The 57,671-nt window shown below is 71.9% G+C and carries 46 protein-coding genes (1 of these 46 running past the window's edge); 31 read left to right on the top strand and 15 right to left on the bottom strand.

Annotation, left to right across the window (positions count from 1 at the left end; translation table 11 throughout):
* The 6 genes from ACFZAX_RS17020 to ACFZAX_RS16995 form a co-directional block, all read left to right on the top strand.
* On the top strand, nt 1-1,019 hold the 3' portion of the coding sequence (locus tag ACFZAX_RS17020) for a site-2 protease family protein (RefSeq protein WP_390962355.1). 292 nt of this gene lie to the left of the window's left edge; only the last 1,019 of its 1,311 coding nucleotides appear in the window; its start codon lies off the left edge, out of view; its stop codon occupies nt 1,017-1,019.
* A gap of 186 nt (nt 1,020-1,205) precedes the next feature.
* Nucleotides 1,206-2,360, top strand: a complete 1,155-nt coding sequence (ispG, locus tag ACFZAX_RS17015) for a flavodoxin-dependent (E)-4-hydroxy-3-methylbut-2-enyl-diphosphate synthase (RefSeq protein WP_390962354.1) — start codon at nt 1,206-1,208, stop codon at nt 2,358-2,360.
* A gap of 201 nt (nt 2,361-2,561) precedes the next feature.
* The gene (locus ACFZAX_RS17010) at nt 2,562-3,404 is read left to right on the top strand and encodes a GNAT family N-acetyltransferase (protein ID WP_390962595.1); all 843 of its coding nucleotides are present in this window, start codon (nt 2,562-2,564) and stop codon (nt 3,402-3,404) included.
* Nucleotides 3,405-3,657: 253 nt separating this feature from the next.
* Nucleotides 3,658-4,425 carry a DUF1684 domain-containing protein gene (locus tag ACFZAX_RS17005; protein ID WP_390962352.1) on the top strand — a complete coding sequence of 256 codons (768 nt, stop codon included), beginning with the start codon at nt 3,658-3,660 and terminating at the stop codon, nt 4,423-4,425.
* Between the two features lie 28 nt (nt 4,426-4,453).
* Nucleotides 4,454-5,017, top strand: coding sequence for a GNAT family N-acetyltransferase (locus tag ACFZAX_RS17000; RefSeq protein WP_390962351.1), 564 nt, complete (start codon nt 4,454-4,456; stop codon nt 5,015-5,017).
* Nucleotides 5,018-5,133: 116 nt separating this feature from the next.
* Nucleotides 5,134-6,837, top strand: a complete 1,704-nt coding sequence (locus ACFZAX_RS16995; RefSeq protein ID WP_390962350.1) for a proline--tRNA ligase — start codon at nt 5,134-5,136, stop codon at nt 6,835-6,837.
* An 87-nt stretch (nt 6,838-6,924) separates the two neighbouring features.
* Here the strand turns inward: ACFZAX_RS16995 and ACFZAX_RS16990 are convergent, their stop codons facing one another.
* From ACFZAX_RS16990 to ACFZAX_RS16980, 3 genes are read right to left on the bottom strand one after another with little or no spacing between them, the layout of a single operon-like run.
* Complete coding sequence (locus tag ACFZAX_RS16990; protein WP_390962349.1) at nt 6,925-7,845, bottom strand: aminoglycoside phosphotransferase family protein; 921 nt, start codon at nt 7,843-7,845, stop codon at nt 6,925-6,927.
* Nucleotides 7,846-7,886: 41 nt separating this feature from the next.
* Nucleotides 7,887-8,369 carry a DUF4439 domain-containing protein gene (locus ACFZAX_RS16985; RefSeq protein WP_390962348.1) on the bottom strand — a complete coding sequence of 161 codons (483 nt, stop codon included), beginning with the start codon at nt 8,367-8,369 and terminating at the stop codon, nt 7,887-7,889.
* Nucleotides 8,366-8,974: a hypothetical protein gene (locus ACFZAX_RS16980; protein WP_390962346.1), complete on the bottom strand. Its 609-nt coding sequence runs from the start codon at nt 8,972-8,974 to the stop codon at nt 8,366-8,368. Before ACFZAX_RS16980 ends, ACFZAX_RS16985 begins: the two co-directional genes overlap by 4 nt.
* Before the next feature lie 176 nt (nt 8,975-9,150).
* Between ACFZAX_RS16980 and rimP the strand changes: the two genes are divergently transcribed.
* From rimP to ACFZAX_RS16935, 9 genes are all read left to right on the top strand, one after another.
* Nucleotides 9,151-9,657, top strand: a complete 507-nt coding sequence (gene rimP / locus ACFZAX_RS16975; protein WP_390962344.1) for a ribosome maturation factor RimP — start codon at nt 9,151-9,153, stop codon at nt 9,655-9,657.
* 2 nt (nt 9,658-9,659) lie between these two features.
* Complete coding sequence (gene nusA / locus ACFZAX_RS16970) at nt 9,660-10,700, top strand: transcription termination factor NusA (RefSeq protein WP_386892477.1); 1,041 nt, start codon at nt 9,660-9,662, stop codon at nt 10,698-10,700.
* A gap of 237 nt (nt 10,701-10,937) precedes the next feature.
* Nucleotides 10,938-11,225: a YlxR family protein gene (locus ACFZAX_RS16965; protein WP_327178282.1), complete on the top strand. Its 288-nt coding sequence runs from the start codon at nt 10,938-10,940 to the stop codon at nt 11,223-11,225.
* Nucleotides 11,226-11,365: 140 nt separating this feature from the next.
* Complete coding sequence (gene infB / locus ACFZAX_RS16960) at nt 11,366-14,494, top strand: translation initiation factor IF-2 (protein ID WP_390962343.1); 3,129 nt, start codon at nt 11,366-11,368, stop codon at nt 14,492-14,494.
* A gap of 138 nt (nt 14,495-14,632) precedes the next feature.
* A complete protein-coding gene (locus ACFZAX_RS16955; protein ID WP_266709805.1) occupies nt 14,633-14,929 on the top strand; it encodes a DUF503 domain-containing protein in 297 nt (98 codons plus the stop codon).
* 23 nt (nt 14,930-14,952) lie between these two features.
* Nucleotides 14,953-15,396, top strand: coding sequence for a 30S ribosome-binding factor RbfA (gene rbfA, locus ACFZAX_RS16950; protein ID WP_328719101.1), 444 nt, complete (start codon nt 14,953-14,955; stop codon nt 15,394-15,396).
* The gene (gene truB, locus ACFZAX_RS16945; RefSeq protein WP_390962342.1) at nt 15,393-16,292 is read left to right on the top strand and encodes a tRNA pseudouridine(55) synthase TruB; all 900 of its coding nucleotides are present in this window, start codon (nt 15,393-15,395) and stop codon (nt 16,290-16,292) included. The genes rbfA and truB overlap by 4 nt, the downstream gene beginning before the upstream one ends.
* Before the next feature lie 272 nt (nt 16,293-16,564).
* Entirely contained in the window at nt 16,565-20,221 is a 3,657-nt protein-coding gene (locus ACFZAX_RS16940) for a trypsin-like peptidase domain-containing protein (protein ID WP_390962341.1), read from the top strand.
* Between the two features lie 46 nt (nt 20,222-20,267).
* Nucleotides 20,268-21,230, top strand: coding sequence for a bifunctional riboflavin kinase/FAD synthetase (locus tag ACFZAX_RS16935; RefSeq protein ID WP_390962340.1), 963 nt, complete (start codon nt 20,268-20,270; stop codon nt 21,228-21,230).
* Nucleotides 21,231-21,426: 196 nt separating this feature from the next.
* On the opposite strand, the gene ACFZAX_RS16930 is transcribed toward ACFZAX_RS16935, so the two are convergent.
* The 9 genes from ACFZAX_RS16930 to eccE form a co-directional block, all read right to left on the bottom strand.
* Nucleotides 21,427-22,458, bottom strand: a complete 1,032-nt coding sequence (locus ACFZAX_RS16930) for an oligopeptide/dipeptide ABC transporter ATP-binding protein (protein ID WP_390962339.1) — start codon at nt 22,456-22,458, stop codon at nt 21,427-21,429.
* Nucleotides 22,455-23,699: an oligopeptide/dipeptide ABC transporter ATP-binding protein gene (locus tag ACFZAX_RS16925; protein WP_390962338.1), complete on the bottom strand. Its 1,245-nt coding sequence runs from the start codon at nt 23,697-23,699 to the stop codon at nt 22,455-22,457. Before ACFZAX_RS16925 ends, ACFZAX_RS16930 begins: the two co-directional genes overlap by 4 nt.
* Entirely contained in the window at nt 23,588-24,511 is a 924-nt protein-coding gene (locus ACFZAX_RS16920) for an ABC transporter permease subunit (protein ID WP_390962337.1), read from the bottom strand. Before ACFZAX_RS16920 ends, ACFZAX_RS16925 begins: the two co-directional genes overlap by 112 nt.
* Nucleotides 24,508-25,599: an ABC transporter permease subunit gene (locus ACFZAX_RS16915; RefSeq protein WP_390962336.1), complete on the bottom strand. Its 1,092-nt coding sequence runs from the start codon at nt 25,597-25,599 to the stop codon at nt 24,508-24,510. The genes ACFZAX_RS16920 and ACFZAX_RS16915 overlap by 4 nt, the downstream gene beginning before the upstream one ends.
* 3 nt (nt 25,600-25,602) lie before the next feature.
* Entirely contained in the window at nt 25,603-27,471 is a 1,869-nt protein-coding gene (locus ACFZAX_RS16910) for an ABC transporter substrate-binding protein (protein ID WP_390962335.1), read from the bottom strand.
* Between the two features lie 198 nt (nt 27,472-27,669).
* The gene (locus ACFZAX_RS16905; protein WP_390962333.1) at nt 27,670-30,606 is read right to left on the bottom strand and encodes an SCO5717 family growth-regulating ATPase; all 2,937 of its coding nucleotides are present in this window, start codon (nt 30,604-30,606) and stop codon (nt 27,670-27,672) included.
* Between the two features lie 332 nt (nt 30,607-30,938).
* The gene (locus ACFZAX_RS16900; protein WP_327178295.1) at nt 30,939-31,172 is read right to left on the bottom strand and encodes a DUF397 domain-containing protein; all 234 of its coding nucleotides are present in this window, start codon (nt 31,170-31,172) and stop codon (nt 30,939-30,941) included.
* A gap of 153 nt (nt 31,173-31,325) precedes the next feature.
* Complete coding sequence (locus ACFZAX_RS16895) at nt 31,326-32,021, bottom strand: hypothetical protein (protein WP_390962593.1); 696 nt, start codon at nt 32,019-32,021, stop codon at nt 31,326-31,328.
* Between the two features lie 8 nt (nt 32,022-32,029).
* Complete coding sequence (gene eccE, locus ACFZAX_RS16890; RefSeq protein ID WP_390962331.1) at nt 32,030-33,391, bottom strand: type VII secretion protein EccE; 1,362 nt, start codon at nt 33,389-33,391, stop codon at nt 32,030-32,032.
* 182 nt (nt 33,392-33,573) lie between these two features.
* Between eccE and eccB the strand changes: the two genes are divergently transcribed.
* The 7 genes from eccB to ACFZAX_RS16855 all read left to right on the top strand — a co-directional run bounded on the left by eccB (nt 33,574) and on the right by ACFZAX_RS16855 (nt 40,934).
* Nucleotides 33,574-35,103: a type VII secretion protein EccB gene (gene eccB / locus ACFZAX_RS16885; RefSeq protein ID WP_390962329.1), complete on the top strand. Its 1,530-nt coding sequence runs from the start codon at nt 33,574-33,576 to the stop codon at nt 35,101-35,103.
* Nucleotides 35,104-35,121: 18 nt separating this feature from the next.
* On the top strand, nt 35,122-36,411 hold the full coding sequence (mycP, locus tag ACFZAX_RS16880) for a type VII secretion-associated serine protease mycosin (RefSeq protein WP_390962328.1): 1,290 nt from the start codon (nt 35,122-35,124) through the stop codon (nt 36,409-36,411).
* Between the two features lie 232 nt (nt 36,412-36,643).
* Nucleotides 36,644-37,093 (top strand): hypothetical protein, encoded by a 450-nt coding sequence (locus ACFZAX_RS16875; protein ID WP_390962327.1) that lies wholly within the window; start codon nt 36,644-36,646, stop codon nt 37,091-37,093.
* Nucleotides 37,090-38,775 (top strand): hypothetical protein, encoded by a 1,686-nt coding sequence (locus ACFZAX_RS16870; protein ID WP_390962326.1) that lies wholly within the window; start codon nt 37,090-37,092, stop codon nt 38,773-38,775. Before ACFZAX_RS16875 ends, ACFZAX_RS16870 begins: the two co-directional genes overlap by 4 nt.
* A 52-nt stretch (nt 38,776-38,827) precedes the next feature.
* Nucleotides 38,828-40,099: a S8 family serine peptidase gene (locus ACFZAX_RS16865; RefSeq protein WP_390962325.1), complete on the top strand. Its 1,272-nt coding sequence runs from the start codon at nt 38,828-38,830 to the stop codon at nt 40,097-40,099.
* A 122-nt stretch (nt 40,100-40,221) separates the two neighbouring features.
* Nucleotides 40,222-40,572, top strand: coding sequence for a WXG100 family type VII secretion target (locus ACFZAX_RS16860; protein WP_390962324.1), 351 nt, complete (start codon nt 40,222-40,224; stop codon nt 40,570-40,572).
* A 62-nt stretch (nt 40,573-40,634) separates the two neighbouring features.
* Nucleotides 40,635-40,934, top strand: coding sequence for a WXG100 family type VII secretion target (locus ACFZAX_RS16855; protein WP_390962323.1), 300 nt, complete (start codon nt 40,635-40,637; stop codon nt 40,932-40,934).
* A 206-nt stretch (nt 40,935-41,140) separates the two neighbouring features.
* Here the strand turns inward: ACFZAX_RS16855 and eccCa are convergent, their stop codons facing one another.
* Nucleotides 41,141-45,112 (bottom strand): type VII secretion protein EccCa, encoded by a 3,972-nt coding sequence (gene eccCa, locus ACFZAX_RS16850; protein ID WP_390962321.1) that lies wholly within the window; start codon nt 45,110-45,112, stop codon nt 41,141-41,143.
* A 248-nt stretch (nt 45,113-45,360) separates the two neighbouring features.
* Here eccCa and eccD point away from each other — a divergent pair, with 248 nt between their 5' ends.
* The 6 genes from eccD to ACFZAX_RS16820 all read left to right on the top strand — a co-directional run bounded on the left by eccD (nt 45,361) and on the right by ACFZAX_RS16820 (nt 52,552).
* Complete coding sequence (eccD, locus tag ACFZAX_RS16845; RefSeq protein ID WP_390962319.1) at nt 45,361-46,869, top strand: type VII secretion integral membrane protein EccD; 1,509 nt, start codon at nt 45,361-45,363, stop codon at nt 46,867-46,869.
* A gap of 218 nt (nt 46,870-47,087) precedes the next feature.
* Entirely contained in the window at nt 47,088-47,378 is a 291-nt protein-coding gene (gene rpsO / locus ACFZAX_RS16840; protein ID WP_003965855.1) for a 30S ribosomal protein S15, read from the top strand.
* 305 nt (nt 47,379-47,683) lie between these two features.
* Entirely contained in the window at nt 47,684-49,894 is a 2,211-nt protein-coding gene (locus ACFZAX_RS16835; RefSeq protein ID WP_390962592.1) for a polyribonucleotide nucleotidyltransferase, read from the top strand.
* Nucleotides 49,891-51,270, top strand: a complete 1,380-nt coding sequence (locus tag ACFZAX_RS16830; protein WP_390962318.1) for an insulinase family protein — start codon at nt 49,891-49,893, stop codon at nt 51,268-51,270. Before ACFZAX_RS16835 ends, ACFZAX_RS16830 begins: the two co-directional genes overlap by 4 nt.
* Before the next feature lie 62 nt (nt 51,271-51,332).
* Nucleotides 51,333-52,085, top strand: coding sequence for a 4-hydroxy-tetrahydrodipicolinate reductase (gene dapB / locus ACFZAX_RS16825; protein WP_390962317.1), 753 nt, complete (start codon nt 51,333-51,335; stop codon nt 52,083-52,085).
* Nucleotides 52,086-52,096: 11 nt separating this feature from the next.
* Nucleotides 52,097-52,552 (top strand): hypothetical protein, encoded by a 456-nt coding sequence (locus tag ACFZAX_RS16820; protein WP_390962316.1) that lies wholly within the window; start codon nt 52,097-52,099, stop codon nt 52,550-52,552.
* A 95-nt stretch (nt 52,553-52,647) separates the two neighbouring features.
* Here ACFZAX_RS16820 and ACFZAX_RS16815 read toward each other — a convergent pair whose 3' ends face one another.
* Together ACFZAX_RS16815 and ACFZAX_RS16810 are read right to left on the bottom strand one after the other, a co-directional pair.
* Nucleotides 52,648-53,196: a hypothetical protein gene (locus ACFZAX_RS16815; protein WP_390962315.1), complete on the bottom strand. Its 549-nt coding sequence runs from the start codon at nt 53,194-53,196 to the stop codon at nt 52,648-52,650.
* A gap of 94 nt (nt 53,197-53,290) precedes the next feature.
* Complete coding sequence (locus ACFZAX_RS16810; RefSeq protein WP_390962314.1) at nt 53,291-53,530, bottom strand: hypothetical protein; 240 nt, start codon at nt 53,528-53,530, stop codon at nt 53,291-53,293.
* Nucleotides 53,531-53,703: 173 nt separating this feature from the next.
* Between ACFZAX_RS16810 and thyX the strand changes: the two genes are divergently transcribed.
* The 3 genes from thyX to ACFZAX_RS16795 all read left to right on the top strand — a co-directional run bounded on the left by thyX (nt 53,704) and on the right by ACFZAX_RS16795 (nt 57,325).
* Nucleotides 53,704-54,441 carry an FAD-dependent thymidylate synthase gene (thyX, locus tag ACFZAX_RS16805; protein WP_390962313.1) on the top strand — a complete coding sequence of 246 codons (738 nt, stop codon included), beginning with the start codon at nt 53,704-53,706 and terminating at the stop codon, nt 54,439-54,441.
* A 152-nt stretch (nt 54,442-54,593) separates the two neighbouring features.
* Nucleotides 54,594-55,493 carry a 4-hydroxy-tetrahydrodipicolinate synthase gene (gene dapA / locus ACFZAX_RS16800; protein WP_390962312.1) on the top strand — a complete coding sequence of 300 codons (900 nt, stop codon included), beginning with the start codon at nt 54,594-54,596 and terminating at the stop codon, nt 55,491-55,493.
* Nucleotides 55,494-55,639: 146 nt separating this feature from the next.
* Nucleotides 55,640-57,325, top strand: a complete 1,686-nt coding sequence (locus tag ACFZAX_RS16795) for an RNase J family beta-CASP ribonuclease (protein WP_390962311.1) — start codon at nt 55,640-55,642, stop codon at nt 57,323-57,325.
* Nucleotides 57,326-57,671 lie beyond the last annotated feature (346 nt).

Below are 57,671 nucleotides of genomic sequence, written 5' to 3'. Positions count from 1 at the left end.
GCATGATCGAGGACGCCAGATCCGCCGCCTTCGAGGAGCTCGAACCCGGCGACGAGAGCCGCCTCTTCTACACGCGCAAGCCGTGGAAGCGCGTGATCGTGATGTTCGCCGGACCGTTCATGAACCTGGTCCTGGCCGTCGCGATCTTCCTCGGCGTCGCCATGACCTTCGGCTTCCAGACCAACACCACCGAGGTGGCGGGGGTCCAGAAGTGCGTCATCGAGCAGAGCGAGAAGCGCGAGAAGTGCGCCCCCGGCGACCCGGTCTCCCCGGCGCTCGCCGCCGGGCTGCACGAGGGCGACAAGATCGTCGCCTTCGACGGCGCGAAGGTCGACGACTGGGACAAGCTCTCCGACCTCATCCGGCAGACCATCGGCCCCGCCGACATCACCGTCCAGCGGGGCGGCCAGGAGGTCACCCTCCACGCCGTCCTGGCGAAGAACACCGTGGTGAAGAAGGACGACAAGGGCGAGGCGGTCGCGGGCAAGTGGGAGGAGGCGGGCTACCTCGGCTTCGCCGCCCGCAGCGAGATCGTGCCGCTCTCCTTCGGCGACTCCGTCGTGCGGATGGGCGACATGATCGAGAACGGCGTCGACTCGATCATCGCCCTGCCCTCCAAGATCCCCGGCCTGTGGAACGCCGCCTTCGACGGCGGCGAGCGCGCCGACGACTCCCCGGTGGGTGTGGTCGGAGCCGCCCGGATCGGCGGCGAGGTCATGACCCTCGACGTCCCCGCGCAGAACCAGATCGCGATGATGCTGTTCCTGCTGGCCGGCTTCAACCTCTCGCTCTTCCTCTTCAACATGCTGCCGCTGCTGCCCCTGGACGGCGGCCACATCGCGGGCGCCCTCTGGGAGGCGCTGCGCCGCAATCTGGCCAAGGTCTTCAAGCGGCCGGACCCGGGCCCGTTCGACGTGGCGAAGCTCATGCCCGTCGCCTACGTGGTGGCCGGAATCTTCATCTGCTTCACGCTCCTGGTGCTGGTCGCCGACATCGTGAACCCGGTCAAGATCACCTGACCCCGGCCCCAGCCGCACCAGGAGTACCGGCCGGGCGCACGCGTGGCGCCCGGCCGTACCGCCGACGGGCGCCGGTCGGTGTTTTGACCCGGGGGATGCGCTCGTCCGACATCCCGTGCCGTAACCTCGAAAGCTGTAGCCCGCCGATTTCCGGGCCTCGATCCACACCTTGGGGATGCTCAGCGCATGACTGCGATTTCTCTCGGAATGCCGTCCGTTCCGACCAAGCTCGCCGACCGACGCGTCAGCCGCCAGATCCAGGTCGGATCGGTGGCCGTCGGCGGGGACGCGCCCGTCTCCGTGCAGTCGATGACGACGACGCGTACCTCGGACATCGGCGCGACGCTGCAGCAGATCGCCGAGCTGACCGCGTCCGGCTGCCAGATCGTGCGGGTCGCGTGCCCGACGCAGGACGACGCCGACGCCCTGGCCACCATCGCCAGGAAGTCGCAGATCCCGGTCATCGCCGACATCCACTTCCAGCCCAAGTACGTCTTCGCCGCCATCGACGCCGGCTGCGCCGCGGTCCGGGTGAACCCGGGCAACATCAAGCAGTTCGACGACAAGGTCAAGGAGATCGCGAAGGCGGCGGGCGCGGCCGGCACCCCGATCCGGATCGGCGTGAACGCCGGTTCCCTCGATGCCCGGCTGCTGAAGAAGTACGGCAAGGCCACCCCCGAGGCCCTCGTGGAGTCCGCCCTCTGGGAGGCGTCCCTCTTCGAGGAGCACGGCTTCAGGGACATCAAGATCTCGGTCAAGCACAACGACCCGGTCGTCATGGTCAACGCCTACCGTCAGCTGGCCGCCGCGTGCGACTACCCGCTGCACCTCGGCGTCACCGAGGCCGGTCCGGCGTTCCAGGGCACCATCAAGTCCGCCGTCGCCTTCGGCGCGCTGCTCTCCGAGGGCATCGGCGACACCATCCGCGTCTCCCTCTCGGCCCCGCCGGCCGAGGAGGTCAAGGTGGGCCTCCAGATCCTGGAGTCCCTCAACCTCAAGCAGCGCCGCCTGGAGATCGTCTCCTGCCCGTCCTGCGGCCGCGCCCAGGTCGATGTGTACAAGCTCGCGGACCAGGTCAGCGCCGGCCTCGAAGGCATGGAGGTGCCGCTGCGCGTCGCCGTCATGGGCTGCGTCGTGAACGGCCCGGGCGAGGCCCGCGAGGCCGACCTCGGTGTCGCCTCCGGCAACGGCAAGGGCCAGATCTTCGTGAAGGGCGAGATCATCAAGACCGTCCCCGAGTCGAAGATCGTCGAGACCCTCATCGAGGAGGCGCTGAAGATCGCCGAGCAGATGGAGAAGGACGGCATCGCCTCGGGCGAGCCGCAGGTCGCCGTCAGCTGACGACCGGACCGCGCCGGGGCCGACCCGGTACACCCGCTTCCGCGCCCCGCCAGGACGACACCGTCCGGGCGGGGCGCGGCGGCGTTCCCGTGGCCGACTCCGTGCGGGTGCACTGCCCGTCCTGTGGATGCGGGGGGCGCCCCACAGCCTTGTTGGGTACAGTGCGGAAATCAGCAGACCGTATGGTGAGGCCCCCTCGTGTTGACGCACACCACCACCCGGGTCCTCGAACCCAGTGACCTCGGCGCCGCTCTGGCCATTCTGGAGAGCGACCCCGTGGCCAACGCCTTCGTGACCTCCCGTGTCCAGATCGCCGGGCTCGACCCGTGGCGGCTCGGCGGGGAGATGTGGGGCTGGTACGCGGACGGGATGCTCCGCTCGCTCTGCTACTCCGGTGCCAACCTCGTCCCCATCTGCGCGGGACCCGAGGCCGTACGCGCCTTCGCGGACCGGGCCCGCAGGGCAGGGCGCCGCTGCTCCTCCATCGTCGGGCCCGTCGAATCCACCGCCCTGCTGTGGCGCCTGCTCGAACCCGGCTGGGGGCCCGCCCGCGAGGTCCGCGCCAACCAGCCGCTGATGGTCACCGACCGCCCCTCCACCACCGTGGACCCCGACCCGTACGTCCGCCGTATCCGCAAGGACGAGATGGACGTGATCCTGCCCGCCTGCGTGGCGATGTTCACCGAGGAGGTCGGGGTCTCCCCGCTCGCCGGCGACGGCGGACTGCTCTACCAGGCGCGGGTCGCCGAACTCATCGGCGCGGGCCGCTCCTTCGCCCGCATCGACGACGGCAAGGTGGTCTTCAAGGCCGAGATCGGTGCCGCGACCGACCGGGCCTGCCAGATCCAGGGGGTCTGGGTCGCCCCGGAGTTCCGCGGCCGCCGCCTCTCCGAGACGGGGATGTCCGCCGTGCTCAACCACGCGCTGGCCGACGTGGCCCCGCTGGTCAGCCTGTACGTCAACGACTTCAACACCGCGGCCCGCAAGGCGTACCGCCGGGTCGGCTTCCGGGAGACCGGCGCCTTCATGAGCGTCCTGTTCTGACGGGCGCCCGGGGCCTCTCGTCGTCCGGTTCCGACGGGCCGCCCCGGGGCCCTCGTCCCCACGGGCCACGCGGTACGGCCTCGGCGTGCGCCGGCCGGGCCGGGCGGCCCCGCGCCCGAGCGGCTCCCGGCCCCGGGGGCCCGGCCCGGGTGGGTGTCGCCAAGTCGACTTATAGTCGGCAGGGGGACCGCTGAGGGCCGCGGGACCGGCACGTCCGGGACGCCGCCACCCTCCGACGCGAATGAGCCCGCCGATGACCGAGACCGCGCCCCCCGCCGACGACCACGCCGCCCCACTCGTCACCGCCGTCGCCCCGGCGGGAGCGGACGCCCGTACGGCCTGGGAGGCCTGGCGCGAGGAGCGTCGTGCCTCCGTCACCGCCCCCACCGGCAACCTCGCCCTGGTGGAGACCCGCCCACTGGCCCGTGGGGAGGTGCCCGACCCCGTCGCGGCCGGGGCGGGTCTGCCCGAGAGCGTCACGGTGACGGTCGTCGAGCGGACCGAACCGGTCAGCGGGGCCCCCGAACACTTCCTCCGCTTCTGGGACGCCGAGGCCCCCGCGATCCATTCCTTCGAGCGGATCGACACCTTCCCGTACGACCCGGCCTGGGTGCTCGACGCCGCCTACACCCCCGTCGAAGGCGCCCGCAAGGTCGCGTTCGAGCACATCCGCGACAACGGCGGCACCCGCGACCTGGTCGTCCCCGGGGACATCACCCTCACCGTGGACGGCGCCCCGTACACCCTGAGCGCCTTCGACGACGACGGCACCCTGCTGCTGGTCTTCGGCGACCCCACCAACGGCGACTCCACCTACGGAGCCGGACGCTTCCTCTTCGTCCCGCACGAGACCGGAAGCGACCGGGTCACCCTCGACTTCAACCGTGCCTTCGTACCGCCCTGCGGCTTCTCCGACCAGTACAACTGCCCCATGCCGCCCCGGCAGAACCGCCTCCACCTGCCCGTCACGGCCGGCGAGAAGCTCCCCGTCACCAAGGAGCCCGGCACCCCGGCGCACTGATACCCCGGCCGGAGTAGTCTCCCGTGCCATGCCGCACTTTCCCGGAGACCTCAGCGAACCACCCCTGATCGGGCCGCTCGACCTCGCGTCCCGCGTGGACGAGGCGCTCCAGGTGCAGGCCCTCGCCTTCGGACTCGGCCCCGGCGAGGTCGCCGTGCGCCGCCAGATCGTGCTGCGCCACCTCACCCTCCCCGGCGCCCGCGCGCTGGGCGCCACCGCCCCCTCGGGACGGCTGCTCGGCTTCGTCTACGGGCTGCCCAACGACCGCGCCCACTGGTGGTCGGGGGTGGTCGAGCCCTACCTGCGCGCCGCCGGTACCGAGGAGTGGCTCGACGACTCCTTCGTCATCACCGAACTCCACGTCCACCCCGACTTCCAGCAGCACGGCATCGGCCGGGCGCTCATCACCGGGCTGACCGACTCCGCCACCGAGCCGCGCTCCATCCTCTCGGCCATCGACACCGACAGCCCGGCCCGCGGCCTCTACCGCGCCCTCGGCTACCGCGATCTCGCCCGCCGGGTCGACTTCCCCAGCGCTCCGCAGCCGTACGCGGTGATGGGAGCCCCGCTTCCCCTGCGCCGCGCTGTCTGAACCGCGGAATCTGAACGGATTTCCGCCCGCGCGGGCGACCCGGCTAATCTCGGCCCCATCACCTTCGGGGGTCCGGGGGCGTCCCCCCGGAAGACACAGTCGAGCAGGAGTTCATCATGGCCCAGGTCCAGCGCATGTCCCGATTGATGATCAAGACACTGCGCGACGACCCGGCGGACGCCGAGACGCTCAACCACAAGCTGCTCGTCCGGGCCGGTTACGTCCGCCGCACCGCCGCCGGTATCTGGTCCTGGCTGCCGCTGGGCAAGAAGGTCCTGGAGAACATCACCCGCGTCGTCCGCGAGGAGATGGACGCCATCGGCGGCCAGGAGGTGCTGCTTCCCGCGCTGCTGCCCAAGGAGGCGTACGAGGCGAGCGGCCGGTACGACGAATACGGCGACCTGCTCTTCCGCCTCAAGGACCGCAAGGGCGCCGACTACCTCCTCGGCCCCACCCACGAGGAGATCTTCACCCAGGTCGTCAAGGACATGTGCTCGTCCTACAAGGACCTGCCCGTGATCCTCTACCAGATCCAGACCAAGTACCGCGACGAGGCCCGTCCCCGCGCCGGCGTGCTGCGAGGCCGCGAGTTCCAGATGAAGGACTCGTACTCCTTCGACACCACGGACGAGGGCCTGGCCGAGGCGTACCAGCTGCACCGCGCCGCGTACATCCGGATCTTCGAGCGCCTCGGCCTCGACCACCGCATCGTCTCCGCCGTCTCCGGCGCCATGGGCGGGTCCGCCTCCGAGGAGTTCCTCGCCCCGGCGCCCGCAGGCGAGGACACCTTCGTCGACTGCCCGAACTGCGACTACGCCGCCAACACCGAGGCCGTGACCTTCAAGGCCACCGCCGTCGACGGTTCGGCGCACGGCCCGGTCGAGGAGCTGGACACCCCCGACACCCCGACCATCGAGACCCTCGCCGCCCACCTCGGCGTCCCGGCCTCCGCCACCCTGAAGAACCTCCTGGTCAAGGTGGACGGAGAGATCGTCGCCGTCGGCGTTCCCGGGGACCGCGAGGTCGACCTCGGCAAGCTCGGCGAGCACCTCGCCCCTGCCGTGGTCGAGCTCGTCACCGCCGAGGACTTCGTCGGCCGCCCCGACCTGGTGCGTGGCTACGTCGGCCCGCAGGGCCTGGAGAAGGTCCGCTACATCGCCGACCCCCGCGTCGCCGCGGGCACCTCCTGGATCACCGGCGCCAACAAGGAGGGCAAGCACGCGAAGAACGTCGTCGCGGGCCGCGACTTCGAGGTGGACGACCACCTCGACGTGGTCGTCGTCGAGGCGGGCGACCCCTGCCCGAAGTGCGGCACCGGCCTCCAGGTGGACCGCGCCATCGAGATCGGCCACATCTTCCAGCTCGGCCGCAAGTACGCCGACATCTTCTCCCTCGACGTCCTCGGCCAGCAGGGCAAGCCGGTCCGCGTCACGATGGGCTCCTACGGCATCGGCGTCTCCCGCGCGGTGGCCGCCCTCGCCGAGCAGACCGCCGACGACAAGGGCCTGTGCTGGCCCCGCGAGATCGCCCCGGCCGACGTGCACGTCGTCGCCGCGGGCAAGGCGCTCCAGACCGAGCTGGCGCTCGACGTCTCCGAGAAGCTGAAGGCCGCGGGTGCCCGGGTGCTGGTCGACGACCGCGCCGGTGTCTCCCCGGGCGTGAAGTTCACCGACGCCGAGCTGATCGGCGTGCCGACCATCCTCGTCGCCGGCCGCCGCTCCGCCGAAGGCGTGGTCGAGCTCAAGGACCGCCGCACCGGCGAGCGCGAGGAGCTCACCGTCGACGAGGCGATCGCCCGTATCGCCGCCGACCTGGGCTGATCCTCCCGCACCGCCCGTACGACTCGACCCCCGCGCACCGACGAGGTGCGCGGGGGTCGAGTCGTACGGGCGGTGCGGCGAGTGGCCTCAGAGCCACCCGGCGAACTCCAGCGACAGCTCGCCCGTCTGCCGCCGTCCCTCGGCCAGCGCCCGGGTGCCCGACTCCACCGCCCGGAACAGGGTCCAGCCGTGCAGCCGCTCCTGGCCGACCTCCAGCGAGTCCGCCAGCTTGCGCACCCGGCGCCGGGCCGTCGCAGGCCCGCCCGGCGAGGCGATCAGGTCCTCCACGCGGTCGCGCACCAGCCGCGCCAGGTCGTAGGCGCGCTCGCCCACCAGCGGTTCGGGCCCGACGGTGAGCCAGGGCGCCCGCTCGCCGGACAGCACCTTGCTCTGGCGGAAGTTGCCGTGCAGCAGCAGCGCCTCGGTGGGGTCCGCGACCAGCTCCTCGCGGACCGCCAGCGCCGCCTCCACCAGGGGCGCCAGCTCCGGGTCCCCGGCGGCGAACGCGCGCATCGCGCCGGTCCGCCGCCCGGTCCGCTCCGCGACCGTCTCGAACGCGTGGTCCCGGGGCGGCTCCACCCAGAGCCTGCGCACCGTGCCCGCCGCCTCCAGCAGCGCCTTGGCCTCCGGCAGCGAACGCAGCGACACCTCCGGGTGCAGGCGCTCCAGCAGCATCCCGCCGCCGGGCGTCACGGCGGCGGCCGGCTCCAGGAGACGTACCGAGCCCCAGCCGTTCCAGTGGGCCAGCGCGGCCCGCTCGGCGTCCGGCGCCGCCCCGGGCGGGGCGATCTTCAGCGCGGCCGGGGTGCCGTCCGCCCGGCGTACCAGCAGGACCACGCTGGTACGCCCGCCGGGGGCGGCCACCCGGTCGACGGTCAGGGCCCGGCCGCCGGCGGAGAGCTCCGCCTCCACGAGCGGGCCGAGCGAGCCCAGCCAGGCGTCGGCCGCGGCCTTCCCGTACTGCTCGTCCAGCGCTCGCGCCAGACGCTGCGGCGGTTCGAAACCCATACCTGCCTTGTACCTTTCCGAGGCCGGTTCAGTGACCCGATTCAGTGCGTCCCGGCGGCGCCGGCGGCCTCCAGGGGAGAGGGGGACGCGGTCCCCGCCCGGCCGGCCCGCTCCGCGAGCCCCGGAAAGGCTACGCCGGAGCCCCGCCAGCGGGCCGCGCGCACGGCGGCCTCCCGCAGCGCGAGCGCCGCGTCCCGCCGGTCCGCGCCCTCCGTGGCCCGTACGAGGTCGGCGCAGGCACCCGCGACGCCGTCCTCCAGGGCGGCTGCCAGCCGCAGCGCCGCCGCACCGTCGTGGACCGCGAACGGCAGAGCGTACGCGGCGTCCGCCACCACCGGGACACCGCCCAGGTCCCGCACCGCCCGGGCCAGCGCGTCCCGGCGGGCCCGGTGCGCGTGGTAGGCGCTCGTCGCCTCGGAGCGGCGACCGCCGGAGGTCCGCGCCCCGACCACGCCGTAGCCGTAGACGGCCGCGTGCTCGGCCGCCAGGGCGGCCTGAGCCGCCGTCAGTGCCTGGGCCGTCATGACGCCGGGGCCTCCTTGGCCAGTTCGGTGAGCAGGTACGCGTGCACGCCGCACGCGGCGGCGACCGACGCCAGCAGCCGGGACAGCTCCGGTTCCGCCTCCAGCAGTGACGCGCTGTGGGTGTCGCCCGCCCGCCGGGCCTCGGCCGCGAGCTCCTTCAGGGCGGTGCGCGCGTCACCGGCCGGGGGCGCCGACGCGGAGGGGCCGGTGGTGCTCTCGACCGCCTCGGTCGTGGGGGTGGGGCTCGCGGAGCCCGTCGGGGCCGGGCTCCTCGGGGCCGTGGCCGACGGGCGGGGCGAGGCCGTCGCGGTGCCTTCGGCGAGGGCCTCGGCGTGCTGCCGTACTTCGGCCCGCAGCGGAGCCAGCCCTGCTTCCGTCGCCGGATGATCGGCGGCGACCCGGTCGTACCGGTCGAGCAGCGCGGCGCTGGTCCGCGCGGCGGTCGTCCGCAGTCTCTGCTCGGGGCTCGTCCGGGCGGCTCGGCCCGTCCCGGTCCGCTCCGCCGCGGGACGTTCCCCGCCGTCGCAGCCCGCCAGTACCGTTCCCGCCACGAGCGCTCCGGCGGCGGTGAAAGCCCCCCTGCGCGTCGTCCCCGTGGGCCGCACTTTTCTCCTTCGGGCTTGAACAAGTCCTGACAGGATCTGTCCTGAAGTGATCACCGCTGGCGAGCGTACCCGCGTGCGGGCGGCCCGAGGACGGCAACACCCCCCGCGACCGGATACCCTTTGTCCTGACGCACGACGATCCCCACAACAGCAGACGCGGCCGAGGAGTCACCCGGATGAGCACCAACCAGAGCGAGAGGCTGCGCGGGCTGCTCGAACCGCTCGTCGCCGCCGTACAGCTCGACCTCGAGGAGATCGAGGTTTCCCGGGCCGGCCGCCGCCGCGTGCTGCGGATCGTCGTCGATTCGGACGACGGCGTCGAACTCGACACCTGCGCGGAGCTCAGCCGCTCCCTCTCCGAGAAGCTCGACGAGACCGACGCGATGGGCGAGGACGAGTACGTCCTGGAAGTGAGCTCGCCGGGCGCCGACCGCCCGTTGACCGAGCACCGCCACTACGTTCGCGCCACCGGTCGGCTGGTCAAGTTCAAGCTGACCGCCGAGGCGGGCGCCGACGAACTGGTCGCCCGCGTGCTGGAGGTCGACGACGAGGGCCTCGATCTGGAGGTCCCGGGCGTCAAGGGCCGTAAGCCCACCTCGCGCCGGATCGCCTTCGCCGAGATCGACAAGGCGCGCGTGGAGATCGAATTCAACCGCAAGGACAAGAAGGAAGAGGAGGCGTAGCCGTGGACATCGATGTGAAGCTTCTGAGGGGCTTGGCGCAGGACAAGGGAATCCCGTTCGACGTGCTCGTCGGGGCGATCGAGTCGGCCCTCCTCATCGCGTACCACCGCACGGACGGCAGCTTCCGCCGGGCGCGCGTGGAGCTGGACCGCAACGGCCACGTCACCGTCTGGGCGACGGAGGACCCGGCCGACCTGGAAGAAGGCCAGGAGGCCAAGGAGTTCGACGACACCCCGTCCGGCTTCGGCCGCATCGCGGCGACCACCGCCAAGCAGGTCATCCTGCAGCGGCTGCGCGACGCCGAGGACGACCGGACCTTCGGCGAGTACGCCGGGCACGAGGGTGACGTCGTCACCGGTGTGGTCCAGCAGGGCAAGGACCCGCGCAACGTCCTCGTCGACATCGGCAAGCTCGAAGCCATCCTGCCGGTGCAGGAGCAGGTGCCGGGCGAGGAGTACACCCACGGCCTGCGGCTGCGCACCTACGTCGTCCGGGTGGCCAAGGGGGTCCGCGGCCCGTCCGTGACGCTGTCGCGCACCCACCCCAACCTGGTGAAGAAGCTCTTCGCGCTGGAGGTCCCGGAGATCGCCGACGGTTCCGTCGAGATCTGCGCCATCGCCCGCGAGGCCGGCCACCGCACCAAGATCGCGGTCCGCTCCACCCGTTCCGGGCTCAACCCCAAGGGTGCCTGCATCGGCCCGATGGGCGGCCGTGTCCGCAACGTCATGGCGGAACTGCACGGCGAGAAGATCGACATCGTGGACTGGTCCGACGACCCGGCCGAGATGGTCGCCAACGCGTTGTCCCCCGCACGGGTGAGCAAGGTCGAGATCGTTGACCTCGGTGCCCGATCCGCCCGGGTGACCGTGCCCGACTACCAGCTCTCGCTGGCGATCGGCAAGGAGGGGCAGAACGCCCGTCTGGCCGCACGCCTCACCGGCTGGCGCATCGACATCCGCCCGGACACCGAGACCGACGAGGAGCGCGACGTCGCCGACCGCGAGCGGGCCGAGCGGGCCCGGGAGCGCTCGGAGCGCGGCTGACCCGACGTGCGGTCGCCGGCCTCCGGGACCCCGCTCCGGCGGGATGGACCGGGGGTCGCGCCGTCCGTGCGACGTGCTGCCGGAGCGGTGCGTACGGCGTACCGCGGGGCGGGCAGGCGCCTGGGGAAACCGGGGCGTCAGGAATAGATCGACGCGGGAACCCGCTGGAGATCACAACAACATCCGTTCGATTTTTGCCCCAAAGGGGTGAGGTCGGCGCGGGGAGGTAGACTTAGCGTGTCTGGCCGGACGCAAGCCCGCGCTTGTCCCGAACGCACCTGTGTGGGATGCCGGGAGCGAGCGGCCAAGACCGAGTTGCTGCGCATCGTGGTGGACGAGGGCGCTTGTGCGCCTGATCCACGCGGTACGCTGCCCGGCCGGGGCGCGTATGTGCACCCGGCATCTGTCTGTCTCGACCTGGCGGTCCGCCGCCGGGCGTTCCTCCGGGCCTTCAAGGCCAAGGGGCCGTTCGACACCACCGCGTTGCAGCGGTTCGTCGAGCGGGTGGCACCGCAAGAAAAGTGAACGGCACGGGTCCCCGTGCGGTCAGGTACCTCGCGAGTTGGAAGTAGGTCGAGATTGCGATGAGCACTCGATGAGTACGCGATGAGTACGCCCATGAAGTAGCGACGGTCCGGCGGTAACCCGGACCTAAAAGGAGCGAAGTGGCTAAGGTCCGGGTATACGAACTCGCCAAGGAGTTCGGCGTAGAGAGCAAGGTCGTCATGGCCAAGCTCCAAGAACTCGGTGAGTTCGTCCGTTCGGCGTCCTCGACGATCGAGGCGCCGGTTGTACGCAAGTTGACCGATGCACTGCAGGGGCCCGGCGGCAACGCCGGCAAGTCCGCTGCCAAGCCGGGAGCGCCTCGCAAGGCTGCCCCCGCCAAGCCCGCGGCGCCCTCCCCGGCCGCTGCGGCACGTCCCGCTGCCCCCAAGCCCGGCGCACCGGCTCCCAAGCCTGCCGCCGCGCCTGAGGCCGGCGCCCCCGCGGCTCCGGCCGCACCGTCGGCCGGTCCCCGTCCGGGCCCGCGTCCGGCCCCCCGGCCCGCCCCGGTGACCCCGGTCCCCGTCGCCGAGTTCTCGGCGCCGGAGCCGGCCCAGCCGGCCGCGCCGCAGCAGCCCCAGGCCCCGCGCCCCGCGGGTGCCACCCCGGGTCCGCGTCCCGCGCCGGCCCGTCCGGCTCCGGCCGGCGGCCAGCGTGACGGCGGCCAGCGCGACAGCCGTGACGGCGGTCAGCGCGACAACCGCGGCGGCGACCGCCCCGCGCGTCCCGCCGGCCAGGGCGCCCCGCGTCCCGGCGGCGCACGTCCGGCCGGTCCCCGTCCGGGCAACAACCCGTTCACCTCCGGCGGTTCCACCGGCATGGCGCGCCCCCAGGCGCCCCGTCCCGGCGGTGCCCCGCGCCCCGGCGGCGGTCAGGAGCGCCCCGGCGCCCCGCGCCCCCAGGGCAACACCGGCGGTCCCGGCGGCGCCCCGCGTCCGCAGGGCCCCCAGGGCGGTGCTCGTCCGAGCCCGGGCGGCATGCCCCGCCCGCAGGCTCCGCGTCCCGGCGCTCCCGCCGGTAACCGTCCCAACCCCGGCATGATGCCGCAGCGTCCCGCTGCGGGTCCGCGTCCCGGCGGTGGCCCCGGCGGTGGCCGTGGTCCCGGCGGCGGTGCGGGTCGTCCGGGCGGCGCCGGCGGTGCCGGTCGTCCCGGTGGCGGCGGCTTCGCGGGTCGTCCCGGTGGCGGCGGCGGTGGCGGCTTCGCCGGCCGTCCGGCCGGTCCCGGTGGTGGCGGCGGTGCCGGTCGCCCCGGCGGCGGTGGCGGCGGCTTCGGCGGTCGTCCCGGCTTCGGTGGACGTCCCGGCGGCCCCGGTGGCCGTGGTGGCACACAGGGTGCGTTCGGCCGTCCCGGCGGTCCGGCGCGTCGTGGTCGCAAGTCGAAGCGGCAGAGGCGCCAGGAGTACGAGGCCATGCAGGCCCCGTCGGTCGGCGGCGTGATGCTGCCTCGCGGCAACGGACAGTCCGTCCGCCTGTCGCGCGGTGCCTCGCTCACCGACTTCGCCGAGAAGATCGGCGCCAACCCGGCGTCGCTCGTCGGCGTGATGATGAACCTCGGCGAGATGGTCACCGCCACGCAGTCCGTCTCCGACGAGACGCTGAAGCTCCTCGCGGACGAGATGAACTTCGTCCTCGAGATCGTCAGCCCGGAGGAGGAGGACCGCGAGCTGCTCGAGTCCTTCGACATCGAGTTCGGCGAGGACGAGGGCGGCGAGGAATCGCTCATCCCGCGTCCGCCGGTCGTGACCGTCATGGGTCACGTCGACCACGGTAAGACCCGACTCCTCGACGCGATCCGCAAGACGAACGTCGTCGCGGGCGAGGCCGGCGGCATCACCCAGCACATCGGTGCCTACCAGGTCTCCGCCGAGGTCAACGGCGAGGACCGGAAGATCACCTTCATCGACACCCCGGGTCACGAGGCGTTCACCGCCATGCGTGCCCGTGGTGCGAAGTCGACCGACATCGCGATCCTCGTGGTGGCGGCCAACGACGGTGTGATGCCCCAGACGATCGAGGCGCTGAACCACGCCAAGGCGGCCGACGTGCCGATCGTGGTCGCGGTCAACAAGATCGACGTCGAGGGTGCCGACCCGGTCAAGGTGCGCGGTCAGCTCACCGAGTTCGGTCTGGTGGCCGAGGAGTACGGCGGCGACACCATGTTCGTCGACATCTCCGCCAAGCAGGGTCTCAACATCGACTCCCTGCTGGAGGCCGTCGTCCTCACCGCCGACGCCTCGCTCGACCTGCGGGCCAACCCGGAGCAGGACGCGCAGGGTATTGCGATCGAGTCCCACCTCGACCGCGGTCGCGGTGCCGTCGCCACCGTCCTGGTGCAGCGAGGCACGCTGCGGGTCGGCGACACGATGGTCGTCGGCGACGCCTACGGCCGAGTCCGCGCCATGCTCGACGACAAGGGCGAGAACGTCGAGGAAGCGGGTCCGTCGACCCCCGTCCTCGTCCTCGGTCTCACCAACGTCCCGGGTGCCGGCGACAACTTCCTGGTCGTCGACGAGGACCGCACGGCCCGGCAGATCGCCGAGAAGCGTGCGGCCCGCGAGCGCAACGCCAACTTCGCCCGCAAGGGTGTCCGGTTCTCCCTGGAGAACCTCGACGAGGCGCTCAAGGCCGGTCTGGTCCAGGAACTCAACCTCATCATCAAGGGCGACGCGTCCGGTTCGGTGGAGGCTCTCGAGTCCTCGCTGCTCCAGCTCGACGTCGGCGACGAGGTCGACATCCGCATCCTGCACCGCGGTGTGGGTGCGGTCACCGAGTCGGACATCAACCTGGCGACCGGCTCCGACGCCATCGTGATCGGCTTCAACGTGCGTGCCGCAGGGCGCGCGCAGCAGATGGCCGAGCGCGAGGGCGTGGACGTCCGGTACTACTCGGTCATCTACCAGGCGATCGAAGAGATCGAAGCGGCCCTCAAGGGCATGCTCAAGCCGGAGTACGAAGAGGTCGAGCTCGGTACGGCGGAGATCCGCGAGGTCTTCCGCTCGTCCAAGCTGGGCAACATCGCCGGTGTTCTGGTCCGGTCGGGCGAGGTCAAGCGCAACACCAAGGCGCGCCTGCTCCGCGACGGCAAGGTCATTGCGGAGAGCCTCAACATCTCCGGTCTGCGCCGCTTCAAGGACGACGTCACCGAGATCCGCGAAGGCTTCGAGGGCGGTATCAACCTCGGAAACTTCAACGACATCAAGATCGACGACGTCATCGCGACGTACGAGATGCGCGAGAAGCCGCGAGGCTGACCCGTACCTCAACAGTCGGGGCCGATCGGCGGGAGGAAAATCCCGTCGATCGGCCCCGGCCGTTCCGTGTACGGTTCTGGTGTTCCTGCCAAGCGTGCGCAGGACACGACCCCGAACCGGCGGGACATCCGGGCATCCATGTATGTGGGGACTCTGTCCTTCGATCTGCTCCTCGGCGACGTACGGTCGTTGAAGGAGAAGCGTTCCATCGTCCGGCCGATCGTCGCCGAGCTCCAGCGCAGATTCGCGGTGAGCGTGGCGGAGACGGGCGATCAGGATCTCCATCGCAGGGCCGAAATCGGCCTCGCCGTGGTCTCCGGGGAAACCCGGCACCTCACAGACGTGCTGGACCGGTGCGAGCGACTCGTCGCCGGCCGGCCGGAAGTGGAGCTGCTGTCCGTACGGCGGCGGCTGCACAGCGACGAAGACGATTGAGCAAGGCAGAAGGAGACGGACCAGTGGCCGACAACGCGCGGGCGAAGAAGCTGGCGGACCTCATCCAGCAGGTGGTCGCCGAGAAACTGCAGCGCGGGGTCAAGGACCCCCGGCTGGGTACCCACGTGACGATCACGGACACCCGCGTCACCGGTGACCTGCGGGAGGCCACGGTCTTCTACACGGTCTACGGCGACGACGAGGACCGTGCCAGCGCGGCGGCCGGCCTGGAGAGCGCCAAGGGCGTGCTGCGGTCGGCGGTCGGGGCGGCGGCGGGGACCAAGTTCACCCCCACCCTCACCTTCGTGGCGGACGCCCTGCCGGGCAACGCCAAGGCGATCGAGGACCTCCTCGACCAGGTGCGGGCCTCGGACGCCAAGGTACGCGAGGCGTCCTCGGGCGCCACGTACGCCGGTGGCGCCGACCCGTACCGCAAGCCGGAGGACGAGGACGACACCTCAGCATGACGGAGCAGATCAAGACGCCGGACGGCCTTGTCATCGTCGACAAGCCGTCCGGCTTCACTTCGCACGACGTCGTCGCCAAGATGCGCGGCATCGCCCGCACCCGCCGCGTCGGCCACGCCGGCACGCTGGACCCGATGGCGACCGGGGTGCTGGTGCTCGGCGTGGAACGGGCCACCAAGCTGCTCGGCCACCTCGCGCTCACCGAGAAGGAGTACCTCGGTACGATCCGGCTCGGCCAGGACACCGTCACCGACGACGCCGAGGGCGGGATCACCTCGTCCACCGACGCCTCGAAGGTCACCCGTGAGGCCATCGACGCCGGTATCGCCGCCCTGTCGGGACCGATCATGCAGGTCCCGTCCAAGGTCAGCGCCATCAAGATCGACGGCAAGCGGTCGTACGCGCGGGTGCGCGGCGGCGAGGAGTTCGAGATCCCGGCCCGTCCGGTGACGGTCTCCTCGTTCCGCGTCTACGACGTCCGCGAGGCGGTCGCGGAGGACGGCACCCCGGTGCTGGACCTGGTCGTCTCCGTCGTCTGCTCCTCGGGGACGTACATCCGGGCCCTCGCCCGGGACCTCGGTGCCGGGCTCGGCGTCGGCGGGCACCTGACGGCGCTGCGGCGCACCCGGGTCGGCCCGTACGGCATCGACACGGCCCGTACGCTCGACCAGCACCAGCAGGAGCTGACCGTGATGCCGGTGGCCGAGGCCGCCGCGACGGCGTTCCCGCGCTGGGACGTGGACGAGAAGCGGGCCAAGCTGCTGCTCAACGGGGTCCGGCTGGACATGCCGGCGTACCCGCCGGGGCCGGTCGCGGTCTTCGGGCCGGACGGCGCCTTCCTCGTGCTGGTGGAGGAGGAGAAGGGCAAGGCCAAGAGCCTCGCCGTCTTCGCCTGAGCGGTCCCCGAACCGTCTCCCGGCGTTTCCGTTCTCCCGCACGGCTTCTTCACGCGGCCTGCTTTCCGTCCGGTGCGCACCGGACGGAAAGCAGGCCGTTCCCGTGGAGCTGCCCCCCGTCTCCACGAACCCCCCTCCGCCGAGCACTCTGTCCATTCGGGCCCCCGAACTCACCCCAATGGACGGGCGCTCGGGGTGAATCAGGGGCGCGAGGGGGCGCATTCATCCGTTCTGGCCTCTCGGGCCGCCCCCGCCCGCCTACCTTCGGACCCATGGGAAGCGGGGACCGGACGACGCTGGTGAGGATCTGCGACCAGGCAGGCCGGCCCCGGGGCACCGGATTCCTGGCCGACGACCGGGGCACCGTCGTGACCAGCCACCAGGTCCTCGACGGCCCCGCGCCCGGCGGCCCGCTGCTCTTGCACGGCGCGGACGGGGTCCCCCACCCGGTGGACCCCGGAAGCATCGTCCCGCTGCCCGCCCTCGGCCTCGCACTGCTGCGCACCGCGGACACCACGGCCCTCGGCCTGGAACCCCTGCCCATCGCCGCACCCGAACGCGCCGAGCCGGGGGCGTACGTCCACATCGCCGCCCATGGCATCCGCCAGGCCCGCGTGCTCGGCACCGCCCCGGCCACCTACACCACCCGCGACGGACACGCGCATCCGGTGGCCGCCGTGCTGGAGCTCGCCGTCGGCACCGACGGCCGGGACGCGCTGCGATCCGGCGGCGCCGCCGTCGGCGGACCCGTCACCGACCCCCGGACCGGAGCCGTCCTCGGCGTGCTCTGCCCCGCCCTGCGCGCCGGGCACGAGGCGGCCGGGCTCGCCCTGCTGCTGCACCCCGGCGACGGCGGCCCGCTCGACGAGCTCCTCGGGCGCAACGCCCTCACCGTCCCCGGCTACGGCCGGGACCTCAACCTCGCGGGCGCCCTCCGGCTCACCGCCCCCTCCGTCGGCACGGCCCGCCCCATCCAGCAGGGCCCCCACCCCGTCGAGCCCGTCCCGCGCGAGCACGTCGCCGCCGAGCTCGCCGCCTTCGAGTGCGGTCCGGCGACCGTCCTCGGGCTCGTCGGCGCACCCGGCACCGGCCGCACCACCGAACTCGCCGCCCTCGCCGCCCGACGCGCCGAGGCGGGCGGCTGCGCGCCCACCCTCCGGCTGCGCGGCGCCGACCTGCGCGCCGGCGACCACTCCGTGGCCGACGCCGTCGCCCGGACCCTGGACCGCTCCGCCCGCATCGTGAACGCGGCGGACGGCCCGGGAGCCCCGGAGGACAGTACGGCCGGAGCCACCCCCGAGCGGATCGCCGCCCTCGCCGCCGGCGCGGGGCGCCCGCTGCTCGTGCTGCTCGACGGGCCCGAGGAGATGCCGACCGTCCTCGCCCACCGGCTCGCCGCCTGGACCTCCGCCACCGCCGGCTGGCTCCGCGCGCACGAGGCCCGCATGGTGGTCGCCTGCCGCCCCGAGCACTGGGAGACGGCGGGCGCCCTCCACCCGCCGGGCGTCCTGCACCACCCCGCGCGCCCCGCCGTCGGGCTGCCGCCCGGACTGCTCCTCGGTGACCTCGACGAGGAGCAGGCGGCCCTGGCCAGGGAGCGGTACGGCCTCGCGGACGGAGCCGTCGCCGCCGGGCACGACCGCCATCCGCTGACCCTGGGACTCCTCGCCGAGCTCCGCGCGGTGCTGCCGCCCGACGTACCCGGCACCCCGGACACCCAGGACGTCTTCTCCGCCCACCTCGACCTGACCTGCGCCCGGGTGGCCGTCCGGATCGCGGCACCCGCCGATCCCCCCGTGAGCGGCCACGCCGTACGCAGGCTCGCCGCGCGGGTGGCGGGCCAGGTGCACGAAGCGGCCCGCAGGTGCCTGGGGCCCGGCCAGGGGGAGCTGGACCAAACCGCCTTCGAGGAGCTCTTCCCCCGGCGCACCGGCTGGGCCTCCGCCGTCCTGGCCGAGGGCCTCCTGGTCCCGGCCGGCGAGGGCTACCGCTTCGCCCACGAGGAGGTCGGCGACTGGGTGCAGGGCGCCCACCTCGACCTGGACGCCGCCCTGACCTTCCTGGTGCACCGGTGGCACGCCGACGAGCGGCCCGCCACCGGGCCTGGCCCCGGACCGGAGGGCGGCCCGGCCTCCTCGAACCACCCGGCCGTACCCCGCCACCGCATCGGGCCGGTCGTCCAGGCGATGCTGCTGGCCGGCCGGCGCCACGGCGACGCCGCCCTCGCGCACCGCATGGCCGACCTGATCGAGGCGCTCGACCGGCTGGGCGCCCGTGTCCGGGACGGCCGTCCCTCGCGTCCCGGCCACGAGGACGCCGCGTGGTGGGCCGCCCGGCTGCTGCGCGAGACGCTGCTCAAGGTCGCCGACGCCCGCCCGTACGCCGGAGTGCTGCGGGTGCTCGCCGGGCGGATCACCCGGGCCGCGTCGGAGGGAGCCGGGGCCGAGGACACGGCGCCGGCCGGGGCGTACACCGCGTTCGACCCGTGGTTCTGGCGGCGGCTGCGGCTGCCCCTGGAGGACCGGGTCGACCTGCTGCGGATGCTGATGCCCGCCGACAGGGGACCGGGGCGCTCCGGCGAGGAGCGCTTCCTCGACGCGGTGGACCGCCTGCTGACCGCGGGCCCGGCGGCCCCGGCGGCGGTGCGGCGGATGCTCTGCGGCTGGTTCACCGACGAGCGCCCGCTCCACGCCGGCGGCTCCGGCGGTCCCGACGACCCGGCAGGTGGCCGCCCGCCCCTGCGGCCCACCGTGGCCACCGCCGCGCAGACCCTGCTGTACGCACGCCGCGACCTCGCCCCGGACGACCTCGCCGACGCCCTCGTGGACACCCCGCACCCGTGCGCCGCCGAACTCCTCCTCGCCCTCGCCGAGGACGAGCCCGCCATCCTGAGCCGCGCGACCGCGCGCTGGGCGCGGGACGACGAGCGGCCCGAGCGCCGCGCCGCCGCCGCGCGCTACGCCGGGGCCGTCTACGGCCGGGCGGATGCGGCCGAGGACCGGGCGCTGCTGCGCGCCGCCGCGCTCGCCCTGCTGGGGCGCACGGAGGACGGCCCGCTGCACGGCCCGGCGCTCGCGCTCCTCGTCCGCGACCCCGAGACCCGGGACCGGTGGCTGCCCCAGGCTCTGGGGGCCTATGCGGAAGGTGCGCCGGGCCTGCCGACCGCTTTGGTCGCCGAGGCGCTGCCGTCGTCCCCGCAGCCCGTGCTCGCCGCCCTCCACGGCCGGCTCTCCCGCCCGGGGGAGGAGGCGGGCAAGGCGCTCGCCGAGCTGGCCGCCCTGGACCTCCCGGCGCTCTCGCTGCACACCGCCGGACTCGTCCGCACCTACCTCCAGCACTCCGGGGACGGCGAGGGCTCCGCCGGCGCGCGGGTCGCCGCCCTGGTGGACCAGAGGCTCGAACAGGGCGCGGCGGCCCGCGCGCTGCTGCTGCCCCTGGTCGCCTCGCTGCTCCGGGACCCGCCCGCGCCCGCTCCGGTCCGCGCGGCGCTGGCCCGGACCCTCGCCTCCGGGGGCAGCCCCGCGTCCCGGCCCGCGCGCGCCGAACTGCTGGAGACGCTGATGGAGTACGAGCAGACCACCGGGCGCGACCCGGACGTGCTGCACGCCCTGCTCCGGGCGGCCGCGGCCGGTTCGGCGCGTCGTCCCGAGCCCCGTACCCGCGCGCTGGTGCACCGTACCGGGACGCTCCTCGTCCGGTCGGCCGAGGGCGCCGAGCGGTTCGACCGCGAACTGGTCGCCCTCGCGTCCGCGGTGCCGGGATTCGCTTCGATGGTCTGCCGATGGCTGGCCGCCGCCCCCGAGGAGTGGGCGGCCGTGGTGGGGCCCGACGCCCGGGCCTCCCTGGAGCGCCTGGCAGCCTCCCGGCGCACGATGACGGTGCCGATGCAGGCGACCGGACACGAGCATGGCAGTCTTAGGCCTGCGTAATCTACATACCGCATGTAGATGCAGACTCGGGCGAGGAGCGGTCACGGTGCAGTGCTGGCGCGGCTTGGAGGACATCCCAGAGGACTGGGGACGCAGCGTCGTCACCATCGGGTCCTACGACGGGGTGCACCGAGGGCACCAGCTGATCATCGGCCGGGCCGTGGAACGCGCCCGTGAGCTGGGTGTCCCGTCCGTCGTGGTGACCTTCGACCCGCACCCCAGCGAGGTCGTCCGCCCCGGCAGCCACCCGCCGCTGCTCGCCCCGCACCTGCGCCGGGCGGAGCTGATGGCGGAGCTGGGCGTCGACGCGCTGCTCATCCTGCCGTTCACCCCGGAGTTCTCGAAGCTGGCGCCCGCCGACTTCATCGTGAAGGTGCTGGTCGACAGGCTGCACGCGCGCACCGTCATCGAGGGACCGAACTTCCGGTTCGGCCACAAGGCGGCGGGCGACGTCGGGCTCCTCGCCGAACTGGGCTCCACCTACGACTACACCGTCGAGGTCGTCGACCTGTTCGTCAGCGGAGAGGCGGGCGAGGGACTGCCGTTCTCGTCCACGCTCGCCCGTCGGCTGATCGCCGAGGGCGACGTCTCCGGCGCCGCCGAGATCCTGGGACGTCCGCACCGGGTCGAAGGCATCGTGGTGCGGGGCGCGCAGCGCGGCCGGGACCTCGGCTTCCCCACCGCCAACGTCGAGACGGTCCCGCACAGCGCGATCCCCGCCGACGGCGTCTACGCGGGCTGGCTCGACGTGGCCGGCGAGTGCATGCCCGCCGCGATCTCGGTCGGCACCAACCCGCAGTTCGACGGCGTCGAGCGGACGGTGGAGGCGTACGCCATCGGCCGCGTCGGCCTGGACCTGTACGGCATGCACGCGGCGGTCGACTTCCTCGCCTACGTGCGCGGGATGCTGAAGTTCGACTCCATCGACGACCTGCTGGTGGCGATGGCCGCCGACGTCGAGCGGTGCACCGGGCTGATCGACGCGTACGAGGCCGAGCGCGGCGCCTGACCACGCCCGGCCCCCTGGGCCGTGTGTCGAAAGTCCCGCCTGTCCGGCGACGCCCGGCACGCACGCTTGCCGCGTTGTCGGGATCACCCCGATACATCCAGTATCGGGGCGACCCTCCGCCTTGCGATCGCACGCACCGGACGCCGCCGGACCCGCCCTTCGGGCGGACGGCGCCACTTTCGACACACGGCCTGACCTACGCCGGAGCCGGCTGCTCCCCGCCGGTCGCGCGCGCCCAGTGGCAGGCGACCTGCCCCGCGCCGCCGCCGTCGAGCACCGGCAGGTCCTGCGTACGGCAGGCGTCCGCCACCCCCGCCCGCTCGGCCTCGCCCGAGGCGAACACCTGGCAGCGGACGTGGAACCGGCACCCGCCCGGCACGTTCGAGGGGTCCGGAGCCTCGCCGGACAGCACCACGGGCTCGCCCGGCGCCTCCGGCAGCACCGACAGCAGGGCCTTGGTGTACGGATGCCGGGGAGCCGTCAGGATCTGCTCGACGGCCCCGGTCTCCACGATCCGCCCCAGGTACATCACCGCCACCCGGTCCGCGATGTTCCAGGCGAGCCCGAGGTCGTGGGTCACGATCAGCGCGGAGAGCCCGAGTTCGTCCCTCAGTCGCAGCAGGAGCGCCAGGATCTCGCCGCGCACCGAGGCGTCCAGCGAGGCCACCGGCTCGTCGGCGACGAGGAGTTCGGGCTCCAGCACCAGGGCCCCGGCGATGACGACGCGCTGACGCTGACCGCCCGACAGTTCGTGCGGGTAGCGCAGGAAGAACCGCTCGGGGGGCCGCAGCCCGGCCCGGGAGAGCGCGCCGGCCACCGCCGCGGTCTCGTCGCCCCGGTGCCCGTGGATGCGCAGCCCCTCCGCCACGGCGTCGTACACCGTGTGGCGGGGGTTGAGGGAGCCACTGGGGTCCTGGAGCACCAGCTGGGCGCGCTTGCGGTACGCCTTCATCGCCCGCGCCGAGGGGTCCAGCGGCCGGCCCTCGAAGGTGATCCGGCCCGAGGTCGGGGCCACCAGGCCCAGCAGGGAACGGGCGAGCGTGGTCTTGCCGCACCCCGACTCGCCGACCAGGGCCACGATCTCGCCGGGCCGGATGTCGAGCGCCACCCCGTCCACGGCCCGCGCGGGCGCGGCACCCCGACGGCCGGGGAAGGTGACCTCCAGCGCCTCGGCGCTCAGCAGGGGAGTGGCCGGCAGGGGGGTGGTCGGCAGGGGGGTGGTCGTCATGGGGTGCTCCTCGCTTCCTCTGCCCCGGGCTCGCTCGTGCCCGTGGCCGTACCGGTGTCCTCGGGCTCTTCGGCAGCCGCGGGTACGACCGGCTCTTCGACGGGGGTGGGCTCCGTGGCGGGCGTCGCCGCCGGGCCCACCAGGACGCAGGCCGCGCGCCGTCCGGGCCCGGCGTCCCGCAGCCACTGGTCCTCCTCGGCGCAGGAGTCCAGCGCCGCCGAGCACCGGGGGTGGAAGGCGCAGCCGGACGGCAGCGCCGCCGGGTCCGGCGGGTCGCCGGGCAGTCCGCGCGGGGCGTGCCGCGAGGCGGGGTCGCCGATGCGCGGGAAGGCGGCGGAGAGCGCCGCTCCGTACGGGTGCCGGGCGTGCCGGTACACCTCCTCGGCCGGGCCCTCCTCCACGACCCGGCCCGCGTACATCACGGCGAGCCGGTCGCAGGTGTCCGAGAGGACCGCCAGGTCGTGGCTGATCATGACGAGGCCGAGGTCCTGGTCGGCGACGAGCTGTTCGATCAGCCGGAGGATCTGGGCCTGGATCATCACGTCGAGGGCGGTGGTCGGTTCGTCCGCGACGATCAGCCGGGGATCGCAGGCGAGCGCCATGGCGATCATGACCCGCTGGCGCTGGCCGCCGGAGAGCTCGTGCGGGTAGGCGGCGGCCCGCGCCGCGGGCAGCCCCACCTGTTCCAGAAGTTCACCGGCGCGGGTGCGGGCGGCGGCCGGGGTGGCCCGGTGGTGCAGCAGGATCGGTTCGGCGATCTGGTCGCCGACCCGGTGCACCGCGTTGAGGGAGTGCATGGCCCCCTGGAAGACGATGGACGCGCCCGCCCAGCGGACCGCCCGCAACCGGCCCCACTTCATCGTCAGGACGTCCTCGCCGTCCAGCAGGATCTCGCCGCTCAGCCTGGCCGACGCGGGCAGCAGCCGCAGCAGCGCGAGCGCCAGCGTCGACTTGCCGCAGCCGGACTCCCCGGCGATGCCGAGCTTCTGCCCGGCGTCGACGCGCAGGTCCACGCCGCGTACGGCGGGGACGGCCGACGGCCCGGAACCGTAGGTGACACGGAGGTCGCGCACCTCCAGCAGGGGCCGTGGCGAGGTCGCTGTCATGCTGGTCCGTTCCTCGGGAGCGCTCAACGGGCCACCCCCAGCTTGGGGTTGAGCACGGACTCGATGGTCCGGCCGCAGAGGGTGAAGGCGAGCGCGACGACCGCGATGGCGAGTCCGGGCGGGGCGAGGTACCACCAGTTGCCCGAGCTGACGGCCCCGGCCTCCCGGGCGTCCTGGAGCAGCCCGCCCCAGGAGACGACCGTGGGGTCGCCGAGCCCGAGGAAGGCGAGGGTCGCCTCGGTGAGGATCGCGGTCGAGATCGCCAGTGTGGTCTGGGCGAGGACCATCGGCATGACGTTGGGCAGCACGTGGCGGCTCATGATGTGGCCGTGCCCGCCGCCGAGCGCCCGGGAGCGCTCGATGTACGGGCGGGACTCCACGGAGAGCGTCTGGGCCCGCACCAGCCGCGCGGTGGTCGGCCAGGTCGTCACGCCGATCGCGAGGACGGTGGTCCACAGCGACCGCGACAGCACGGTGGCCAGGGCGATGGCGAGCACCAGGGTCGGCATCACCAGGAACCAGTCGGTGACCCGCATGGCCACCGTTCCGTACCAGCCCTTGAAGTGACCGGCGGTGACGCCCACCAGGGTGCCGATGGCCACCGAGAGGAAGGCGGCGAGCAGCCCCACGGTGAGCGAGACCCGTGCACCCCAGAGCAGCAGCGCCAGCAGGCTCCGGCCGAACTGGTCCGTACCGAGGGGGAACGCGGCACTCGGCGACTCCATGGGGCCGCCGGGGGCTTCGGTGACGCTCTTCGAGTCGGCCCCCACCAGCAGCGGGGCCGCCAGCGCCAGAACGGCGATGACCACCAGCACGGCGAGCCCCACCACCCCGGCCCGGTGCGTCCGGTACTGCGCCCAGAAGCGGGCAGCGGCCCGCCGCCTGCGGGTCCACGCCAGGGAGCGCGGGCTGCTGCCCGGGCCCAGCGCGTCCGTCGAGGTCGTCATCGGGCCACCCGGGGATCGAAGAGCGGATAGAGCACGTCGGCGAGCGTGTTCATCAGGATCACCGCGGCGGCGAAGACGAAGAACAGCGCCTGCACCAACGGCAGGTCGGGCACGCTCAGTGCCTGGTAGAAGAGACCGCCGAGGCCGGGCCAGGAGAACACGGTCTCCACCAGGATGGCACCGGCGACCGTGTTGCCGAGGTTGACGAAGAGCAGCGTGACCGTCGGCAGCATCGCGTTCGGCACCGCGTGCCTGCGGCGGACCTGGTCGTCCCGCAGCCCCTTCGCACGGGCCGTCGTCAGATAGTCGCTGCCCATCTCGTCGAGCAGCGAGGAGCGCATCACCAGCAGGGTGCGGGCGTACTCCACCGCCACCAGCGTGAGGACGGGCAGGACCAGGTGGTGGGCGACATCCAGGACGTACCCGAAGCCGGACGAGTCGCCGGACTCCATGCCACCGGTCGGGAAGAGCCCGGGGATCGGGCCGATGCCGACCGAGAGCGTGATGATCAGCAGCAGTCCGAGCCAGAACGACGGTACGGAGTACAGGGTCAGCGCGAACGCCGTGTGGAAGCGGTCCCCGAAGGAGCCGTTGCGCCAGGCGGAGCGGGAGCCCAGCCAGATGCCGATCGCGGTGTAGATCACGAACGCGGTCCCGGTGAGCAGCAGCGTCGCGGGCAGCGCCTCGGCGATCTTGTCGACGACCGGGGTGCGGAACTGGTACGAGGTGCCGAAGTCGCCGGTCAGGGCGTTGCCGCAGTACTGCGTGAACTGTCGCCAGAGCGGCAGGTCGAGGCCGAACTCCCGCCGCATCGCGGCGATCTGCTCGGTGGTCACCTGGCGCCCGCCGGTCATCTGCTTGACCGGGTCGCCGGGGATCAGCCGGAAGAGGAAGAAGCTGGTGACGAGGACGGCGAAGAGCGAGACGGCCGCGCCGGCCAGCTTGCCCGCCGCGTAGCGGAGGTAGGCGGTGGTGGAGCGGGCGCGCGGACCGCGGACCGCCGGCCCGGCCTGGGCCGGACCGGCGGTTCCCGCACCCTCCACGCCCGCCGGGCCGAAGCCCGGCAAGGGAGTGCTGTCAGTGCTCATCGGTTATTCACGGTCCTCCGCGGTGGAACGGCGGCGCAGGGCGAACAGCAGTCCGCCACCGGCCAGAACGACGACGGCGATGCCGACGCCGACGAGCACTCCGGTGGAGCTGCCCGAATCCGAGGAACCGCTCGCCGAGGCGGCCGGGACCGCCGACCACCAGCTCCAGTAGCCGTCCTGGCCGTAGATGTTGCCGGCGTCCGAAGGCATCGTGGTGATGGAGGCGATCTGGTCGGTGCGGTAGGCCTCCACGGCGTTCGGGTACGCCATGACGTTCATGTACCCGGTGTCGTACAGCCGCGACTGCATGTCCTTGACGAGCGTCGCGCGGGCCGCGGGGTCGTACTCGGCCAGCTGCTTCGCGTAGAGGTCGTCGAACTGCGGGTCGCAGATGAAGTTGTCCGTGGCGGCCGATTCCTTGGCCTTGGCGGGCAGGGCGCCGCAGGTGTGGATGGAGAGGACGAAGTCCGGGTCCGGGTTGACCGACCAGCCGTCGAAGGCGAGGTCGTACTCACCGGCGTACCAGGGGTCCGAGACGTTGTCGAGGCAGTCGACCTTCAGGCCGACGCCGAGATCGCCCCACCACTCCTGGAGGTACTTGCCGACGGCCTTGTCGTTCGGGTCGGTGGCGTGGCAGAGGATGCGCAGGTCCAGCGGCTTGCCGTCCTTGCCCACCCGCTTGCCGTCGGCGTTCTTCTTGTACCCGGCCTGGTCGAGCAGGGAGGCGGCGCGGGCCGGGTCGTAGCTCAGCTGCTGGGCCGCCGCGGGCTGCCACTGGTAGGCGGAGAAGCGGGGCGGGATGTACCCGGCTCCCTCCACGGCGTGGCCCTGGAAGACCTTGTCGATGATGGTCTTCCGGTCGACGGCGAGGAAGAGCGCCTGGCGGACCTTCTGGTCGAGCAGCGCCGGGTTGCCGTCGCCGAACTTCTGGCCGTCCTTGGTGCGCGCGCCCGGGTTGGTGGCCAGCGCGTAGAAGCGGCGGCCGGGGCCCTCGTTGACCTTGATGTCCGGCGCGCTCTTGAGCGAGGCCGCCTGAGCGGGCGTCAGGCTCGGGCTGCCCGCGACGAAGGAGACCTCGCCCTTGCGCAGGGCGGCGACGGCCGCGTCCTGGTCCTTGTAGTACCGGAACACGATCTCGTCGAACTTGGGCGAGCCGCGCCAGAAGGTCTTGTTGGCCTTGAGCTTGACGTAGCTGTCGACCTTGTAGTCGGTCAGGATGAACGGTCCGTCACCGACGATGGGGAACTTCGTGTCGTTGTTGAACTTCGAGAAGTCGGCGACGTCCTTCCAGACGTGCTCGGGGACGATCGGCACGTCGAGCGCGGCCATCGTCGCCTGCGGTTTCTTCAGGGTGACGACGAGCTTGTCCGGGCTGGGCGCGGTCACCTTGTCGAAGTTGGTGACGAAGGAGCCGTTGGCGGTGGCCGCCCCCTCGTCCTTCATCATCGTGTTGAAGGTCCACGCCGCGTCCTCGGCGGTGACCTTCTCCCCGTCCGACCACTTCGCGTCGGACCGTATGGTGTACGTCCACGTCAGCTTGTCGGCGGACGGTTCCCACGAGGTGGCGAGACCCGGGACGGCGTGACTGTCCTTGGGGTCATAGTTCGTCAGGTAGTCGTACATGAGCCGCAGCACGCTGGTGCTCAGCAGCCGCTGCGCCAGGAACGGGCTCAGCGAGTCCACGCTCTGGGCGACCGCGACGGTGAGGGTCGTCTTCCCGGAGTCGGCGTGGGCGGGTGAGGCGGCGAGCGGAGCGGGGGCGCCCGGTACGAGCGATCCGGCGGCGAGCGCCAGCGCGGCGGCACCCGAGGCCGTGAGGAGGCGCAGACGATGGCCTGGCCGGGCGGAACGGACGGGACTTCTTGTGACCATGGGACGTCGACCTCGCGTCATGACTCGCTTGTGGGGCGGCGGGTAGAGCAGTGGTTCGCCAACTGGTGAAGCGAAGGTTTATCAGCGGCGGCCAACTGGAGTCAACGGTCGGCGAAACGGCGTGTGGGCTGCGGGAATACGCAAAAGGCCCGCACCGTCACAACGGTGCGGGCCCTCATTGGTCTAAACCACTTCGGCCTACTGGCGGGGCGGCGCGGGCGGCGGCTGCTGCCACCCCGGGGCGGGCCACGGGCCGTCCGGACCGGGCGGACCCGGCCGCTCGGGCTGTCCTGCCTGGCCAGCCTGCCCCTCCTGCGGGGGCGGTCCGCCGTACGGCTGCGGAGGCTGGGGCGGTCCCTGCCGCCAGCCGTTGTCCGGCTGCTGCGAGTAGGACTGCGGCGGGTACGGCGACTGCGGCGGCTGCTGTCCCCCGTACGGCTGCTGCCCTCCGTACGGCGACTGCGGCGGCTGCTGTCCCCCGTACGGCTGCTGCTGATACGGCTGTTGGGGGTGCTGCTGCGGCGGGTACTGCTGGTACCCGGGCATCGGCGGCGCGTACTGCGGCGGCGGGTTCTGGCCGTCGGCGGTCCACAGGCCCTGCTGCTGCTGGGCCCGGGCGAAGTCCTCCGCGACCAGGGCGGAGAGATGGAAGTACGCCTCGCGCGTCTTCGGCCGCATCATGTCCAGATCGACCTCCGCGCCCGCCGCCAGGTGCTCGTCGAACGGGACGACCACGACACCCCGGCAGCGCGTCCGGAAGTGCTGGACGATGTCGTCCACCTTGATCATCTTTCCGGTCTCGCGGACCCCCGAGATGACGGTCAGGGAGCGCTGCACCAGGTCGGCGTAACCGTGCGCGGAGAGCCAGTCCAGCGTGGTCGACGCGCTGGACGCACCGTCCACCGAGGGCGTCGAGATGATGATCAGCTGGTCCGCCAGGTCGAGCACCCCGCGCATCGCGCTGTAGAGCAGACCCGTGCCCGAGTCGGTGAGGATGATCGGGTACTGCTTGCCCAGCACCTCGATCGCCCGGCGGTAGTCCTCGTCGTTGAAGGTCGTGGAGACCGCCGGGTCCACGTCGTTGGCGATGATCTCCAGCCCGGAGGGCGCCTGCGAGGTGAAGCGGCGGATGTCCATGTACGAGTTGAGGTACGGAATCGCCTGGACCAGGTCGCGGATGGTCGCCCCGGTCTCCCGGCGCACCCTGCGGCCGAGCGTCCCGGCGTCCGGGTTGGCGTCGATGGCGAGGATCTTGTCCTGCCGCTCGGTGGCCAGCGTCGAGCCCAGCGCCGTGGTCGTCGTGGTCTTGCCCACGCCGCCCTTGAGGCTGATCACGGCGATGCGGTAACAGGAGAGCACCGGCGTCCGGATCAGTTCGAGCTTCCGCAGCCGGTCGGCCTCCTCCTTCTTGCCGCCCAGCTTGAACCGGCTGGCGGGGGAGGGGTTCCGGCTGCTCTTCGCCTTCTGCTTGCCCCGCACCAGCCGGTCCGAGGAGAGCTCCACGGCGGCGGTGTACCCGAGGGGTGCGCCGGGCACCGAGCGCTCACGCTGATCGTGCGTGACCGGGGTGGGCCAGGCGCCACCGGCCCGGGGATCGACGGGCTGCTGCACGGGACCCTGCTGCGGGGTCTGGCCCTGCTGGGGCACCTGGGCCTGCTGGGGCACTTGCCCCTGCTGGGGCGCCTGGGCCTGCTGGGGTACGAAGCCCTGGGGGGCGTACGGGTGCTGGGGCTGCGGGGGACCCGGCGGGTAGCCGTACCCGGCCTGCGCGTCGGGCGCCTGCGGGGGGAGAGGCGCCGGCGGCCGGGGGGCCTGCGGGGGCTGAGGGACGTGCGGCTGCTGGGGGAACCCGTAGCCGCCCTGCTGCGGTACCTGCGGGGGGAGCTGGCCGCTCTGCGGTGCGTACGGCTGGTACGGCCCCGGCGCCTGCGGGAAGCCGTAACCGCCCTGTCCGTACGGAGAGTTGTGCGGCGGTGGAGGCGCCGGCAGCTGGGGCGCCTGCGGGGGCTGAGGGATCTGCGGCGGCTGAGGGATCTGCGGCGGCTGCGGAGCCTGCGGGAAGCCGTGACCGGCGTCGGGGCGGCCGGCGGAGGGCGGCCACCGGGGCGCCTGCTCCGGGGCGTTGGGCTGAGGCCCGGCCGGGTGGAAGGCGGGCGGCAGCGGGGGCAGCGCGTTCGGCGGCTGGGCGGCCGGAAGCGCGGGGGACCAGGGCGTGGCCGACTCGTCCGCCGAGGCCGAGGCGTCCGGAACGCGGGCGTCCGTGGGCGCGGAGTCGGCGGGTGCGGAGTCGGTGAGGGCCACGACCGAGTGGGCCGCGTCCGCCGGGCTCTCGGTGGTGGGGCTGCCGAAGGGGCTTCCGGTGGGGTCTCCGGTGGGGGTTCCGTCCGCGTCGGAGGAGCCGTCCGCGTCGGAGAAGCTGTCCGCGTCGGAGGAGCCGGCCGTGTCCGTCCCGGTGGTGTCCGCCGGAGTCCGGTCCGGGCCGGACGCGTCGTCCGGCGCAGGCGCGTCGTCGGGGGCCTCGGACGCCTGAGGGGCGGGTGGGAGTGCGGGAGGCGTGGAGGCGGTGAAGGCGGACGCCTCGTCCGTACCGCTCGTGGAACCGACGGCTCCGGCGTCGGCGTCGGGCCCGTCGGTGCCGGAGCCCGCACCCGTACCGGCTGCGGCGGCTGCCGCGGCGGCGGCCTCGGCGTCACGTGCGGCGAACTCCCGCTTCAGCGCCGCCGCCGAGAAACGCATGGTGGTGCCGCTCTCCACGTCACCGCCCCCGAACGGCGGCGGGGTGGCGCCGGTGCTCGGCGCGGACTCGACCGGGACCGGCGGCGTGGGCTGCACGGGGGGCGCCGGCTGTACCGGCGGCGCGGGAGGGGCGGTCGTCCAGGCGTGCTCGACCCCCCCCTGGGACGGCAGACCCGGCACGGAGAGCGGAGACCCGTGCGGGGGCGGCGGAGTGGGAGGGGTGCCGGAGCCGGCGGTGCCGGAGCCGCCCGAGGTGTCGCCCGCCGCGTTCTGCGTGTACCAGGCGGGCGGGGTGTAGTCGATGGTGAACTCGCCCGTCAGCTCGGCGGGATCGGCGTCGGACGACTCGTCGCCGGGCGTGTTCCATCCCTCGCGCATCTCGTCCCGATCGCTGTTCACTATGCCTCCTGGTGTGGTCGAGCACCCTTGTGCCGCGGTGGGCAGGGGCGACCGTCTCCCGTTGTCCGGAACGCCCGGCTCTCCCTCCGGGGACGCGCACCGCACGCCCGAAGGTACCGCGACACGCCCACACCCCACCCTAATCGCCATCAGGGCCCCTATGTCAGGCCGTACCCGGGGCAGTGCACGGTCCGATCCGTCACATCCGCCCGCACCGGGCCGAGTCGGCCCGCGCGCGCACCACGAAGGCGGCCACGACGGCCCCCCGACGGGTGGACGCGCGAAGGGGGCGGCGGCCCGGCCGGGCCGCCGCCCCCTACACGGCACGGTCACTACTTCAGGTCGAACTCCCCGTCACGGGCGCCGAGTACGAACGCCCGCCACTCCGCCTCCGTGTAGCGCAGCACCGTCTCCGGGTCCAGTGAGGAACGCATCGCGACCGCGCCCTCCGGCAGGTGCGCGATCTCGACCCGCTCCTCGTCGTTCTCGGTGCCGGGGGCGCTCAGCCACACGGCGTCCGTGATGTCGAGCGCGTAGAGCTCGTCCTTCTCCTGCTGGGTGCCCATTGCGGCGCCCCTTTCGATCGAACGGTGACGTAGGGGTCCATGGTCCACGGAATACCTTCGCCCGGAGGCGGGAACCGGCCGGATCCAGGGCCTTTCGCCGAACCGGGCCCGCTTTCCCGGGCGGGGTGCTAAAGCGTGTTGCGGGACAACCCTTTAGTCCATCCGGCGGGCCGTGCCCAGCAGTCCGGTCTCCGCGTCCGTCGCGCTCGTCATCACCCAGTGGTGCTCACGGCCCGACACCCAGAGAGTCACGCCGTCCGCCAGGGTGGGAAGGGCCTCGGTCTCGACCGGCGAGAGGCTGAGGATGCGGCCGATCTGATCGGCCTCGGCGGGGGAGACCCGCTGGACGCCCACCAGCGACGAGGACCGCATCAACCGCGGGGCCACCGGGCTCAGATAGGGGAGCAGCGTCAGCACGGACTGCCACGGCGACGAGACGACCCGACCGCGGGGCGGCCGCATGCCGCAGTCCCGTACGACGACCACCGGACTGCCCACGGTCGCACCGGTCGGGGGCACCCGGCCCACCTCGTGCAGGGAGACGCACTCGAGTCCCGCACCGGCGGCCTGCGCCAGTGCGGTCCACGCCTGGGTACGCCCCGTCTCCACCGCCACCCGCGCGCCCGTGCCCGCTGCGCGCAGCGCCAGTACCTGAGCCGTCCACAGACCGCCGATGAGCAGGACGTCGTACGGGGCCGGGCGGTGGAACCCGATGATCTGCGGGCGGTTCTCCGCGTCGTTGCCGATCACCACGCCGTCGTCGCCGACGGGCAGCGCCAGCGCGCCCAGATGGTCCGCCGCGATGGAGTGGCCCGCGTGACGCGGACCCCGCAGCCCGTGCCGCGACATGATCCGGCTCACTGCGCGCCTCCCAGCGGAAGAGTGGCGAGTACACCGGGTAGCTGCTCGCGGTCCAGGCGTACGAGACCGACCTTGGCGACCCGGGCCGCCTGTACCAACGTCCTGCGCACGCTCACCAGTTCCGTGTCGGAGCCCCCGGTGATCCGGACGTGCCCGGCCACCGACACCGCCCCCTGGTGCGCGCCGCGCCGCACGGTGAGGCTGAACGTCGTGGCGTACGCCGGTACCGAGGTCAGCAGCGCCACCAGCTTGGGCAGCGGCGTCGCGCCGCGGCCCAGTTCGGGCCAGCGATCGACGGCGTACGTCGTGTGCCACCGGTCGTCGCACCGCCACACCCGCGCGGTCTCCTTCGTCCGGCGCTGCGTCGCCGCCTCCTGGCGCACGGCGCGCGCCGACTGGATCGGGTTGGCGCAGGCCGACGTCGCGACGGCCGTGTTCAGCTCCTCCTGGTCGAGGACCGTCGCCTTGAACCCGGCCCCGCTGATCCGGCTCGCCACGTGGTCCGCCATCCGCACCAGGCAACGCTGGGCACCGGCGACCCCGCCCCCGCGCGCCTCCACCGCCTCGCGGCAGAGTTCCGGGTCGAGCTTCACCGCCACCCACGTCATCCGCAGCGCCGGAGCGCCGGTCTGCTCCTGCAGGGGGGCGTACGAGAGACGGGCCACCGACCGGGCCGGAAGGTGCGGCGCCGGGGCGCAGCGGACCTGCTGCACCAGCTGCGCCGACTCCAGCACGATGTCGTCCACCTCCAGGGCCTCGCCGAGCAGCGTCAGCGGAAGCGCCCGGGCGCCGAACGCCGGGCGGAGCGCCTCGCCGCTCGCCTCGACCCGCACCACGGCGGTGAGGAAGGTGCCGTCGCCGAGCATCCCGACCGTGCGGCGCTCCCGGTCGATGTAGACGAAGGGGGCGAAACCCGGCACGCTCTCCACGATCGGCCCCAAGGACGCCTCCGCGTCCGGCGCGTGGCGTACCGGCATCCGCTGCCGGGAGCGCAGCGCGAGCGCCGTCGACAGCCAGTCCTGCAGAGCGGTACCGCGCCGCCGGATGACCGCGACCACGACGAGGACGCCGGCGACCACCATCCCGGGGACCATCCACATCCCGCCGAGTGCCGCTCCCACCACGGCCGCCGCCAACGCCACTTCGACCAGAACCAGCTGCCGCAGCAGCGGGCTGACCCGGCTGGTCCGCGAGGCCGGCCGCAGCACCGCGGAGGCAGGCGCGGCGGATGCGGCGGATGCGGCGGAGGTGGTGGCGGCGGGTTCGTTCCCGGGCCGCCGTCCGCGGCGTTGCCGTCGGGAAGTGCCGGACGCATCCGCGGTCCCCCGGCCCGTACGCTCGCGCGTCGCAGTGCCCATCGCCGTGTTGCCCCCTCGTGTCCCTATTTAGCTTTGTCCCGCGGGTGTTGACCGGGCGATCACCCTACCTGAGGCGTGTCCGCGCACCGTCAACAGGCATAGTAGGGGCGCCGGTGCGACAACTGAATCCGCAAACGGATGTGGTTATCTGGTCGCCCGTCGGGGAGAAGGGGCAGCGGATCATGGCATCAAGGCGGGACGAACTCAACGCCTACACCTTTGCGAAGCGGAGGTTGATCGCGCAGTTCGTGCAACCCCACCCGAGCGGTTCCGAGGAGGGCGCGCCACGCCCCCTGCGGGCGGTGGTCCCGGGAGCCGTCACCGGCGTCGTGATCCTCGCGGTCTTCGGCGCCTGGGGCATGTTCAAGCCGGTCGCGCCCACCGGCTGGGACACCCCCAACGAGAACGTCATCATCGCCAGCAAGTCGACGACCCGTTACGTGGTCCTCAAGACCAACGGTAAGACCCAGCTCCACCCGGTCCTCAACATGTCCTCCGCGAAACTGCTGCTCGACCCGGAAAAGGGCAAGGTCATCAACGTCGCCGAGTCCGAACTGGACAGCGGCGAGATCCCGCACGGAGCGACCCTCGGCATCCCCTACGCCCCCGACCGCCTGCCCGACAGCGGCGACGCCGGCGCCGCCAAGCGCTGGGCCGTCTGCGAGCGCCCCGGCGAAGGCGGCCGGGCGATCCAGAAGGCCGCCTTCGTCTTCGCCGAGCGTGAGGAGAAGAAGACCGAAGGCACCCAGCGGCTCACCGCCGGAGAGCTGATGTACGTCGAGGGCCCGGACGGCGTCCGCCACGTCGTGGACGCCCAGGGCCGCGCGTACACCGTCGACAAGGCGGACGAACTGCTGCTGCGCACCCTTGTCGGCGAACGCCGCACCCCGCAGCGGGTCTCCTCCGCCTGGCTGGCGACCCTGCACACCGGCGATCCCGTCACCTTCCCGTCCGTTCCCGGCACCCCCGGGGCGAGCGCGGGAGTGGGCGGCGAGCTCGACCCCGCGCTCGACAAGGTCGGCATGGTCCTCGAAGCGACCTCGGGCACCACCACCCAGAAGTACGTGGTCCTGCAGGGCAGGGTCGCGCCGGTCTCCGAGTTCACCGCCAAGCTGCTCCTCAGCAGCCGCGACCTCATCGGCCTCGGCCAGGCGGGTACCGCGAAGGCGGTCAGCGCCGCCGCCATCGCACCGGGCCAGGCCTTCGGCGAGGACAGGAAATGGCCGAAGGACGCACCTCGCGCCGTCAACTCCGCGAGCACCACGAGCGGCAGCCGCAACACCGTGTGCAGCGTGCTGCGCGCGGTGGACGGCGACACCGGAGCCACCACCCTCTCCACCTGGGCGGGCACCGGCTTCCCCGCCACCCTGCCCACCGGTTCCAGCAGCGCGTACGTCACCCCGGGGTCGGGCCAGCTCTTCCGCCAGTTCAAGGGCTCCGACACCTCCGCCGGGTACCTCTTCCTGGTCACCGACACGGGGCTCCGGTACGCGATGCAGTCCAACGGCGACAGCGCGCAGGGCGACTCCGGCATCGGCGAATCCGGATCGGCCGAGGAGAAGGCCCAGCGGCTCGCCGAGGCGCAGCAGTCCCAGAACCGGCTCGGGTACGGGAAGGTCACCCCGGCGCCGGTACCTGCGGCCTGGTCCGAGTTCCTGCCGACCGGCCCCCGACTGTCGACCGCGGCTGCCCGCCAGCCGCAGGGCTCCTGAGAAGGGCGGCGGACCGTCATGACCCCCCTGGAGAACCCCGCGCGGCCCGCGCGGCCCTCGAACGTTCCGTACGTCTCGCGGCTTCCGAAACGGCGTCTGCTGACCGTCGCCGCCGCGACCGCGGTCACTCTGGTCTCCGTACCGGTCCTGCCCGCCGTCGCGGACGACGCGACGCAGTGCACCTTCCCCTCGAAGCCGTACGCGGGCCGCCCCTGGTCGCTCCAGCGTGTCCTGCTCGACGAACTCTGGAGCCGTTCCACCGGGAAGGGCGTCCGGGTTGCGGTGATCGACACCGGAGTCGACGTCAGGAACCCGCAGTTGAAGAAGGCCGTCGACACCTCGGCGGGGATCAACCTGATGGACAAGGGCATCAAGGACGAGAACGGCGAGCCCATCCCGCGCGGCAAGGAGAACGGCACGACGGACACCGTCGGCCACGGCACCAGGGTCGCCGGCATCATCGCCGCCCGGGAGGCGGAGGGCACCGGCTTCGTGGGCCTCGCCCCCGACGCCACGATCATCCCGATCCAGCAGAACGACGCCGAGGGCCACGGCACCGCGAAGACCCTCGCCGCCGCCATCGACTACGCCGTCGACACCGCCCACGCCGACGTCATCAACATCTCCCAGGACACGGCCAACGCCGTCGAGCCCGAAGCCGCACTGCGCCGGGCCGTCGACCACGCGCTCGCCGCGGAGGTCGTCGTCGTCGCCTCGGCCGGCAACGACGGCCTCGACGCGACCGACAAGAAGACCTACCCGGCCTCGTACCCGGGCGTGCTCGCGGTGGCCTCCTCGGACCGCAACAACGAGCGCGCCGGCTTCTCCCAGACCGGCGACTGGGTGGGCGTCGCCGCCCCCGGCGTGGACATGGTCTCCACCGTGCCTGCCGGAGGGCACTGCGCCGACAACGGCACCAGCTTCTCGGCCCCTTACGTCGCGGGAGTCGCCGCTCTGATCAAGGCCAGGCACCCGGAGTGGGAGCAGGAGGAGGTCGTCGCCCAGATCGAGCAGACCGCCGAGCGGTCCGTCGCCGGACGGGACCGCCTGGTGGGCTGGGGAGTCGTCGACCCGGTCCGCGCGCTCACCGAGGACGACAAGCCGGTCAAGGAGCCGGCCGCACGCGAGGGAATGACCCGCGCCGAGGCCCCGACCCCGGCCGAACTGACCCTGGGGGAGACGGCCGAGGAGCGCGACGCCCGTCTCGCCACCTATGTCGTGGTGGGTGCTCTGGTGCTGGTCGCCGCGATAGCCGGAGTCGCCGTGGCGCTGCGCGACGCGCGTCGGCGCCGGGTTTCCGGGGCATGAGGTGACGGGGCTCCCGCCATCTCCGTTCGCACGGCGGGCGGTTGGAAAGATCATGCCGGTTCGGTCTGTTTCTCGGGAGTGTCCATCGGTAAGTCACATGACTGACAACACAGTTGGAGCCTCCGGGGGCTGTGGATAGAGTATGGGGATGCGATCGCCGTGGGGCGTTCCGATGCGATCGCAACGCAGGACCGTTTGTGCAAACGAGAACAACGGGGGAAAGGCAGTCACCGTGCGTCCAAGTGATGACGGAGGAAGCTCGACCGGCGGGAAGGCCGACCTCGAGCATGGCGTCGGCGCGTTGGAGCGTTTCAAGCAGAGGGTGGACGTACTCCTCGGCGACCTGGAGAGCTCGGCGGCCGGTCGCACCAAGATCGGCGCCCAACAGGTTTCCCGCACCTCGTTCAGCGGCGGGAACACCGGCTTCGCCGAGGCGGACGCGCTGTACTCGCAGTACAACCGCGTCCACGAGTCGCTCACCTCGCTCTCCAGGACGCTGGGCGACCAGATCGAGTACCTCAGCCTCGGTGTGCACGCCGCCGCCGTCGGCATGGACAACACCGAGGACGAGGTGCGGCGCAGGTTCTTCGTGGTCAAGGGCCGTCTGGACAAGGAACACGAGCGGACCAAGTACGAAGACGTCCACGACGACAAGTCCGACTCCGGGTGGGCAGCCGAATGACCGACGAGAACCAGCCGGAGCGGACCCCGGCCGAACAGCAGGAGTACGACCAGGGCCGGGTCAAGGCCCAGATCTTCGGTACGGACATCACCGAGCGGGTCCGCGAAGTGGCCGGGTCCTTCTTCGGCGGCTCGGGCCTCCCCGCGGGCCGGACCTCCTTCGAGCACCGCGACCTCAACGCGATGATCGACCTGGTCGAGCACTCCAACCCGGCGGACCTGGAGGCCGCCGGACAGGAGCTCTACAAGGCGCGGGACGCGATCAGGGAAGCGGCCAGGGAACTCGGCGACCACATCGCCGCCGTGGACTGGAAGGGCGAGGCGAACACCGCCTTCCGCGACTGGGGAGCGGGCCTGGTGGCCCACGCGACCCGGCTCAGCGACTTCGCCGACTCGGCGGCCACCCAGATCACCGTCGCCGGTACCGGCCTCTCCTCCGTCAAGAGCTCCCTGCCGCCCCGCGACACCCGGGCGGTCCGCAAGGACGTCAAGGACATCCCGGCCCCGGAGCGCCTCGACAGCAACCCGGAGTACGCGGCGGCCAAGCGGGTCGAGGAGCACCGGCAGGAGGCCATCAACCAGGCCAACCGGCTGGCCTCCTACTACTCCGTCAGCGCGGAGGTGCTCGCGACGCAGGAGCCACCCCGGTTCGACATGCAGCTGTCGGTGGACATGCCGCGTCCGACAGGCTTCCAGAAGGATCCGGCTGCCTCGTCCGGTTCCTCCGGTCACACGGGCGGCACCCCTGCCGGGCACTCCACAGGCACCGGCGCGGTGAGGTCGGTGACCGGCGAGGTGAACAGCCCGCCGGCTCACCACACCACGGAACTGGGCACATCCACCAAGCCCGTCGTGGACACCAGCACGCGCACCGAGATCGACAGCGTCGCCGCGCCGCCCGCGCCTCCCACCACGCTGCCCGGCCCCTCGCCCGTGTCCCCCGCCACCGGTGGAACCCAGGGCCCCGGCACCACACCGTTCCCTCCGACGGGTCCCCTCGGCACCAACGGCGTGACCGGTGGCTCGAAAGCGGTCACCGGGAGCACCAGCGGTCCGAAGGGATCCGCGCGGACCGGCGGGCCCTCGGGTGGAACCACCTCGGCGACCCGGCGCACGGCCACCGGGAACCAGGGGCGGACCGGTGGGTCCCAGGCCTTCGGGCGCACCACCGGCACGGGGAGTACCTCGCCGGCCAACGGCCGGTCCGGTGTGACCGGAGGCCGTCCGGTGGCAGGACAGAGCGGTTCGGGCGCAAGCTCCACCCCTCGGGCCGGACGCGGCGGCATCACAGGCGGGACGCCCCAGCAGAAGGCCTCCGGTACCGGCACCCCGGGTGCGCGCACGGGCGGTCGCGGCACGGTGATCGGCGGCCAGAAGACCGGCTCGGGCGGTGCGTCCGCGAGGAGCACCGGTCAGCGTGGAGTCATCGGCAACGGCGGCTCGGCGGCTCGGCCGACCGGTCGGGGAACCACGGGGCAGAACGGCGTCGTGGGCACCCCGCGCGGCCGTTCGGGCGGCAAAGGCTTCACCTCGGGAGGGGCAGGCCTGGTACGACCCGGTGGGCGCCAGGAGCACGAGGACGAGGACGAGAACAACACCTCGACGCGGCCCGACTACCTGACGGAAGACGAAGAGACCTGGACGGCCGGACGGCCCGAGGCCGCACCACCGGTGATCGAGTAGGCACGTGGAAGGTTCGGAAGTCAGGATGACCGCAGAAATGAGCCCTGCCCGCATGCCCCGAGGCACTGGGCGAGCACGCCGTCGGTTGACCGCCGCGCTCGCCGCGACCGCGGCGTGGAGTGCCTGTATGGCCGGGCCGGCTCCGTCCGCCATGGCCCAGGACGTACAGGCGAAGCAGTGGTACCTCGACGCCATGCAGGCCGAGGAGATGTGGCAGGTCTCCACGGGCAAGGGCATCACGGTCGCGGTGATCGACTCCGGGGTGAATCCCGATACGCCGTCGCTGCGGGGCCAGGTCCTCAAGGGATGGGACGCCACCGAGGCGGACGGCGACGAGAACGACGACTACACGGGTCACGGCACCACCATGGCCGAGCTCATCGCCGGGACGGGCGACGGAGGCGGCCTGAAGGGGCTCGCACCGGACGCGGAGATCATTCCGTACCGGATCTCGGACACGGAGTTCCAGAACGACCACCACGTCAACGCCCACGACAGCGAAGACGCCATCCGCGCCGCCGCCGACAGCGACGCGCAGATCATCAGCATGTCCGTCAGTAGCGATTTCGCCCTTGACGAGGAGCGCGAGGCGGCGAAGTACGCCCTGTCGAAGGGGAAGTTGTTCTTCGCCGCCGTGGGGAACGGCGGTGCCGCGGCCAACGCGGTGCAGTATCCCGCGGCCTACCTGGAGGTCGTCGGCGTCTCCTCGGCGGATCGGACGGGAAAGGTGGCCAAGACGTCCCAGCACGGCGACTACGTGGACCTGGCCTCGCCGGGAACCAACGTCCCCGACTGGTGCGACAGCACCTTCCAGTCGTACTGCGACAGTGGAGGGACCAGCGCGGCCACGGCCATCGCCTCCGCCTCCGCCGCACTCGTCTGGTCCGCGCACCCCGACTGGACCGCGAACCAGGTCCTCCGGGTCCTCTTCGACACGGCCGGCCGGGACTGGGCCGACGACAAGGTCAGCACCTACCTCGGCCACGGGCTGATCCGCCCGTCGATGAACCTCCTCAAGCACAAGGGCGACCCCGGCGCCCCGGACGTCAGCCCGCTCACCCTGGGGAAGACGGGCGCGGCCGGCTCCACCGCCTCGCCCGCCCCCTCCGGCTCCAGCTCCTCCTCGGCCGCACCCTCCGCCTCTGCTTCAGGTTCGTCACAGCCTCAGGAGGACAAATCCGGGGACGACCCGGTTGTGGCAGGCTCCAGCGAGCCGGAGGACAGCGGCAGCAGCATCGGCCTGATCGCCTGCGCGGTGGTGGTCGTGGTCGTACTCGGCGGGGCCGTCCTCTCCTTCCTCCGCAGGCGTCGCGGCACCGTCTGACCGCGTGAGAAGGGCCGAACCGGCGACGGCCACGGCCGACGACCGTGATCGGCCGGCTCACCCATGAACTTCCGGCGAGAACCTGCCGGTCCGTAGAGAGAACCCGAAAGGAAGTCAGGTCCATGGCAGACCAGAAGGTCACAGACCACAGTCTCCTCCAGCTGGAGAACGAGCTCTCGACGCGATTCGACTCCGTCAAGGGGCAGCTGAAGACGCTCCAGGCGACGATCGACAGCGTGGAAGGCTCCTGGAAGGGCGCCGGCGCCAACGCCTTCGGCAACAAGCAGCGCGAGATCAACGAGAGCATGGCGTCGATCGGCATCCGGCTGCAGAACTTCCAGGAGGCCATCAAGGCCGCCCGCACCCTCTCCGGCAACACCGAGGACGAGGTCTCGGCCGCGCTCCGCGGCATCGACGTGGTGCCGGGTTACACAGGCGGCGACGCCCCCACGTCGAGCCTCAGCGGCTTCTGACCGCCGCGGCTGCCCGCACCGAGCGGCAGTCGTCCCGCAACCACCCCGAATCGGAGGACCACATGTCGAACACCGACGGTACGACCGTTGTCACATATTCCAGCCTGGAGGCAGCCGCTGCTTCCATCGAGCGGCAGAGCAAGCAGCTCGACGAGGACCTCGCCGCGATCAAGCGCCGCGTCGCCTCCGTCGCCGAGCTCTGGGAGGGCGAGGCCAAGAGCGCGTACGACACCGCTCAGGCCGGCTGGGACAAGGACGCCCGGTCGATCCACGACTCCCTGCAGCAGATCTCCCGCTCCGTGCGCGAGGCGTCGACCGCGTACCAGGGCGGCGACCGGAAGGCCGCGCAGAACTTCCAGTAGCGGACGCGGCGCCCCGGGGCGTGACGGCGGTACCGAGGACCTGAAGGACGGGTGTGGGCACGCGCGGGAGGTGCCCACACCCGTCCTTTCCCCTGTGTCGGCCCGCACGCGGGCGCCGAAACGGCGAACGGCGAACGGCGAACGGCGCCCCCTCCCGTGCAGGAGGGGGCGCCGTTCGCCGTCGGGGCCGGAGAAGCGGGAGGGGCTTACGGCGCCCCGTCCAACAGCCCCGTCTGCACCAGCGGGTTGCCCCGGCGCCGGGAGACGAACACGCCCCGGCCGGCGGGCATCGGCCGTGGCCGGACGCTGCCCATGATGTCGCCCTCGTTCGGGTCGCCGGAGAGCAGCAGCCCCTGGGCGCCCAGCTCCGTCATCCGCTGGATGAACGGTTCGTACGCGGCCCGGCCCGCGCCCGCCGAGTTACGGGCGATGACGAAGCGCACCCCCACGTCCCGTGCGAACGGCAGGAGTTCGGTGAGCCGGCCCAGCGGGTTGCCGCTGGACGTGGAGACCAGGTCGTAGTCGTCGACGACCACGTACACCGTCGGGCCCCGCCACCAGCTGCGGTCCCGCAGCTCCTGCGCGGTGACCGTCGCCGACGGGGTGCGCCGCTGCATGAGGTCGTACAGCGCCTCCATGTGGTGCTCCATGTTGTTGGACATGGGCACGTACTCCGCCAGGTGCGACGGCGGGGTGACGTCCAGCAGGGAGCGCCGGTTGTCGATGACGAAGAGCTTGCAGCTGTTGCCGTCGTACCGCTCCGTCAGCTGCTTGATGATCAGGCGCAGCAGGTTGGACTTCCCGGACTCGCTCTCCCCGAACACCATCAGGAACGGGTCGTGCTCGAAGTCGACGAAGACCGGCTCCAGGTTGTTCTCGTCGATGCCGAACGCGATGCCGCGGTCCGGGTGCGCGTGACCCGGCGGCAGCGCCGAGGCGGGCAGCTCGCGCGGCAGGAGGCGTACGGCCGGCGCGGGGGACGCCGTCCAGTGGCGGGCGACCTCCTGGTTCATGGCGGCGGTCGCCTCGGAGAGGTCGCTGTCGGAGTTGATGCTGTCGATGCGCGGCACCGCCGCCATGAAGTGCAGTTTCTCGGGCGTCAGGCCCCGGCCCGGCACGCCGGCGGGCACGTTGACGGCCGACTTGCGGTCCAGCTCGGAGTCCATGACGTCACCGAGCCGCAGCTCCAGCCGGTTCATCAGGTGGTCCTTGAGGTTGGCCCGCACCTCCATGGACCGCGACGCGGTGACGACGAGGTGGATGCCGTACCCGAGACCGCGTCCCGCGATGTCGAGGACGGCCGGTTCCAGCCCCTCGTAGTCGCTGCGGAAGTTGCCCCAGCCGTCGATGATCAGGAAGACGTCGCCCCACGGCTGGTCCTCCACCGTCACCTGGCCCCGCTCCCGCATGCGGCGGAAGGTGGCGATCGAGTCGATCCCCGCGCTGCGGAAGTACTCCTCGCGCCGCGTCAGGATGCCGTACACCTCGGCGACCGTACGGCGCACCCGCTCGGGGTCCAGGCGGGAGGCGATCCCGCCGACGTGCGGGAGGCCGCTGACCGACGCCATACCGCCGCCGCCGAAGTCCAGTCCGTAGATCTGCACCTCGTGCGGGGTGTGGGTGAGCGCGAAGCCCGCGATGAGCGTCCGCAGCAGCGTCGACTTGCCCGACTGCGGACCGCCGGTGATCTGCATGTGCCCGGCGGCACCGGAGAAGTCCCGGTACAGCGTGTCGCGCCGCTGCTCGAACGGCTTGTCGACCACACCGAGCGGGACGACCAGGCGCCCCGCGCCCTCGAACCCCGGCTGCGTCAGACCGCGTCCCCGCACCGGCGCGAGGCCGGGCAGCAGCTCGTCCAGCGACGGCGGGTTGTCCAGCGGCGGCAGCCACACCTGGTGCGCCGAGGCGCCCCGCCCCTCCAGACGGCGCACGATCACGTCCAGCACGGTGTCCGCGAGCGCGTCGTCCTCGGGCTTGCGGGCCTCCGGCACCTCCGGCTGCGGCTCCGGCTCCACGTACCGCACCGGAACCGGCGCCGCCGTGAACGGGACCGGCCGGCGGTCCACCGGCAGCTTCCCGCCGGGCAGCGACGCCCGCTCCGCGCCCGTCCGGTAGACCCCGGAGACGTACGCGGCCTTGAAGCGGACCATCTCGTCGGTGCCGTACTTCAGGTAGCCGGAACCCGGCACGTTCGGCAGGTGGTAGGCGTCCGGCACGCCGAGTGCCGCGCGGGACTCGCCTGCCGAGAAGGTCCGCAGACCGATCCGGTACGACAGATACGTCTCCAGCCCGCGCAGCCGGCCCTCCTCCAGGCGCTGCGAGGCCAGCAGCAGGTGCACGCCGAGCGAGCGGCCGATCCGGCCGATCTGCACGAACATCTCGATGAAGTCGGGCTTGGCGGTGAGCAGTTCGCTGAACTCGTCGATCACCAGCACCAGCGAGGGGATCGGCAGCAGCGGGGCGCCGGCCGCGCGCGCCTTCTCGTAGTCGTGGATGTTGGCGTAGTTGCCGGCGTCGCGGAGCATCTCCTGCCGCCGGTTGAGCTCACCGCGGATGGAGTCGCCCATGCGGTCCACCAGCGTCAGGTCGTCCGCCAGGTTGGTGATCACCGCGGCGACGTGCGGCATCTGCGCCATCCCCGCGAAGGTGGCACCGCCCTTGAAGTCGGCGAGCACGAAGTTCAGCGTCTCCGACGAGTGGGTGACGGCGAGCCCCAGCACCAGGGTGCGCAGCAGCTCCGACTTGCCGGACCCCGTCGCACCCACGCACAAGCCGTGCGGGCCCATGCCCTCCTGCGCGGCCTCCTTGAGGTCGAGCATGACCGGGCTGCCGTCCTCGCCGACACCGATCGGGACGCGCAGCCGCTCCGCCTGCGAGCGGGGACGCCAGGTCCTGCTCACGTCCACCGAGGAGGCGTCCCCCAGGTTCAGCAGATCGGTGAACTCCAGGTTGGCGAGGAGCGGTTCGTCGTCGTCCCCGCCCGCCGCCACGTTCAGCGGGGCCAGCTGGCGGGCCAGCGCCTCCGCGGCCTCGTAGTTCAGCAGGTCCGGCAGGCCCTCGTAGACGAGCCCGTGGCCCGACTCCAGCTGGAGCGCGTGCGGGTGGACCACCACGGACAGCCCGCCGCGGGCACCGGTCACCTCGCCCGGGACGACCTCGATGACCGTGACGCCCTGCACGCCCTCGGGGGAGGCCAGCACCGACATCGGCGGAACCGACTCGCCGTCGAGCACCACCACGATGTGCGGCTGGTCCATCAGCGGCTGCCCGCCGGCCTGGAACCGGGGACGGCCCTCGATCCGGTTCCCGAGCAGCTCCTCCAGCTCCGAGGAGCTCGTCGAGATCAGCCGGCGGCTGCCCGCACCGTCGGTGGAGTTGCGCAGCTGGACGTGCGGGAGCCACTTCGCCCACTCCCAGTGCGGGGAGGCCTGCCGGTCCGCCGCGATCGCCACGACCAGGTCCTCGGGGGAGTGCAGCGAAGCCAGCGAACCGATCAGGGCGCGGGCCGAGGAGCGCACGGAGTCCGGATCCCCGCTCACCGTCACGTGGTAGAAGGCGCGGAGCGAGACGGCCATCGGCAGCCCGTCCAGCGTCGCGTGGGTGTTGAGGAACTGCTGCATCGCCCCGGCGGTCAGCGGCTCCAGCTCGTCCACCGGCGCGGTCTGCGGGGGAACGAGCGGGGTGGCCAGCTCCTGGTTGCCCAGGCCGATGCGGACCTGCCCGAAGTCGCCGTCGGCGACCCGGCGCTCCCAGACCCTGCTGCCCTCGGCGACCAGCGCCCAGAGCTGCTCGGGCGACGGGTGCAGATAGAACTGGGCGTCACGCTGGAGGCGTGCCGTCCGCAGGACCTCGCGCCGGGTCTGCGTGAGGTACTTCAGGTAGTCGCGCCGCATGTCGGCGAGCTCCCCCTGGGTGCCCCGCCGGTGACGGACCAGCATCGAGACCGCCATCGCGACCGTCGAGGCGATCATCACCATGCCCATGATCCGCATGATCGGGTTCGGCGTCATGAAGAAGAAGACCACCGAGCCGCCCATGCCGAGCATCGGCAGCAGCTGCATCATCGCGCCCTCCTGCTGCCCGCGCGGCAGCTCCGGAGGAGATTGCAACTGCACCTCCATGTCCGGCACTTCGGAGGGCAGCGCGCGCGGAGGGCGCTTGACGACAATGTGGCTCACAACTCACCAATTCCCTTGCCGGACAGATCTGTTCCTCTCGGCGCCCCCGTGGCGACGGGCTCCGCCCGGGCAGAGATCCTACTGACGGAGAGGCCCGACGGAGAGCGGTAGGGTAGCGCGACGCGTGTACGCACCCGCGAACTACCGCCAAAAAACCGGTCATTCGGGACGGGGCGCGAAACGCGCGTCCCAGCGGAGAGACACGGCAGCGACATCGCAGCGACAGCGCAACAGAGGGGGAGCAACAGGTGACCACGACGGCCCGAGCGGCGACCACCGGACCCGGCCGAACCGGCCCCGGTGTCCCGTCCAGCAACGGAACCGGATTCTGCAGGGTGACCGTCGTCGCCCCCGACAGCCGCGTCGACGTCGCACTGCCCGAGGACGTCCCCCTCGCCGACCTCTACCCGGAGGTCCTCAGGCTCTCCGGACAGAGCCCCGCCGAGGGCGCGCCCGTCGGCTACCACCTCGTACGCCGCGACGGCGCCGTGCTCGACAGCGGACGCACCCTGTCCGCCCAGCGCATCCTCGACGGCGAGCTGCTCTCCCTGCGCCCGTTCTCCGAATCGCTGCCGCCCGCCGTGTTCGACGACGTCTCCGACGCCGTCGCGTCCGCCGTGGCCCGCGACCGCACCCTCTGGGGCGACGCCCTGATGCGCGGCTCCGGCCTCTTCGGTGGCGCGGTCCTCCTCGCCCTCCTCGGCTTCGTCCTGTGGACCGCCGACCCGCTGCACGACATGCACGGCCTGCCCGGCGTCATCGCCGCGGTCGCCGCCGTCCTGCTCCTCGCCGTCGCCGGGGTACGCGCCCGGGTGTACGAGGACCGGGGCTCGGCCGTCGCCCTCGGCACAGGAGCCCTGGTCAACGGGGCCGTCGCCGGGTCCGGGCTGCTGCCGCTCGGCGCCGGGGAGGGGATCGGCCGCCTCCAGTTCCTGCTGGCCTGCGTCGCCGTCCTCGTCGTCTCGGTGATCCTGGTGATCGTCGCCCCCACCGGCGACGGCCCCTTCGTCGCGTTCGTCTTCGCCTCGGCCGTCGGCGTGCTGGTGACCTTCGCCGCCATCCTCACCGACCTGGAGCCCACCGAGACCGCCGCCGTCTGCGCCCCGCTCTCCGTCGGGGCGCTCGGCTTCCTGCCCGGCCTCTCCACCCGCTTCGCCCGCCTCCCCATCGGCTTCGAGCCGCCCCGCACCACCAGCGGCGACTACGGCACCGGCGAGCAGGCCCCCCAGGGGCCGGTCGACGCCGTCAGGATCACCGCCCAGGCCCGGCGCGGCCACGAACTGCTGCTCGGCCTGGCCGGCGGCTGCGCCATGGTGGCGGTCGCCGGGGCGGCCGTCCTCGGCTTCTCGGCGGACGTCTTCGGGCAGCTGCTGGCACTGGCCACCGGCTGCGCCATGCTGATGCGCGCCCACCTCTTCCGCTACACCGCCCAGGTCGCCTGCGCGCTGGCCGCCGGCCTCGGCGCGCTGGTCCTGCTCGGCCTCGGACTCGCCCTGAACCCCCCGGTCGGCATCATGATCGACGCCCTGCGCGGCGACACCGCGGCGCTCGACATCCGTACGATCTGGCTCACCGCGGCCGTCGCCGCGACCGCCGCGGTGATCACCGCCATAGGGCTGATCGTGCCCCGCAAGGGGGTCACCCCGTTCTGGGGCCGCTTCCTGGAGATCGCCGAGGCGTTCGTCCTGCTGACGCTCCTGCCGCTCTGCCTCGCCGTCTTCGACGTCTACACCTCGATCCGGTCCCTGACCAGCTGAATCCGGCGCCCTGAGGGCCTCTCCCGCCCACGCGCGAGAGGGGCCGGCGAGGGCGCTGCCGCACGGCTGGTAGTCTGTGCGGTGGCCGTTTGTGTACGCGTCCCCGGTTTCACTCTGGGGGCAGCGCCCATCGGACCTTCGCCTCCGAGTCACGGAAGCTCCCCTGAGATCAAGACCAGGGGCACTCGTGGGCGCATCGAACATCAAGAGGAGTACGCGTGCCGCTCGACGCCGCTACGAAGAAGCAGATCATGTCCGAGTTCGCCCAGAAGGAGGGTGACACCGGTTCCCCCGAGGTTCAGGTCGCCATGCTCTCCCGCCGGATCTCGGACCTGACGGAGCACCTCAAGACGCACAAGCACGACCACCACTCCCGTCGTGGTCTGCTGATCCTGGTCGGCCAGCGTCGCCGCCTCCTGCAGTACCTGGCCAAGAAGGACATCCAGCGCTTCCGTGCGCTCGTCGACCGCCTCGGCATCCGCCGCGGTGCGGCCGGCGGCGCCAAGTAAGCACGCTGTGAGAGGGAGCGGTGCCCACTTCCCGGGGGCCGCTCCCTTTGCTGTACGTGCGCTACCGGGGGCAACCTCAGTAATCTGGACGTACGCACCATCGCACCACCCGCACCACCGCACGAACCGAACGTACGAGGAGAAGCGCGCTCCCGCAGCCGCCGGTCCTCGGTAGTGGCACCCGGGAAAGAACGCCCGGGGGCTTCGATCGAAGACCGGCCCGCACACCAGGCGCGCTTCTCCACGCACCGTCCTCCGCCACACGGGCGGCAGGACGAAAGACGACGAGTATGGAGAAATCACTAGTGGAGAACGAGACCCACTACGCCGAAGCCGTGATCGACAACGGCACCTTCGGCACCCGCACCATCCGCTTCGAGACGGGCCGCCTGGCCAAGCAGGCCGCCGGCTCCGCCGTCGCGTACCTGGACGACGACACCATGGTGCTGTCGGCCACCACCGCCTCCAAGCGGCCCAAGGACCAGCTCGACTTCTTCCCCCTCACGGTGGACGTCGAGGAGCGGCAGTACGCCGCCGGCAAGATCCCCGGCTCCTTCTTCCGCCGGGAGGGCCGCCCCTCCGAGGACGCGATCCTCACCTGCCGCCTGATCGACCGGCCGCTGCGCCCCTCCTTCAAGAAGGGCCTGCGCAACGAGATCCAGATCGTCGAGACGATCATGGCGCTCAACCCCGACCACCTGTACGACGTGGTCGCGATCAACGCCGCCTCCTGCTCCACGCAGCTGGCCGGCCTGCCCTTCTCCGGCCCGATCGGCGGCACCCGTGTCGCGCTGATCAAGGGCCAGTGGGTCGCCTTCCCGACGCACACCGAGCTCGAGGACGCCGTCTTCGACATGGTCGTCGCGGGCCGCGTCCTGGAGGACGGCGACGTCGCGATCATGATGGTCGAGGCCGAGGCCACCGAGAAGACCGTCCAGCTCGTCAAGGACGGCGCCGAGGCCCCCACCGAGGAGGTCGTGGCAGCCGGTCTGGAGGCCGCGAAGCCCTTCATCAAGGCCCTCTGCAAGGCGCAGTCCGAGCTGGCCGCCAAGGCCGCCAAGCCGGTCGGCGACTTCCCGGTCTTCCTCGACTACCAGGACGACGTCCTGGAGGCCCTCACCAAGGCCGTCTCCACCGAGCTGGCCAAGGCGCTCACCATCGCCGGCAAGCAGGACCGCGAGGCGGAGCTCGACCGCATCAAGGACATCGCGGCCGAGAAGCTCCTCCCGGCCTTCGAGGGCCGCGAGAAGGAGATCTCCGGTGCCTACCGCGCGCTGACCAAGAAGCTGGTCCGCGAGCGCGTCATCAAGGACAAGGTCCGCATCGACGGCCGCGGCGTCACGGACATCCGTACGCTCGCCGCCGAGGTCGAGGCCATCCCGCGCGTGCACGGCTCGGCGCTGTTCGAGCGTGGCGAGACCCAGATCCTGGGCGTCACCACCCTCAACATGCTCCGCATGGAGCAGCAGCTGGACACCCTCTCCCCGGTGACCCGCAAGCGCTACATGCACAACTACAACTTCCCGCCGTACTCCGTCGGCGAGACCGGCCGCGTGGGCTCGCCCAAGCGCCGCGAGATCGGCCACGGCGCGCTCGCCGAGCGCGCCATCGTCCCGGTCCTGCCGTCGCGCGAGGAGTTCCCCTACGCGATCCGCCAGGTCTCCGAGGCGCTGGGCTCCAACGGCTCCACCTCCATGGGCTCGGTCTGCGCCTCGACCATGTCGCTGCTGAACGCCGGTGTGCCCCTCAAGGCCGCCGTCGCCGGTATCGCCATGGGCCTCATCTCCCAGGAGATCGACGGCAAGACCCACTACGTCGCCCTCACCGACATCCTCGGTGCGGAGGACGCCTTCGGCGACATGGACTTCAAGGTCGCCGGTACGAAGCAGTTCGTGACCGCGCTCCAGCTCGACACCAAGCTCGACGGCATCCCCGCCTCGGTCCTGGCCGCCGCGCTGAAGCAGGCCCGTGACGCGCGTCTGCACATCCTGGACGTCATGAACGAGGCCATCGACGTCCCGGACGAGATGTCCCCGAACGCCCCGCGGATCATCACCGTCAAGATCCCGGTGGACAAGATCGGTGAGGTCATCGGCCCCAAGGGCAAGATGATCAACCAGATCCAGGAGGACACCGGCGCCGACATCACGATCGAGGACGACGGCACCATCTACATCGGTGCCCAGCAGGGCTCGCAGGCCGAGGCCGCCCGCGCCACGATCAACGCCATCGCCAACCCGACCATGCCGGAGGTCGGCGAGCGGTACCTGGGTACGGTCGTCAAGACCACCACCTTCGGTGCCTTCGTCTCCCTCATGCCCGGCAAGGACGGTCTGCTGCACATCTCGCAGATCCGCAAGCTGGCCGGTGGCAAGCGCGTGGAGAACGTCGAGGACGTGCTCGGCGTCGGCGCCAAGGTGCAGGTCGAGATCGCCGAGATCGACTCCCGCGGCAAGCTCTCCCTGATCCCGGTCGTCGAGGGTGAAGAAGACGAGAAGGACGACGCCTCCAAGTGACGTCCCGTAGTTCCGTGACGACGGCCCGCGCCTCCTCGAAGGCGCGGGCCGTCGCCCGTACCCAAACGCTTCTCAAGGGCACCAACGGCATCGGCACGGTCCGCCGTACGGTGCTCCCCGGCGGTCTCCGTGTCGTCACCGAGACCCTGCCCTCCGTACGCTCCGCCACCTTCGGGATCTGGGCCAACGTCGGCTCGCGCGACGAGACACCCACCCTGAACGGCGCGACCCACTACCTCGAACACCTCCTCTTCAAGGGCACCGGCCGGCGCAGCGCCCTGGACATCTCCTCCGCGATCGACGCGGTCGGCGGCGAGATGAACGCCTTCACGGCGAAGGAGTACACCTGCTACTACGCGCGGGTCCTCGACACCGACCTGCCGCTCGCCATCGACGTCGTCTGCGACATGCTGACCGGCTCGCTGATCAACGCCGAGGACGTCGATGCCGAGCGCGGAGTCATCCTCGAAGAGATCGCGATGACGGAGGACGACCCGGGCGACTGCGTGCACGACCTGTTCGCGCACACCATGTTCGGCGACACCCCCCTCGGCCGCCCGGTCCTCGGCACCGTCGACACGATCAACGCGCTGGACCGCGGGCAGATCGCCCGCTTCTACAGGAAGCACTACGACCCCAGGCACCTGGTCGTCGCCGCCGCGGGCAACGTCGACCACGCCACGGTCGTACGCCAGGTCCGCAAGGCCTTCGACCGGGCCGGCGCGCTCTCGCGCACCGACGCCGAGCCGATGGCTCCCCGCGACGGCTCCCGTATCCTGCGCACCGCCGGCAAGGTCGAGGTCGTGAACCGCAAGACCGAACAGGCACACGTCGTCCTCGGTATGCCGGGCCTGGCCCGTACCGACGAACGCCGCTGGGCGCTCGGCGTGCTCAACACCGCCCTGGGCGGCGGCATGAGCTCGCGCCTCTTCCAGGAGGTGCGCGAGAAGCGCGGCCTGGCCTACAGCGTGTACTCGTACACCTCGGGCTTCGCCGACTGCGGCCTCTTCGGCGTGTACGCGGGCTGCCGCCCGAGCCAGGTCCACGACGTCCTCAAGATCTGCCGCGACGAGCTCGACCGGGCGGCGACCGAGGGTCTGCCCGACGACGAGATCGCCCGGGCCATCGGGCAGCTCTCCGGGTCCACGGTCCTCGGCCTGGAGGACACCGGCGCGCTGATGAACCGCATCGGCAAGAGCGAGCTCTGCTGGGGCGAGCAGATGTCGGTCGACGCGATGCTGGCGGAGATCGCGGCGGTCACGCCCGACGACGTCCGCGCCGTCGCCGCCGACCTCCTCGGCCGGCGTCCCTCGCTCTCCGTCATCGGCCCGCTCAAGGACAAGCAGGCGGACCGCCTCCACCACGCCGTGTCCTGAAGACCGTCCCGGGCCGCTCCGACGGCCCGTACCCACTCCGTTCGATCAAGGAAGCAGAGCACATGAGCAAGCTGCGTGTGGCCGTCGTCGGCGCCAAGGGCCGCATCGGATCGGAAGCGGTACGGGCCGTCGAGGCAGCCGAGGACCTGGAGCTGGTGGCCGCCCTCGGCCGGGGCGACGCGCTGGAGGCCCTCACGGAGGCCGCCGCCGAGGTCGTGGTGGAACTCACCAACCCCGACGCGGTGATGGACAACCTGGAGTTCTGCGTACGGAACGGCATCCACGCCGTCGTCGGCACCACCGGCTGGACCGACGACCGCCTCGCGCGGCTCACCGGCTGGCTGGACGGTTCCCCGGAGACCGGCGTGCTCATCGCGCCGAACTTCTCCATCGGCGCCGTCCTCACCATGAAGTTCGCCCAGGCCGCGGCCCCCTGGTTCGAGTCGGTCGAGGTCATCGAGCTCCACCACCCGAACAAGATCGACGCGCCCTCCGGCACCGCGACCCGGACGGCCCAGCTCATCGCCGCCGCCCGCGCCGAGGCCGGACTCGGGCCGCAGCCGGACGCCACCGCGACCGGTCCAAAGGGGGCCCGGGGCGCCGACGTGGACGGTGTCCCCGTGCACTCCGTACGGCTGCGCGGGCTTCTCGCGCACCAGGAGGTGCTGCTCGGCGGCGAGGGCGAGACCTTCACCCTGCGCCACGACTCCCTGCACCACAGCAGCTTCATGCCCGGCATCCTGCTGGGAACCCGCCGCGTGGTCACCACCCCCGGACTCACGTTCGGGCTGGAACACTTCCTCGATCTGAACTGACGGTCCCCGCCATGCGCGCAAAGATCTCGTACATCGTCACCGCCGCCGTCCTGGTCTTCTACTTCGTCCTGGCCGGCAGCCGGGGTCTGCTCCTCATCCGGCACGGCACGCCGATCACGGTCACCTTCGGGGTGGCCGTGCTCGTCCTGCCGGTGATCGGCATCTGGTTCCTCTGGAAGAACACCCAGTTCGTCCGGCGGGCCAACGCCCTCGCCGCGGAGCTGGAGGCCGAGGGCGGACTTCCGGTCGACGAACTCGTCCGCACCCCGTCCGGCCGGATCGACCGGGATTCCGCCGACGCCGTCTTCGCCCGCCGCAAGGAGGAGACCGAGGACGCGCCGGACGACTGGCGCTGCTGGTTCCGGCTGGCCGTCGCCTACCAGGACGCCCGCGACACGCCCAGGGCGCGCAAGGCGATGCAGCGGGCCATCGCCCTGCACGCACACAAGCCGGTACGCGCCGCCTGACCATTCCCGTCGGGCGACGCGTACCGGCTTGCTGACCCCGGATCACCGGGGGTGGTGCTGGACCGCCCCGAACGGGGAGAACGGGCAGCGGCGCGTCAGCGCCGGTACTCGTCCGCCCACGCCTCGATGGCGTCGGTGGCCCGGTCGAACGCCTCGGACCTGGACAGGAAGTCCGCGTCGTGGTCCGTCATCAGCGGCGGCAGCGAGCCGGCGCCCCGACGGGCCACGACCAGGGCCTGACCCTGCACGGTGCGGGGCATTCCGAGCCACTTCACCGGCTGCTGGACCGTACGGACCGTGCCGGTCCGGCTCCACGCCACCGTGGTGGTGCGGAAGAAGCCGACACGGCGTACACCGTGCCGGCTCACCCAGGCGCCGACACGCAGCAGCCGCAGTGCGCAGGCGATCACCGCCGCGGCGAGCGTCATGCAGAGCAGTGCGCCCGAAGGCTCACCGGCCACACCGATGATCACCGCTGCGAACAGGACGAACGACGACAGCAGCAGCAGCCCCGCCGCCGCCGAGACCCGCCAGGGTCCGGGACGGTAGGGCCGTCGCCAGTTGTCGTGGTCGTCGAACGGCAGCGCGACGTCCTCCGCACCCGCGTCGAACGCGCGGTCGGCCGTCAGGAAGGGCAGGGGCACGACTGATCCTCACTCACAAGCACGCTCGTTGTTGCTGTGCCCGGTGAGGCTACCGACGGGTTCCCGCTGCTACCACCCCAGGGGGCCGTACGAGTCAGCGCTCCTGGGACGCTTCGGACCTCTGGTGGTGCGCGGGTGCCTGACCGGGGTCGAGGGCGGGCAGCCCGAAGAGGAGCGAGCCCACGAGGCCCGCGACCACGACCAGCCCCACGAGCGAGCGGCCGGCCACCTCGGAGACGCTGGCGCGCTCCCGGGGCGGCGGAGTGACATTGCTGCGGAACCGCTCGGCCTCGGCTACGAACGAGAACGGGACGGATTCACGCCGGCGGAACATGAGGAAAATCTCCTTCGGACTGTGGTGAAGGTGCTTCTGAAGTGTCAGACGCGCGGAACGCCGGATCGGTGCCCCCCGGTGCGGGCCCTTCGGAGTTTTCCCCGGGCCGAGCCCTCTACGCGGCCCCGTAGAGTGGACGCCGCCCGAGCGAAGCAATTGGAAGGACCCCGCCGGTGACCGACACCCCCGAGCCCGCGAAGCCCAGTTTCCGCAGCGATGTCACCGTTGAACTGGTGAAACACGCCGCAGGCGATGCCGACGTCCTGTTCGCCGCCCGCGTCTCGACCGCGGGGGAGCAGTCGTTGGAGGAGGTCACCAAGGATCCGGAGCGTTCCAAGGGTCTCATCAATTATCTGATGCGCGACCGTCACGGCAGCCCTTTCGAGCACAACTCGATGACGTTCTTCATCAGTGCCCCGATCTTCGTGTTCCGTGAGTTCATGCGGCACCGGGTCGGGTGGTCGTACAACGAGGAATCGGGCCGCTACCGGGAGCTCCAGCCCGTCTTCTACGTCCCCGGAGAATCCCGCAAGCTCGTCCAGCAGGGCCGCCCCGGCAAGTACGAGTTCGTCGACGGCACCGCCGAGCAGGCGGAGCTCACGGGGCGCGCCATGGAGGACTCGTACCGCCAGGCGTACGACGCCTACCAGGAGATGCTCGCCGCCGGCGTCGCCCGCGAGGTGGCCCGGGCCGTCCTGCCCGTCGGCCTCTTCTCGTCGATGTACGCCACCTGCAACGCGCGCTCGCTGATGCACTTCCTCGGCCTGCGCACCCAGCACGAGCTGGCGACCGTCCCGTCGTTCCCGCAGCGCGAGATCGAGATGGTCGGCGAGCAGATGGAGGAGCACTGGGCGCGCCTCATGCCGCTCACTCATGCCGCCTTCAACAAAAACGGACGGGTAGCCCCGTAGGCGGTGTCCGTATTGCGGCCTTTCGTGAAGTTCATCTAGGCTGATCAAACGGACCCGGCACTGCTTGAACCCCCGAGCAGGCAGTGCCGGGTTCCAAGATCGACGTCCCCCGAGGGGACATCCCGGGCCGAGCAACGAGTAGCGTGTTACCCATGGCTCCGATCTCCACTCCGCAGACCCCCTTCGGGCGGGTCCTCACCGCTATGGTCACGCCCTTCACGGCGGACGGCGCACTCGACCTCGACGGCGCCCAGCGGCTCGCGACCCATCTGGTGGACGCCGGGAACGACGGCCTCGTCGTCAACGGCACCACCGGCGAGTCGCCCACCACCAGTGACGCGGAGAAAGACCAGCTCGTACGAGCCGTCATCGAAGCGGTCGGCGACCGGGCCCTCGTCGTCGCCGGCATCGGCACCAATGACACCCGTCACAGCGTCGAACTCGCCCGCACGGCCGAGCACGCCGGAGCCCACGGACTCCTCGCGGTGACCCCGTACTACAACAAGCCGCCGCAGGAGGGCCTGCGCCGGCACTTCACCGCGATCGCCGACTCCACCGGCCTGCCCGTGATGCTGTACGACATCCCCGGGCGCAGCGGCGTGCCGATCGAGACCGAGACCCTCGTCCGGCTCGCGGAGCACCCGAGGATCGTGGCCAACAAGGACGCCAAGGGCGACCTCGGCCGCGCCGGCTGGGCCATCGCACGCTCCGGCCTCGCCTGGTACAGCGGCGACGACATGCTCAACCTCCCGCTGCTCTCGGTGGGCGCGGTGGGTGTCGTCTCCGTCGTCGGCCACTTCGTCACCCCGGACCTGCGCGCGCTGGTCGACGCCTACTCCGGCGGCGACGTCCAGAAGGCCAAGGAGATCCACCAGAAGCTGCTCCCGGTCTTCACCGGGGTGTTCCGCACCCAGGGCGTCATCACCACGAAGGCCGCCCTCACCCTCCAGGGCCTCCCGGCCGGCCCGCTGCGCCTCCCGCTGGTGGAACTCACCGCGCAGGAGACGGCGCAGCTCAAGGTCGACCTGGCCGCCGGTGGGGTAGAGCTGTAACCACAGACTTCACAACTGAATACGCGAGACACCTCGCTGCGCGAGGACAGCTCGCACGCGTTCATCCCCTGACAACAGCAAGTGCACGAATGACACACGCGCCACGTGCCCAAGCGGTACGTGGCGTGCGTGGTAAGGAGAGTCTTTTGAGTCATCCGCATCCCGAACTCGGTACGCCGCCGAAGCTCCCGAAGGGCGCCCTGAGGGTCACCCCCCTCGGCGGCCTCGGAGAGATCGGCCGCAACATGACGGTCTTCGAGTACGGCGGCCGCCTGCTCATCGTCGACTGCGGCGTCCTCTTCCCCGAGGAGGAGCAGCCGGGCATCGACCTGATCCTGCCGGACTTCACGACGATCCGGGACCGCCTGGACGACGTGGAGGGCATCGTCCTCACACACGGCCACGAGGACCACATCGGCGGCGTGCCCTACCTGCTGCGCCTGAAGCCGGACATCCCGCTGATCGGCTCCAAGCTCACGCTCGCGCTGATCGAGGCGAAGCTCCAGGAGCACCGCATCCGCCCGTACACCCTGGAGGTCGTCGAGGGTCAGAGCGAGCGCATCGGTGTCTTCGACTGCGAGTTCATCGCGGTCAACCACTCGATCCCGGACGCCCTCGCGGTCGCGATCCGCACCCCCGCGGGCATGGCGGTGGCCACCGGCGACTTCAAGATGGACCAGCTCCCGCTGGACGGCCGGCTCACCGACCTGCACGCGTTCGCGCGGCTCAGCGAGGAGGGCATCGACCTTCTCCTCGCCGACTCGACCAACGCCGAGGTCCCCGGGTTCGTCCCGCCGGAGAAGGACATCTCCAACGTTCTGCGCACGGTCTTCGCCAACGCCGACAAGCGGATCATCGTGGCGAGCTTCGCCAGCCACGTCCACCGCATCCAGCAGATCCTGGACGCGGCCCACGAGTACGGCCGCCGCGTCGCCTTCGTCGGCCGCTCGATGGTGCGCAACATGGGCATCGCCCGCGACCTGGGCTACCTCAAGGTGCCGGCCGGGCTCGTCGTCGACGTCAAGACGCTCGACGACCTCCCGGACGACGAGGTGGTGCTGGTCTGCACGGGTTCGCAGGGCGAGCCCATGGCCGCGCTGTCGCGCATGGCCAACCGCGACCACCAGATCCGTATCGTCCAGGGCGACACGGTCATCCTCGCCTCGTCGCTCATCCCGGGCAACGAGAACGCGGTCTACCGCGTGATCAACGGCCTCACCCGCTGGGGCGCCAACGTCGTCCACAAGGGCAACGCCAAGGTGCACGTCTCGGGTCACGCCTCGGCCGGTGAGCTGCTGTACTTCTACAACATCTGCAAGCCGAAGAACCTGATGCCCGTGCACGGCGAATGGCGCCACCTGCGGGCCAACGCCGAACTGGGCGCGCTGACGGGTGTCCCCAAGGACCACATCGTCATCGCGGAGGACGGTGTGGTCGTCGACCTCATCGACGGCAAGGCGAAGATCGTCGGCAAGGTCCAGGCCGGATACGTCTACGTGGACGGCCTCTCCGTCGGCGACGTCACCGAGACCTCCCTCAAGGACCGCCGCATCCTCGGCGACGAGGGCATCATCTCGGTCTTCATCGTGGTCGACACCAATTCCGGCAAGATCGTGGGCGGCCCCCACATCCAGGCCCGGGGCTCCGGTATCGACGACGCGGCGTTCATCGCCGTCGTGCCGAAGATCGAGGAAGCTCTCAACAAGTCGGCCCAGGACGGCGTCATGGAGCCGCACCAGCTCCAGCAGCTGATCCGCCGCTCGGTGGGCAAGTGGGTCTCCGACACCTACCGCCGGCGCCCGATGATCCTCCCGGTGGTCGTCGAGGTCTGATCCTCACCGACCGTCCGACCGGAGCGGGGTGCCTCGATTTGCATCGAGGCACCCCGCTCCAGTACGTTTGGCTCTCCGCCGAACGGGAAGCAGCGCGCGTACTTGTGCGCGGAGGCCACCCGGATCGGAGCGGAAAAATCCGACTCAGAATCTCTGATAAAATCGGATTAGCCGAAAGGCAAAGGCCCCCGACGGGCCGCCGGAATTACTTATCGGACCGGAAACGGAACGAAAAAGAGTCTGGTAGAGTCGGACTCGCCGGAAAGGGAAACGCGAAAGCGAAGAACTGGAAAGCGAAAATTGCTTGACCCGCTTCGACCGGGAATCGGACAGATAAGAGTCTGAT

This window comes from Streptomyces sp. NPDC008125, assembly GCF_042957125.1.
GTDB lineage: Bacteria > Actinomycetota > Actinomycetes > Streptomycetales > Streptomycetaceae > Streptomyces.
This window is presented reverse-complemented; position numbering and strand designations above follow the sequence as displayed.

Excerpts from the sequence above, each read along its gene's own strand:
- ispG (WP_390962354.1), top strand. The coding sequence starts at position 1,206 with ATGACTGCGATTTCTCTCGGAATGCCGTCCGTTCCGACCAAGCTCGCC.
- ACFZAX_RS17005 (WP_390962352.1), top strand. The coding sequence starts at position 3,658 with ATGACCGAGACCGCGCCCCCCGCCGACGACCACGCCGCCCCACTCGTC.
- ACFZAX_RS17000 (WP_390962351.1), top strand. The coding sequence starts at position 4,454 with ATGCCGCACTTTCCCGGAGACCTCAGCGAACCACCCCTGATCGGGCCG.
- ACFZAX_RS16995 (WP_390962350.1), top strand. The coding sequence starts at position 5,134 with ATGGCCCAGGTCCAGCGCATGTCCCGATTGATGATCAAGACACTGCGC.
- ACFZAX_RS16990 (WP_390962349.1), bottom strand. The coding sequence starts at position 7,845 with ATGGGTTTCGAACCGCCGCAGCGTCTGGCGCGAGCGCTGGACGAGCAG.
- ACFZAX_RS16985 (WP_390962348.1), bottom strand. The coding sequence starts at position 8,369 with ATGACGGCCCAGGCACTGACGGCGGCTCAGGCCGCCCTGGCGGCCGAG.
- rimP (WP_390962344.1), top strand. The coding sequence starts at position 9,151 with ATGAGCACCAACCAGAGCGAGAGGCTGCGCGGGCTGCTCGAACCGCTC.
- ACFZAX_RS16955 (WP_266709805.1), top strand. The coding sequence starts at position 14,633 with ATGTATGTGGGGACTCTGTCCTTCGATCTGCTCCTCGGCGACGTACGG.
- truB (WP_390962342.1), top strand. The coding sequence starts at position 15,393 with ATGACGGAGCAGATCAAGACGCCGGACGGCCTTGTCATCGTCGACAAG.
- ACFZAX_RS16940 (WP_390962341.1), top strand. The coding sequence starts at position 16,565 with ATGGGAAGCGGGGACCGGACGACGCTGGTGAGGATCTGCGACCAGGCA.
- ACFZAX_RS16930 (WP_390962339.1), bottom strand. The coding sequence starts at position 22,458 with ATGACGACCACCCCCCTGCCGACCACCCCCCTGCCGGCCACTCCCCTG.
- ACFZAX_RS16920 (WP_390962337.1), bottom strand. The coding sequence starts at position 24,511 with ATGACGACCTCGACGGACGCGCTGGGCCCGGGCAGCAGCCCGCGCTCC.
- ACFZAX_RS16915 (WP_390962336.1), bottom strand. The coding sequence starts at position 25,599 with ATGAGCACTGACAGCACTCCCTTGCCGGGCTTCGGCCCGGCGGGCGTG.
- ACFZAX_RS16910 (WP_390962335.1), bottom strand. The coding sequence starts at position 27,471 with ATGGTCACAAGAAGTCCCGTCCGTTCCGCCCGGCCAGGCCATCGTCTG.
- ACFZAX_RS16900 (WP_327178295.1), bottom strand. The coding sequence starts at position 31,172 with ATGGGCACCCAGCAGGAGAAGGACGAGCTCTACGCGCTCGACATCACG.
- ACFZAX_RS16895 (WP_390962593.1), bottom strand. The coding sequence starts at position 32,021 with ATGTCGCGGCACGGGCTGCGGGGTCCGCGTCACGCGGGCCACTCCATC.
- eccE (WP_390962331.1), bottom strand. The coding sequence starts at position 33,391 with ATGGGCACTGCGACGCGCGAGCGTACGGGCCGGGGGACCGCGGATGCG.
- eccB (WP_390962329.1), top strand. The coding sequence starts at position 33,574 with ATGGCATCAAGGCGGGACGAACTCAACGCCTACACCTTTGCGAAGCGG.
- mycP (WP_390962328.1), top strand. The coding sequence starts at position 35,122 with ATGACCCCCCTGGAGAACCCCGCGCGGCCCGCGCGGCCCTCGAACGTT.
- ACFZAX_RS16870 (WP_390962326.1), top strand. The coding sequence starts at position 37,090 with ATGACCGACGAGAACCAGCCGGAGCGGACCCCGGCCGAACAGCAGGAG.
- ACFZAX_RS16865 (WP_390962325.1), top strand. The coding sequence starts at position 38,828 with ATGCCCCGAGGCACTGGGCGAGCACGCCGTCGGTTGACCGCCGCGCTC.
- ACFZAX_RS16860 (WP_390962324.1), top strand. The coding sequence starts at position 40,222 with ATGGCAGACCAGAAGGTCACAGACCACAGTCTCCTCCAGCTGGAGAAC.
- ACFZAX_RS16855 (WP_390962323.1), top strand. The coding sequence starts at position 40,635 with ATGTCGAACACCGACGGTACGACCGTTGTCACATATTCCAGCCTGGAG.
- dapB (WP_390962317.1), top strand. The coding sequence starts at position 51,333 with ATGAGCAAGCTGCGTGTGGCCGTCGTCGGCGCCAAGGGCCGCATCGGA.
- ACFZAX_RS16820 (WP_390962316.1), top strand. The coding sequence starts at position 52,097 with ATGCGCGCAAAGATCTCGTACATCGTCACCGCCGCCGTCCTGGTCTTC.
- ACFZAX_RS16810 (WP_390962314.1), bottom strand. The coding sequence starts at position 53,530 with ATGTTCCGCCGGCGTGAATCCGTCCCGTTCTCGTTCGTAGCCGAGGCC.
- dapA (WP_390962312.1), top strand. The coding sequence starts at position 54,594 with ATGGCTCCGATCTCCACTCCGCAGACCCCCTTCGGGCGGGTCCTCACC.